Below are 55,983 nucleotides of genomic sequence, written 5' to 3'. Positions count from 1 at the left end.
AGCACGCGTCGCATCAGCTCGTTGCGCAGGCTCGAGGGCAGCTGGCTCATCACCTTGGCGGCACAGGACGGCTTGACCTTGGACAGGATCAGCGCCGCGGTCTGCGGATGCTCCTTGGAGAGGTAGGTCGCCAGCGAGTTTTCCGACACCGACGAGACGCGATCCCACACCGACCGGCTCGAATTGCCGAGCAGGTCGGTCATGATCGCCGAGACCTGGTCGGCCGGAAGCACGTCGCCGAGCACGGCCTCCAGGCCACCGATGGTGCCGAGAATGTTGGCGCCCATCGAGAACTGCTGGGCGAACTCCTCGACGATCCCCTCGAGCTCCTGCGCCGTGATCGGCCGCAGCTCGGCCGCGGCCTTGGTGACGACGCGGATTTCCTGCGGCTCGAACTGCGAGAGCACGCTCGCGGCCGCCTGCCGACCCATGGCCAGCAGGAGCGCGGCGACCTTTTCCGTTCCACCGAGCGTGGCAACGCCTCGCTGCTTGACGGGAGCGATGCCGACCTGTGCAGCCATGGTCAGCTATCGCCCTGCCCCAGCGGCCCGACAATCTCCGTGAGCGAGACGCCGAAGCGGGAATTGTCCTCTTCGACGACGACCACCTCGCCGCGCGCGACGATGCGGCCGTTGACGACGACATCGACGGGCTCGCCGACCCGGTGGTCGAGCGGAACCACGGCGCCGCGGCCTAGCTTCATGAGGTTCGCGACCGGAATGGTCGCCGATCCCAGCACCACCTGCATGGTGACGGGAATGCGCAGGATGGCATCGACGTTGGCGAACTTGCCACTCTCCTCAGCCGTGCGCGCGGCGATTTCCGCGAGCCGCTCCAGCGGAGTCGTGTCGGTATGCCCCTCGTCGCCGGCAGGTGCTCGCGTGGCAGAGTCATAGTCGAAGGATTGCGCCATCTGGTATCGCCTCTTGGTATTTCCGCTCCCGGAGCGCCCTAGCGTTCCGCTCGTATTGGTTCTGCCGGCTTCGATTTCAGTGCTTGTTCACTTCAGTGCCGCCGGCGGTCGTGGCCGGCGCCAGCCCGCTGCGGGCATCGAGCGCGGCGATCGCCTCATGGGCCTGGTCGATCTTGGTGCTCAGCACGTTGGCGAGCCGCCCGAGATTGGCGGTGGAATCATGCGCCGCGGTGATGACCGTGTCGAAGGCGCCCGCCGTCTCGTGCACGATGGTGGAGAACTCGCCCTGGTAGCTGCGCAGCCGCGCCAGCTCGCGGTGCATCCGCGTCACCCGCATGCTGGTGAAGGCGAGCGCGATCAGCAGCACGGCATCAACGAGATAGGATATCATCGACGAACTCCCGTTTCTGGTCGACGGGATCGGCCACCTGCATGGCGTAATAGCCATCAAGCTGGCCGATCTGACACCAGAACAGCACCTGATTGTTGCTCTCGAGGCGGGCCAGCGTGCGCGGCGTCGCCTCCAGCTCCAGAACCTGCCCGACCTTGAACTTCACGACGTCCTCGAGCGAGATCATCTTCTCGTCGAGCACGGCACTCAGCGTCACCTCGGTACGTTGGACCTCGCTCTCCATCTGCTCGCGCCAGCGCGGATCGGTCGTGCGGCCGTCGCTGGCGGTGACGGTTGCAAGCTTCTGCCTGAGCGGGTTGAGCGCGGAGTGCGGAATGATCAGGAACATCTGACCGCCGCGGTAGAGCGCCTGCACCATCATGTTCGCGCAGATGGACATGTTGCTGGCGCGTCCGATCGCCAGCGACGCCATCGCGGTCTCGACACGCTCGACGCGGAAGGTGACGTTGGACGTTCCGGCGAAGGCGCCCTGCAGCGCCTTGGCAAAGCGCTCGAACAGCGCCTGGACCAGCCGGATCTCGATGTTCGAGAACGTGCGTTCGACGTCGAGCGGCGGTTCCGCGCCGTCGGATCCGAACATCGCCTCGACCATCGTGAACACGAAGTCGCGGTCCAGCATGATGATGACGCGCGAATCCCACTGCTCGGCATAGAGCACCGCGGCGACCGCGTTACCCTCGTAGTCCTTGATGATGTCGCCGAGAGGATCGTTGGTGATGCCGTTGACCGAGAAATAGCACGGCGTTCCGGCCATCGGCTGCAGGCTGTCGGTGCACGATGCCGCCATGCGATCGAAGATCACATTGAGCATCGGCATGCGTTCGATCGAGATGCCGGCAGCGTCCAGCAGATAGTTCGGGAGCTGCTTCTTCTGATCGACGCCGACGTCGTCTTCCATCATCATGCGCGGGCCGCCTTCGGTTCAGCATCGGACACGACGGCCTTGGGACCTGCGATCGTCTCGTTCTCGACGACGTCGATCGAGGGCCGCTCGCTGCTCGCGATCATCTTGCGGCCGTGCTCGACGGCGATCTGCGGCATGGCGCCGTTCATGAAGGCCAGCAGCGTCTGCTTGACGATGATGTAGGGGCGGCACTTCTTCTCGCGCGTCATCTTGATCTTGATCGCGAAGGGCGAAAGGACGCCATAGGACAGGAAGATGCCGGCGAAGGTGCCGACTAGGGCCGCGCCGATGAAGCCGCCCAGCAACTTCGGGGACTGGTCGAGCGCGCCCATCGCCTTGATGACGCCGAGCACGGCGGCGACGATGCCGAGCGCCGGCAGTGCCTCGGAGACCGTCACCAGCGCATGATAGGGCGCCAGCTTGCCCTTCACGATGGTGTGGATCTCCTCGTCCATCAGCGCCTCGATCTCGTGGGTGCGCGCATTGCCCATGATGATGAGGCGGACATAGTCGCAGATGAACTGGAGCAGCGAGGGATCTCCGAGCACGCTCGGAAACGCCTTGAAGATCTCGGAAGAGGCGGGATCGTCGATATGCGCCTCGACCTCGTTGCGGCCCTTGCCGCGCAGCTCGCGCATCAGGGCGTGGAGCGCCCCGAGCAGATCAAGGTAGTAGCGCTGGCCCGGCACCGCGCCGGTGATGGCCTGCATGCAGGCGACGCCGGTATCCACGACCGTCTTCCACGGATTGGCCACGATGAAGGTGCCGACCGCGGTTCCCATGATGATCACGAATTCCCACGGCTGCATCAGCACGCCCAGGTGCCCGCCCATGGCGGCAAATCCACCGAGCAGCGCCGCTACCGTGATGAAAACCCCCACGAAACTGCCCAACGCGCCGCTCCATCGCCGATCCCATCGGGAATATCTAGTCGGCGAGCCTTGCGCGAAGCTGGCTTCCTGCCTCGCCAGCCTCGCGCAAGCAATCGGCGGCAGCTTGTGGCGGCGTCGCAACAGCGGCCGGAGGGGCGCCTGTCATGCTATCCACCATCGCGGACTACACCAGACTGACCCAGGACATGGGCAAATCGCTGACGCAGGTCGCGACGCAGCCGGATGTCAGCCGCGAGACCGATTACTTCCTGAGCCATATTGGCAACGTGAAGACGATCGACGACTTCCTGAAGGACTATCGCCTCTACTCCTACGCGATGAAGGCCTATGGCCTCAGCGACATGACCTACGCCAAGGCGTTCATGCGCAAGGTGCTGACCGAGGGTGTCGCGAACAAGGACACCTTCGCCAACAAGCTGACCGACACCCGCTACCGGGAATTCGCCGCCGCCTTCAATTTCGCCGCCCTCGGCAGCAATGCGACGCAGACCACCCAGGCCACGACCGGGACGGCGACCCATTACGTCACGCAGACGATGGAGCAGAAGGCCGGCGACCAGAACGAGGGCCTGCGGCTGGCGCTCTATTTCACCCGCAAGGCGTCCACGATCACGACCGCCTACCAGGTCCTTGCGGACAAGGCGCTGACGCAGGTGGTTCAGACCGCGCTCGGCCTGCCCTCGACGATCAGCGCGGCCGACATCGACGCCCAGGCCAAGCTGATCACGAACAAGGTCAAGCTCAGCGATTTCCAGGACCCGGCCAAGGTCACCAAATTCGTGCAGCGCTTTGCGGCGATGTGGGACGCGACCCAGGCCCAGAGCGACAGCTCGACCAATTCCGCGCTGGTCCTGATCGGCGGCGCGTCCTCGGCCAGCATGGATATCGACATGCTCTCGAAACTTCAGTCCATCCGGCTCGGAAAGTAACTCATGCAATCGGCCCTCTATGTGGGTTTGTCGGCCCAGGTCGCCCTCGAAAAGCGCCTCCAGACGATCGCCAACAACGTTGCCAACGTCAACACGGCGGCGTTCCGCACCGACGTGGTGAAGTTCGAGACCGTGCTGTCCAAGGCCGGCCCGAACCCGGTTGCCTTCTCCTCGCCCGGGGACAACATCATCTCGCGCGAGCAGGGCAACATCACCGAGAGCGGCAACCCGCTCGACGTCGCCGTGGTCGGCCAGGGCTGGATCGCCTTCGCCGGCCCGAACGGCACGGTCTATACCCGCGACGGCCGCCTCCAGATCGCCCCCAACGGCGATCTTCAGACCGTGAGCGGCTTTCCGGTCGTCGATTCCGGCGGCGCGCAGATCACGCTCGATCCCAACGGCGGACCCATTTCGATCGCGCGCAACGGCGCAATCACCCAGGACAACAACGAGATCGGCACCATCGGTCTGTTCAACATCCCGGCCGATGCCAATCTCGAGCGCTACGGCAATTCCGGCGTCACGCCGGACCGGCCCGCGACCGCCATCGCCGATTTCTCCCGCGACGGCTTCAAGCAGGGCTATGTCGAGGGCTCCGGCGCCAATCCCATGATGGAATTGACCAAGCTGATCGCGGCCTCGCGCGCCTTCGACGGCACCAATTCGATGATCGAGGGCACCGAGGGGTCGCTTCAGAACGCCATTCGGACGCTGGGCGAACCCGGCAAGTGAAGCGCGCCTTTCGCGCGTTGAAATTGAGGTTGGACTGATACCTTGAACGCTCTTCGGCAACTCGAGTGGGCGCTGCTGGAGCTTCAGCAGAGCACGCCCCTGGCAAGCGTCAGCGGCGCGATCTCCGAGATCGCGCCGACGCATTTCCGTGTCTCCGGCCTGTCGCGCTTCGTCAGGCTCGGCGAGCTCATCGGCGTCAATTCGGGCGGCAAGGCTCAGATCGGCGAAGTGGTGCGGATCGACAGCGACGGCATCGTCGCCAAGCCGTTCGACCGGCAATTCGGCGGCGGCCTCGGCTCCGTCGCCTACCGGATGCCGCCTTTGTCCTTCGCGCCCGACCCGAGCTGGAAGGGCCGCGTCATCAACGCGCTCGGCGCGCCCCTGGACGGACAGGGCCCCCTCACACCGGGATCGCGGCCGGTCTCGGCGGAGGCCGAGGCGCCTTCGGCCATGAAGCGCGCGCGCGTCCACAAGCCGCTGCGCACCGGCGTGCGCGTCATCGACCTGTTCGCACCGATCTGCGCCGGCCAGCGCGTCGGCATCTTTGCCGGCTCCGGCGTCGGCAAATCGACGCTGCTTGCGATGCTCGCCCGCAGCCAGGGTTTCGACACCGTGGTGCTGGCCCTGGTCGGCGAGCGCGGCCGCGAGGTGCGCGAGTTCATCGAGGACGTGCTGGGCAACGATCGTCAGCGCGCCGTCACCATCGTGTCGACGGGAGACGAGAGCCCGATGATGCGGCGGCTGGCGCCGAAGACGGCCATGGCGGTCGCCGAATATTTCCGCGACCGCGGCGAATCGGTCCTGCTCATGGTCGATTCGATCACACGTTTCGCCCACGCCGCCCGCGAGGTCGCGCTCGCCGCCGGCGAGCCGGCGGTCGCGCGCGGCTATGCACCGACGGTCTTCACCGATCTGCCGCGCCTGTTGGAGCGTGCCGGCCCGGGTGAGGAAGGCTCCGGCACGATCACCGGAATCTTCTCCGTGCTGGTCGATGGCGACGATCACAACGAGCCGATCGCCGACACCATCCGCAGCACGCTCGATGGACACATCGTGCTCTCTAGGCACATCGCCGACCAGGCGCGCTATCCGGCCGTCGACGTTCTGGCCTCGGTCTCCCGTCTCGCCCACAACGTCTGGGACCCCGAGGAGCGCGAATTGGTGAGCAAGCTGCGCTCCATGATCGCCAAATACGAGGACACCCGCGATCTCCGCCTGATGGGCGGCTATCAGTCGGGGCGTGATTCGGGGCTCGATCAGGCGGTCGACATGGTCCCGAGAATCTACAGCGCGATGCGGCAGGACGCTTCGGCTCCGCCGAGCGCCGACCCGTTCCGCGAGCTCCGGGACATGCTGCGGGGCGACTAGAGCATTTTCGGTTCTGATTGAATCAGAACCGAAGCTCTATATTCGTGTTTTGACGCGTTTTCTTCACGCGAACCGGTGTCCACTTCGCTCGAAGACGCTCTAGCGGGTCGGGGAGCGGACACGGCGCGCGACATGGGCCCGCGATCCGTTCCCGCGCGTTGTTTTCGACAGCAGATTGCGCATGCCGCCACGCCGCCCGCGCATGCGCCGCACGGCCCTCACCGGTTTCCATCATGGCCCGACTCCGCCACTCGGGTGAGTGGAACGGGCGGCCACGCCGGAAGCGATTGTACGGACGATTGGCGCGCCCGGCGGTCAACAACCGACGCGTGCAATTCCTGTGAGTTCCCTTGACGATTCTCGGACACCACGCACAAGTTGTGGATGACGTGCCTGTGCTCATCATCCGTGATGCACAAGCTTCGATCATTTTGTCTCGAACGCAGACAGCAAGATGCATCGCAATCAAAGCGTCGCAGAACTGAATTCACATTGCGCCCGGACAACGTATTGCATTCACTAACATGTGTCCTGAAGAGCGAGATCGTCTTGAACGTTACACTCGCCTGCGACGACATCCGGGGCTCACACGCGTCTCTACTTGATTTTGTTGAGAAGCTCATTCATCGTTTCCAACGGAATATAAGAAACGTCTGCGTGTGACTTGAACTCAGGGGCTTCGGTTGAACTATTCCGATCCATCGTCTGCTGGCGACGGCAAACCGGGCTCCCGTGCGACGACGACGCCGTTGGCATGCCAACGGCACAGTTTCCCACTCCGGAGCACGCGAGCCCCATCGCTTCCGATCGGGCGCGCTGAAATTCGTTCCTTCGAAGGAGAGCTCGACTCGATTTGCGCGCCGAACGGCTGCAACCGTTCGATGTCTTTCGGAGGATTCGCGGGCCACAACGCAAAGCGGCTTCGGGACGCCGCCGACGAAGTTCCGGGGACGAGGTAGGTTCATGCCATTGGCACGAGAAGCCGTCGAGCTGCTGGTTCAGGCGGCGAGGGCTTGGTATTTCGAAGGCAACCGGCATGGATTGCGCGATCGGGAATGGATGGCGCTGCGCTTTCTCGGCCGCGCCAACAGGTTTTCGCGCACGCCTTCCGCGCTCGCCGGCTTCATCGGCGCCACCAGAGCGACTGCATCGCAAATCGTGAAGACGCTGGAGAGCAAGTCCTTTCTGGTGCGCAAGCCGTCGCAGGAGGACAAGCGTTCCGTCGTCCTGCACGTCACCGCCCAGGGCGAAAAATGCCTGAGCCAGCACGACCCGATCAACCACGTGGTCAACGCGGTCACGGCGCTCGGCAACGACGAATGCGTCAGGCTGCGCGACTCGCTTCGCGAGGTCCTCAATCACCTCGATGCAGCACATCAGCGGCTCGACGCCAGCGTCTGCCGGGACTGCATGTTTCTCGCCGAACGCGGCCCGAGCACCTCCAAGGCACGCGCGAGCGCCGAATTCATGTGCCGCTTGTATCGCGCTCCGATCTCGCTCGAGGAGACCGAGCTGCTGTGCACCAGTTTCGAGCGCACCCGCGACCGCCCGAAGATCGAGGAGCATCTCGATCGCGCACGGATGGCGAGCCAGGGCTGAGGCGCGCGCAATTTCCGGGCGAGTCCTTGGACAAGGCTTTCGGATCATTTCGTAGCCGCTCCTTTTCTTGAAAGGTCGCGCGGCCCTCCCGTATCCCGGACACGATCCGGCGCGAAGCGCTGCTGCGTATCGCCGGAGCGCTGCGCGGCGTGCGGGGCATGGGAGCGGAGCATGGCGCACGCGCTCTCCTCCTCGGCAATGACGGCGGATGAGGCGATGGCTCGTCCCCCCAAGCAACATCATTCCCCGCGAAGACGGGGAATCCAGTACGCCGCAGCTTCTCGATTCAATCACGACCGTCTCGGCGTACTGGATCGCCCGGTCGAGTGTTTAGACCGGAGACATAGCTGACGCCTGTTCGGACACATCACTGACAGATTGGCCATTGGTCAAGTCGATAGATGCGACCTGCCAGCTGGCAAAGAAGACGCCGTAGTGGCCGTCGCGATCGAGCGGTCTGACGGCCAGTTGCTCGCCGCAGAAGGCCTGGGGAACTTTCCACATTTGGCCTTTGAAGGCGATGTAGCTTCGCGTCGAGGAGACGGTGCGCACGACTTCCCCCTCGTCGTATTGCACCCTCGGCACATGATCCGGCATGGCGCGAGAACTCGGCCGGTAGCGGTCGGCTGGGATACCCATGCCCAAGCTCTCATGAGGTCGCTCCAGATTGTAGATCGTGCGCCAATGGTCGAGGGCGCGCTGAACTTCAGCCAAGCTGCGGAACGTGCGCAGAGCGAACACTTCCGCTTTCAAGCTGCGATGGAAGCGTTCGTTCTTGCCTCGGCCCTGAGGATGACGCGGCCTGGCATGGACCACCCTGACGCCGAGCTTGAGCAGCCACACTCTCAGCGCGGTCCAGCGAGCGCCGGACGTGTCGCCCCAGGGAGAGCCGTTGTCGAGGTAGAAGGCCTCCGGCAGTCCATAGCGCCGGAAGGTTTCGGTCAGATGTTTCTGCACGTCAGGACGCTGCTCGTTGGCGCAGGCCTTCAGACACAAGGCATAGCGCGAGTGGTCATCGACCATGGTCAGCGGATGACAGCGCGCTCCGTTGGCAAGGGGCATATGGCCCTTGAAGTCCATCTGCCACAGCTGGTTGGGCGCATCCTTCTCGAAGCGATGGCCGGGAGGACTCGGCGGAGCTTTCTCGCTCGGCACGATCCGCTCATTCCGGCACAAGATCTGATGGACCGTGGAAGGCGCGGGCACAGTCTGGCCGCTGCGCTTGAGGCAATGGGCAATCTTGCGCGCACCCCAGGCCGGATGCTTGTCCCGCACGGCCAGGACTTGCGCCTCTACCACGGGCTCGCTGCGTTTGGGCATGCTCTTGGGCCGGCGGCACTGATCCGCCAGCTCACGGTCGCCAGCTCGCCAACGCCTCAGCCATTTGTAGCCCACATCGGGACTGATCCCGAACCGCCGGCACAGTTCCCGCCGGTTCGTTCCGTCCTGCAAGGCAAGTCGCACAAACTCGCGCCGCTGATCCATTACCGACACCTCGTTCCAGGGCATGGACGGCCTCCCGAATCGACCAATCCAGCCCATCTTGATGTGTCAGCTATGTCTCCGAACACCTGTCAGTGATCTGTCCGGTCTAAACATCGAGCCGGGCGATCACACCGATGTTGCCGAACGAATATCTTGCTCGGCTCGCAGGTTTGACGATGACCGAATCAACCCTGGCGAGCCGGGAAGAGCGAGCCGCGCGACAAATCCGAATTTCGATAAAATGGAATTAGTCTGCGAGGCGGATCAACGGAGGTTGATACAGCCCCGGATTGAGCGGGCGGCACAGCCCCGCGCTTGCTCATTCCGTCATCCCGAGGCGCTCCCCATGGGACGCAACGCGTCCCGGAGCCTCGAAGGATGGACGGCCCCCGCTGCAGCAGGACGAACGCCCCTTCGCAGCCTGGCCGTCATCGCCGTTTGGGGCCCGCCGGCGAGGCCAGCACCTCCGAGACAACGGTCCTCACCCGGGTTATGGCGCGACCGCCATCACGCAGAACGGGCGCAAAAAAACACCCGGCGGTTTCCCGCCGGGTGTTCGTCGAAGTGCTTAGACAGATCTTACCAGTTGCGCTGAGCGCGGAGGATCATGGCGACCGAGTCCTGATCCTTCAGCTGGTAAACCGCGGTCGGCTTGGCCGTCGCGACGTTCGGGACGATACCAACCGTGCCGGAGTACTTCTGGTCGAGATGGGTCCAGGAGACGTCGGCCGAGAAGGTCAGGTTCTTGACCGGGGTCCAACGGGTGACGACACCCAGCTGGCCGATCGCGAAGTCCGGGTTACAACCCGTCACACCTGCCAGGCCACCGAACACGCCGCCAGCACCGCCGGCGCCGCAGAGGGTGGTCTTGGCCAGGGTACCGAACTGGGCCTGAGCGTAGGCACCGTACAGCGAGGAGTTCCAGGACGGATCCCAGTTGTGGGTGTACGCACCGCGGAAGCCCCAGGTCTTGACGGTTTCCTGGGAGCCGCCGGTCACGAACACCGTGTCGGGAGCGCTGGCGAAGCCGAGGCTGCCGTAAGCGCCAGCAACGCTCGAGCTACCGTACAGCGCGTAGGAGCTGCCCGAGAGGTTCTGGAAGTTATAGCGGGTCGCACCGTCGGTGTAGACACCCTGGATGTTGATCGTGTCACCCGCGCCGGTCGGGATGTTCTTGATCGACAGAGCGAGCTGAACGGCCCAGCCCCACTTGTCGTCGGGGTGGCCGGTGGTCTCGGTCGCTCCATAATAGCCAACGTGGTTGTCATGCGCGGCCACCGACGCCTGGAAGAGGCCCCAGGCCTGGTCGACACGCACCTGACCGACGAGGTTCGGCGAACGCGAACCGCCGATGGCGTTGGTGCCGTACGAGCCGCCGATCATGCCGCCCGCGGTCGCGCCGGTCATGTTGACGTTGCCGGCCTGATAGTACTGGGTCGCATCTTCGGCCGAGAACGACGCCGTGATGCCCTGGCCGAAGTCGGCGGTGTAGGTGAACTGAGTGACACCAGTGACCGTGCCGCTGCCGCCGACGAGGTTGTCGGTGAGGTTGCCGGGATAGTTGGTCCAGGGCGCGTCGAACTGCGACACGGCCTTACCCATCGTGAAGCCGGCGAACTGGATGAAGGCGTAGTACACGCCGAGCGCACCGGCCGAGGTGTTGCCGTCGGTGCCGTTGACCGAACCGGAGCCGTTCGAACCGACGAGGGCGGTGCCCGCGGCGTTGAGGCCGAGCGTACCGCTGTACTGGGTGCCACCCGTTGCCGAACCGGTGCCCGAATAGTTACCGGTCGTCCAGGTGAAGACCGCATCGAAATAGGTGCGGACCACGCCGTACTCGGTGGCGGTGCGCGTGTCGATGTTCAGGTCTTCACGAGCACGGAAGGTGTAGTAGTTCGCAAGGCGGTTACGCGCGCCGGCAACACCGCCCTGATTCGGATTGAAGTCCGAGTTGGTGTTGAGGTTCGCGTCGGCGCGCAGATAACCACCCAGCTTGATGCAGGTGTCGGTGCCCGGGATGTAGTAGAAACCGGCGCCGTACAGCGAGCAGATCTTGACGTATTCGACCGCCTTGGCCTTCACCGGCAGATCGGCTGCTTGAGCTCCGCCCACGGCGATCAGACCCGCCGCTGAGCCGAGCAAAAGGCTCTTAACCAACTTCATGTTAAACCTCCAAGTTGCTCTTCAGGGAAGGTCACTGACCGGACGGCCAATTCCCCAACCCCCTCTAAATCACCGCCTTGGCCCCCTTCGCGCCTTCGGACACACCCGCATGAACGCGAGGGACTTAAGCGAATGACCTAAACGGGACGACCTCGGGATGCCCCCCTCCGTCGCTCAGTCACAATTACCGAACGTCCTTGCACACACAACAACAGAACGCTCCGAAACGGGCCGATGAAGCTTGTTTTCCAACGGGTGTTGCACAAATAACACGCAGATGTGATCGCGGCGCCCTCGCAACATATTGTTTTTGTTGTGATTTTTGATGCGGTTCCATTCGCCGCCAAAACTCCTCACCTGAGGCAGGCCCGACCGCGCGTCCCGATGTTGCGACGCTGAGCAGGTTCGAATCGTAGAATCAGGCCGATACTCGAGGGCGAAACGCCAACACTGGCGGGCCGGCCGTTCATCTGCGCATCGGAGGCCCTGACTTCCGACCGCACCGGCAGCGGCGACTCTATATGAGGGGCTCTATTGGACGGCGCCCGGGAGCAAACCGCCTTATTTCGAAAATCGCTGGGAATATTCGAGCGAAAACACACGCTTCCAAATTGACCGGTCCAAGCAATTAGATGCATAAGGCTCGCACCGGAGAGGTGGCCGAGTGGCTGAAGGCAACGCTTTGCTAAAGCGTCATACGGTCTCAAGCTGTATCGAGGGTTCGAATCCCTCCCTCTCCGCCACCCAACAGCAGCATCAATCGAGATCTGTGGGTTCTTTCACCTGAAAGCGGCGGCGCGGCTGCTGCGAAAGCTTGGCGCAAGGATCGGCGCGGCGCGTTCGATTCGCGCCTGTCCTTATATATGTGCGTCTTAGCGGCGGAACCGCCAGATCCGCCAGTGCGAGGGCGAAATCAGCACCGCCTCGTCGGCCCAGACGTTGAACCAGACGCCGGACCTGCGTCGGCACGGAAAGGGCAACGGCAGGACCCCCGTCTTGTGGAGACGTCCGAGCTCCAAATCGCACTCGTCGGGAGCGATCTGAATCGGCAGCCATCGTCCATTCGTGTCGGGGTCGCTCATGCCGCTCGGGTCTAGGCGGCGGCACGACGAAGAAACTTGATTCAGCGCAACCAGGCCCACCCGTGCGAACACGGGTGTGGATGCGCTTCGCGGTTCAATGAGTGGAGACCCACGCCCTCGCCTCGCGCTGCGCGGCCGAGATCTCGGCATCCGACATCTGGCAGGCCACTTCCTGACGCAGCGCCACGGCGTCCTTGCGGCCCTTCAGCGCGGCGAGGTTGAACCATTTATGCGCGGCGACGAGATCGACGAGCCCGGAGCGGCCGCTCGCCCAATAGATGCCGCGCTCGAACAGCACGTCCGACAGCGCGCTTGCGTCGATCGGCGTTGCGGTCTCCAGATCGAAAGTACCCTGAAACATAACGCATCCCCTTTTTCTTTTTGCCGCCTCGTTCCCCCGAGCGCGGCTCCCGTCCAACTCTGATGTGCATGACCCTTCCCCGGATCGTGCACTGTTCAACTCATCCCCAGGGCTAAGTGCCCATTGCCGTTTGCCGGCTTGTTGGAGGCGATGATGGCGGGCAAATTTGAATGGCAGTTTAAGTATCGCGATGAAGCAGACGTAAACGCGAGCGCGCGCAGCCTGCGCCGGGATTTCAAAAAATCCCTGATTTGCAGGCACTTCTGCAGTTCGTCAGATTCTGTTTACCGCAGGATTTTGGGAGAACGATAACCATCGTGCGCAGTGGCGCGTGTCATGTGGTTACGATGTGTGGAGCGGATCGATGTCGGGGCCGTACCCGCGCTCATTCCAGGCGGGGATTCGTTGCCGCAGCCGATTCCCTCGAACACCGCCGTCTCGGGGCACCCGATCGCCCGGCTTGATGTGTCTGCCAATGTCCCGAACGCCTGTCGGTCATGTCCCCGGGCCGGCAGGGCGGCACCGACGCGGACGAAGAAGCGGCATGCGAGCGTCAAGCCGCAAACCCCAACCTGCCCCAAGGCAGTTCGAGCAAAGCAGCACGACCGCGTCGCGCGTCAGATCAGCAATGTCGGGAAAGGGAATGCCGGCAATACCCCGGCCTCAAGAGAACGAGGGCGTCGGCGAACACGTCAGGACCAGATTCCACGGTGGCCCGAAGGCCGCTTGTGAAATTGCGGAGCCCCGCAAGGAGAACCGCACCGAACGAAGAAAACTCGTTTCTTCTGCCGGACCGTCAAGAGAACGATCCGACCGTTGACCTGATGTCTCGCCGACACCCTCTATCGTCGATCAGAACCTCAAGGAGACGCTGATGACGTGCCGGCGCTTAAGCCGGCAACTTCAGAAGTCGAAGTTACTTCTTCTTCTTCGCGACCTTGCGGGTCTTCTTCGCAGTCTTCTTCACTGCGCTCTTCGCCTTCTTCGCCTTCTTCGCTTTCTTGGCCATGTTGCCCTCCGATGTGTGAGATGGCTTTAATCGCTGCATGCAGTCGCGGATCGATTGCACACCAATCCCGAATACACCAACACGACGAAAAAAACATCTTCTCACTTAAGGAAGTGTTGACGACGCAGTGCGCGTGCGCCAGCCGCGTTTGATTTGCGGACACGAAGAGACACGCGTCTGCGATTGCGATTGCGTCTCGCGACGACGACGTCGGCGAGCGCAGCGATTACAAAAAACTCTATGCAGCAAGTGTTATTCTGCGCGTGTGCATGACGCGTGGTCGGTGCGATGAAGCACGATGCAAAGCGTTCGACCGCCACGCGAAGGCGAGTCGCGGACTCTGAGTCGCGAGTTTTGGCAACGAAATTATTTTCATGCTTAACGGCGGAAGCGCTCGTCGGAGCGTGTGCAAGTCGCCGTTTTGGGCGAATCGCGCCACTGCGATTCGCCCGCTCATCGTGACCTCGGCCGGGTGAAGTCTGTCGCCGATGATACGCGCGAACGTCGCGTCGAGAACCGAGACGAGGAGACGAAGCGCGTCCGTCATCTCGTTCGAGCGCGTGACGTCAGACGCCGAGCTTGGACCTGAGCAGGTCGTTGACGCTCTGCGGGTTCGCCTTGCCGCCGGATGCCTTCATCACCTGGCCGACAAACCAGCCGAGCGACTGCGGCTTGTCCTTGACCTGCGCGGCCTTGTCGGGATTGGCCGCGATGATGTCGTCGACAACCTTTTCGATCGCCGAAAGATCCGTCACCTGCTTCATGCCGCGGCTTTCGACCAGCGCGCGGGGGTCGCCGCCCTCCTGCCAGACGATCTCGAACAGATCCTTGGCGATCTTGCCCGAGATCGTGCCCTCGCCGATCAGGTCGATGATGCCGGAGAGCTGCTCGGCGCTCACCGGCGAGCCCGTAATATCCCGGCCTTCCTTGTTGAGACGGCCGAACAGCTCGTTGATCACCCAGTTCGCCGCCATCTTGCCGTCGCGCGCGCGGTTGCCGAGCTTGTCGAGCACGGTCTCGTAGAACACCGCGCTCTCGCGCTCGGCGACCAGCACACTCGCATCATAGGCCGACAGGCCGAGATCGGCGACGAAGCGCGCCTTCTTCTGGTCGGGCAGCTCCGGCAGCTTCGCCTTCAGCTCGTCGACGAACGCCTGACTGAATTCGAGCGGCAAGAGGTCGGGATCGGGGAAGTAGCGATAGTCGTGCGCCTCTTCCTTGGATCGCATCGAGCGCGTCTCGCCCTTGTTGGGATCGAACCGACGCGTCTCCTGCTCGATCTGCCCGCCATCCTCCAGGATCTCGATCTGGCGCCGCGCTTCATACTCGATCGCCTGGCCGATGAAGGTGATCGAATTCATGTTCTTGATTTCGCAGCGGGTGCCGAGCGGCGCTCCGGGCCTGCGCACGGACACGTTGACGTCGGCGCGCAAGGAGCCCTTCTCCATGTCGCCGTCACAGGTGCCGAGGTAACGCATGATCGAGCGCAGCTTGGTCACATAGGCCTTGGCCTGCTCGGCGTCGCGGATGTCCGGTTTCGAGACAATCTCCATCAGCGCCACGCCGCAGCGGTTGAAATCGATGTAGGACAGTGACGGAGACCGGTCGTGCAGCATCTTGCCGGGATCCTGCTCCAGATGCAGCCGCTCGATACCGATGGTGACCGTCTTGCCGCCGTCGAGATCGACGATCACCTCTCCCTCGCCCACGACAGGCGATTTGTACTGGCTGATCTGGTAGCCCTGCGGCAGATCCGGATAGAAATAATTCTTCCGGTCGAACACCGAACGCAGGTTGATCTGCGCGTTGAGGCCGAGCCCGGTCCGGACAGCCTGTCTGACGCATTCCTCGTTGATGACGGGCAGCATGCCCGGCATCGCCACGTCGACCAGCGAGACCTGGCTGTTCGGCTCGCCGCCGAAGGCGGTGGACGCGCCGGAGAACAGTTTCGACTTCGACGTCACCTGCGCATGGATCTCCATGCCGATGACCATCTCCCACTCACCGGTGGCGCCCTTGAGAAGCTTGTGCGTGGCCGTGCTCATGTCTTGCTCCCGAGCAGCGTGGCAGCGATCCGCTCCCACTCCGCTTCCAATGAATCCTTTGCCGCCGGTTGGCCGGCCTGGCGGTACCAGTAGCCGGCATTGCCGAGATCGCCTTCGACGCGGTGCAGATAGGCATGCACCCAGGCGGCGTCGCGGCTGCTGTCGTCCTGAACGATCCTGTGCGCCTGGTCCCAATCGCCTTTCGCGGCCCACCAGAGGCCGGCGAGCGGCGCGTTCAGGTCCGGCGCAGGCGCCGCGCCGTCGAGGCTTGCGATGAAGCCAGCGACATTCACCACCACCTCGCGGGCGTGAAGCGGCCGGCCGCCTGCTCGATCACCTCGCCGAGCGAGAACAGCGTCTCCTCGTCGAAGGGACGGCCGATCAGTTGCAGGCCGAGCGGCAGGCCTTGCGCATCCTTGCCTGATGGCACCGCGATGCCCGGCAAGCCCGCCATGTTCACGGTCACCGTGAAGATGTCGTTGAGATACATCTCGACGGGATCGGCGCCGCCCTTCTCGCCGATGCCGAAGGCCGCCGACGGCGTCGCCGGCGTGAGGATCGCGTCGATGCCCTTCGCGAAGCAATCCTCAAAATCCTTCTTGATCAGCGTGCGCACTTTTTGCGCGCGCAGATAATAGGCGTCGTAATAGCCGGCCGAGAGCACATAGGTGCCGATCATGACGCGGCGGCGCACCTCGGCGCCAAACCCTTCGGCGCGGGTATTCTCGTAGAGCTCGTTGATGTTCTTGCCCTGCTCGCGCAGGCCGTAGCGCACGCCGTCATAGCGCGCGAGGTTGGATGACGCCTCCGCCGGCGCCACGATGTAATAGGCCGGCAGCGCGTATTTGGTGTGCGGCAGCGAGACCTCGACGAGCTCGGCGCCGGCCGCCTTCAGCCAGGCCGCGCCCTCGCTCCATAGTTTCTCGATCTCGGCCGGCATGCCGTCGAGACGGTACTCCTTGGGGATGCCGATTTTCATGCCCTTCACGGACTTGCCGATCGCGGCCTCGTAATCCGGCACGGGAACGTCGACCGAGGTGGTGTCCTTCGGATCATGACCGGCCATCGAGCGCAGCAGCATCGCGGCATCGCGTACGCTACGCGCGATCGGACCGGCCTGATCGAGCGAGGAGGCAAAGGCGACGATACCCCAGCGCGAGCAGCGGCCATAGGTCGGCTTGATGCCGACGGTCGCGGTGAAGGCCGCCGGCTGGCGGATCGAACCGCCGGTGTCGGTCGCGGTCGCACCCATGCAGAGCAGCGCCGCCACTGCCGAGGCCGAACCGCCGGACGAGCCGCCCGGCACCAGCGTGGTGTTGCTGCCCTCGCGCCGCCAGGGATTGCCGACGGGACCGAAGCACGAGGTCTCGTTGGCCGACCCCATCGCGAATTCGTCATTGTTGAGTTTGCCGAGCATCACCGCGCCGTCGCGCCAGAGCTGCGAGGTCACGGTGGACTCGTAAGTCGGAACGAAGTTGCCGAGGATCTTCGAACACGCCGTGGTGCGCACGCCCTTGGTCGCGAACAGGTCCTTGATGCCGAGCGGGATGCCGGCGAGCGGACCGGCATCGCCCCTGGCGATCTTCTCGTCCACGGCCCGCGCCATGTCGCGCGCGCGATCGGGCGTCTCCATCACGAAGGCATTGAGCACCCGCGCCGCCTCGATCGCGGAAAGATGCGCGTCGGTCAGCTCGAGGGACGTGAAAGTCTTGGCCGCGAGACCCTTGCGGGCCTCGGCGAGCGTCAGCGATGTCAAATCGGTCATTTATTGATCGGGCTGCAGAAGAACGGAGACAGGGTCTTGTCGTTGGCCGGGTCGTCTTTTTTCTTGGCGGCAGCGTTCGCGGCGGCCTCGATCTCGTCGAGCACGGCATTGACGGCGACGTTGGGATCGGCAGCCTTGCCCTGCCGCTCCATCTTGTCGAGGTAATTCATGTAGGCCTGATAGGCCTTCTCATCGTCGCAAAGCATGCACATGGCACAGGTCCTAAAAACTACTCGACGACCTTCGGCACCAGGAAGAAGTGACCTTCGGTCGCGGGCGCGTTGGCAACGATATCGTCGGCGATCTCGCCATCGTCGACCAGGTCCTGCCGCTTCTTCATCTGCATCGGGGTGACCGAGGTCATGGGCTCCACGCCCTCGACATTGACCTCCGAAAGCTGCTCGACGAAGGCGAGCATGGCGTTGAGCTCGCCCTGCAGATGCGGAACCTCGCCCTCGGAAACCGCGATGCGCGCCAGATGCGCGATGCGGCGGACGGTAGCGGCGTCGACGGACATTATATAAGGCCTCTCACGGCAAAACCCATGTGCCGTATAGCAGAGGCCGGTTTTGCGCCGCAACCGGCGCCGGGAGCTACCCAGCCAGCGCTTTCATGCGGACCAGCGCCGTTTTGGCGAGATCCCGGGTCAATTCGGCCGCGGGGACCTCACGGCCGAGGCCGATCGCCTGCCCGGCCCAGAGATTGGTGAAATCCACCCTGCCCTGCTTCTCGGCCGCCGTCTTCAGCGGCCCCAGTGCGGTCGCCGCATGGGGAAACGGCGGCGCGTCCGGCGAGATCGGACCGGCCTCGCGCATCAGGCGGTTCTGGACACCCCGCGCGGGCCGCCCGGTCATGACATTGGTGATGACGGTGGAATCGTCTCGCGCCTCAGCCAGCGCCTTGCGGCCGCCGGCGCTGACCTTGGATTCAGGGCAGCGCAGATAGGCGCTGCCGATCTGCACGCCGGAGGCGCCGAGCGCGAAGGCTGCAGCGATGCCGCGCCCGTCGGCGATGCCGCCCGCCGCGATGACAGGCACCTTCACGGCATCGGCGACCTGCGGCACCAGCGCGAACGTGCCGGGCTGCTCGGAGATCTTGTCGGTCAGGAACATGCCGCGATGGCCGCCCGCCTCCGCGCCTTGCGCGATCACGGCATCGACGCCGCGCTGTTCGAGCCAGACGGCTTCCTTGACCGTTGTCGCCGACGAGATGACGAGGCAGCCGGCCGCCTTGACGCGCTTGAGCAGCGCCGGCTCCGGCAGGCCGAAATGGAAGCTGACGACCTCCGGCTTCAGCTCCTCGACCACCTCGCAGAAGGAAGCGTCGAACGGCGCGCGGTTCGCAGCGTTGACCGGCGCCGCGGGATCGAGACCGTGCTCGGTGTAATAGCCGGCGAGCCGCTGCTTCCAGCGCGCTTCGGCCTCGGGCGTGAGATCGATCGGCGTATGGCAGAAGAAGTTCATGTTGACCGGCGCCTTCACGCGCTGGCGAATGATGTTGACCTGCTCGCGCGCCTTCTCCGGAGACAGCATCGCGCTCGGCAGCGAACCGAGCCCACCGCCCTCTGCCACGGCGATCACCAGCTCCGCATCCATTACGCCGGCCATCGGCGCCAGCACGATCGGAAATTCGGTCTTGAAGAGGTCGATCAGTCGACGGTCAGGCCACATGGTTGTTCTCTCTCTTTCTTACCCTCCCCTGGAGGGAGAGGGTCGGTTCGCATGTAGCGAAGCGAAATGCGAAGCGGGGTGGGGTGATCTCTCAACACGGGCACCGCCTCAATGGAGAGGCTGTCACCCCACCCCGCTCGCGCTTCGCGCGATCGACCCTCCCCCTCCAGGGGAGGGTAAGCAATCTACGCTGCTGTCACCGAGTTTCTCCGCCCGGCAAGAAGCTGCTCCGCTTCAACCGTAATCCGCTCGACGAGCTCGGCCGCCGGTGGAATATCATGGATCAGTCCGACCGCCTCACCCGCGATGACGGCCGCGACGTCGAAATTTCCAGCGGCTTTTGCCGCCGCATATTCCGCCGCGACTGCGGCGACATTCTGCAGCAGCTCGACTTCGCGGCCGATCCAGCGCCGGGCGTGATCATTGACGAGGCATCGGCCGGTAAACGGCGCCGGCCAGACATTGTTGCGGGAGAGATCGAAGACGATGCCGCGCACGGTCGAGCCGCTGTTCGCCGCGCAGATGCGCCGCTTGGCCTCCTCCGCGCCGTCGGCCTCCTGGCTGGCATAGAAGCGCGTGCCGAGCAGCACGCCGCTCGCACCCAGCATCATCATGGCGGCAAGCCCCCGCCCGTCGGCGATGCCGCCGGCCGCGACGACAGGCACACGACCTGCGGCGAGATCAACCACGGCAGGCACGAGATCGACCGTGGTACGCGAGGCACCGTGACCGCCCGCCTCCGTCCCCTGCGCGATCAGGATATCGGCGCCGGCATCGAGCGCCTGCCGCGCCATCGCCTCGTCCTGCACCTGACAGATCAGGCGTACGCCAGCCAACTTGATCTTGGCGACGAACGGCGCGGGATCGCCGAACGACAACATGATCGCGGATGGCTTTGCGGCGAGCGCAATGTCGAGAAGCTCGGGCCGCTTGGCGAGGCTCCAGGTGATGAAGCCGACACCGAACGGCGCACGCAGGCCGGCGAGCTTTGCGGTCTCCGCCTCCAGCCACGCCCTCTCGCCGTAGCCGCCTCCAAGAATGCCAAAACCGCCGGCGCGGCTGACGGCCGTCACCAGACGGCTGCCGGCGACGACATCCATCGGCGCCAGCAGGATGGGATGCCTGATCTCCAGCAAGCTCGTCAGCGGCGTCGCAATGGGCATGACCCCTCCCCGATCTGGACAGCGAGATTAGGCACGGCTAACATTCTCGAAAAATGAATTGTTGCGAACGTTGCCATCTCAAAAGCGAAACGATGCCATGGAACTCACGGACATCCAGACCTTTGCCGCCGTCGCCCGCACCGGCGGCATCACCCGCGCTGCGGAAGAGCTGAATACCGTGCAATCCAACGTCACCCAGCGCGTGAAGGCGCTGGAGGCGGAGATCGGCACGGCGCTGTTCGAACGTCACAGCCGCGGCATGACGCTGACCGGCGCCGGCAAGCGCCTGTTGCCTTACGCGCAACGGCTGGCCGCGCTCGCGCGTGAGGCCGTGCTGGCGGCGCGCGACGATGGCGAACCGAAGGGACCTCTTGCGATCGGCTCGATGGAAACGACCGCGGCGGTGCGGCTGCCGCCGCTGCTCGCCGACTTCCACCGCCGCTTTCCCGCCGTGCGGCTCTCCTTGCGCACCGCCACCACGGCCGACCTCGTCGCCGGCGTGCTCGAAGGCACGCTCGACGGCGCCTTCGTCGCAGGTCCGATCGCACATGCCGACCTCGCCGCGACGAGCGCCTTCCGCGAGGAGCTGGTGCTGGTCAGCGCACGCCGCTGGAGCTCGCTGGCCGAGCTGCGCGCCGGCACGCCGGAATCCGGCCCGACCGCGCTGGTGTTCCGCACCGGCTGCACCTACCGCCAACGGCTCGAGCAGGTCTTCGTCGATTTCGGCTGGCCGTCGGCCGCACGCTTCGAGCTCGGCACGCTCGACGGCATGATCGGCTGCGTCGCCGCCGACATGGGCGTGACGTTGCTGCCGCGCGCGGTCGTCGAACGCAGCGCGATGAACGGCAGCGTCTCGATCCACACGCTGAGCGCGGCCCATGCGCGCGTCGAGACGCTCTTCATCCAGCGTCACGCCGGCCATCAAACCAGCGCGCTGAGCGGCTTTGCCGCCTGCCTGAAGCCCGAGGAGGACGTCATCGCGGCCTGACGCGGTGACGCCACCTCGCTCGGTATTCTCCGCGTGATCTACAGTCGAATGTCCTCATAGGACTCGATCCGCCGCGGGCCGACCGAGGTCGCCTCGTGCGAATCCGCATCAGCGAGATTGCCGAAATCCAGCTTGGTCAATTTCGTGAGGTCCGCGATCGAGACCTGGAAGACGCTGACGTCCTCCTCCGACATCTTCTCGCGCAGATCCGCCTCCTGGATGCGGTCGATGTCCATGATCAGCTTTCGCTGGCTCATCAGGAAGGCCGCCGCCTTGAGCGCGTCGCCATCCTCGTTGCGCCGGATCAGGATCTTCCAGAAATATTTCGGGATCTGGACACCGCCGAAGCTCGGATCCTTGTGCGGCCGACCGGCCGGATTGGGCAGATCGGAGCCATCGGCATCCGGCCCGTCGAACACCGGACCGTTCATGACGATGCCCTTCTCCTCGCCTTCGAGCAGGACGTCGCGCGTGTAATCCTCCAGGCCCGCCCAGAGCTGCTTGCCCTGGTTGAACGAGAAGAACTGCGGCGAGCAGTTGGTGAAGTGGAAGGAATCGTCGCCATGCTGCTTAGCCGCGGCGACGGTGTCGCCCCAGGTCGCATCCAGCCGGCGCACGAGATGACCGCGGTCGAACGGATTCTTGCTGCGGTCCGCCTCGAGGGTCGCCTGCTTGCGGTAGAACTCGTCGCCGATCTGGGCATCGTCGTCGATGCGCGGATCGCGCAGCCAGGAATCGCCCTCGCGCTTGCCGACGTCCTGCTGCTTGCCGCCGTCGATATTGACGCAGCTGAAGAAGGCGAGCCGGCGCTCCTTGTTCATGACGACGCTGTAGTTGAAATATTTCAGCTCGGACTGCTTGGAGCTTCCCTTCAGCGTCGCGATGCTGGACTTGAGCGCGGCCGGAACCTTCGGCAAGGGCACCGAGAATTTGCCGGTGCCGAGAAAACTCGCCTTGTAGCCGGGGCGCGATTTCAGCGTGCTCTGATCGATGTGCACGGCCTCCATGGGCAGGCCGTTGTTGGCGCTGATGTGCGGCAGGAGAGCGGCCGGCGGCGGGATCAGCGGCGTGCCGCCGTTGGGTGCGCCTCCATTGCCTCCCGCCGGGCCCGGCACGGGCGGCAGCGGAGCGAACGGAATGTCCTTCCTGAGCATCGGCAGCGGCACGCGGATCGGAACCACCAGCGAGGTGCCGTCGAGCGACTGCTCGACCCAGATATTGGCACCGAACGCAGGCGCCGTGGCCGGCGCGCGGACCTTCTCGACCTCGTGCCGGGTCGGCGGCTCCTCCTCGTCCAGCACCGGCTTGATCATGGGATGGGAGCCGACGGCCACCTTGAGATCGGCGACGATCGCGCTGATCCGGATGCCTTCGTTGGCGATCCAGTCGATCAGGGATTCATCCATCGACGGCTTCCACACCTTGCCGTCCTTGGTCAGGGTGCGGCCCTGCGCGTCCTTGCGGGGAACGCCGCTGTGATGCAGCGCGACCACCTGCCAGAAGCGGTTGAACGCGGGCGAGCCCGACGAGCCCGCGGTCGTGTCGGTGTTGTACCAGAGGAAGTCGCCGACATATTTGAGCAGCTTGTTCTCGCGGACGCAGACCTGCTTCATCTGCCCGCTGGGATGCTGGATGATGGTGAGATATTCGCCGGGATCCGCCTTGCCCGGCGCGCCGCTGAGCGGCAGCCATCCGAAGTCCTCGAGCTCCTCCCCGCCGGACTGCGAGGTCGGCGCCACCGCGACGATCGAGAAATCCAGCCTGTCATTGGTGTAGAAGAACTTGCCCGGCTCGAAGCCGAACCGCACCGGCACGCGCTCCTGCCCGGAGATGTCGAGCTCGTAGTTGAAATCGGCGATCGAATTGGCGGCCTCGGCCGGCTTGCCGAACACATGATGATTGGTCATCAGCAGACCTGGCCCGATCAGAAAGCCCGAGCCGTAGCCGAGCAGGTTCGACTTGAGATCCCTGAGCTGGATGCGGCAGACCGAGCGCGAGGCGGCGGTGCCCTTGGCGAGGTAATTGATGCTGTCGAGATCGTTGCCCTGGATGATCCGCTCCAGGCCGATTTCGGCCTTCTCCACGTCCTGCGTCTCGGCCAGCAATTGGCGCTGGCGCAGGCGCATCTTGTCGACGGTCATCTCGATCGGACCGTCGCCCAGTTTCCGGTTCAATGCGTCGGGTGAGAACTCGGCTTGCTTGAATCGCCTTTCTGAGCCCGCGATCAGGCTTGGCTTGATGAGCATCGTGACCTCTCAAAATGACTGGACGAATATGGACGTGGCCGGCGCCTGAAAATCTGCGCCAAGGTTGCGGCATGGGCTGGATTGCCGGCCGCCAAGCGCTCTGGAAATTGGGGGCATGCGCCCCACACTACTTTAAACTTATATATTTGCCGTGCTGCAACCAGAGCGTCAATCGCCGGCATCATGTCATGCCTGCGCCATCACCCATGTGAGATTTCCCACAATTGATCGATGCACGTGTGCGGCATCATTTCGCGCACGCTGCTTCCCGCCGCCGGACGGTCTACGGCTTCCGCTGCCACCGCCGCAGCGCCACGAAGGCCCAGATCGCTTCCACCAGACCGAACGGCCAGGCGCCCTGGAGAAAGCCGTAGGCCGATCCGAGCGCGCAGGACGCGGCGAACAGCAGGACAAACCAATGGCTGCGGTCTTCCAGCGCATAGGTGACCAGCATCGCCGTGACGGCGAACAGGCCGAATAATGTCAGCGCATCCATGGTTCCGGGTTCACTCCGCGGCGCGACGCGTGATATGCGCTAGGCCATGCCGGCTCTTATCCTGCCTCTCGTCGATGCTGCAACCCACTGGCCCGCGCGCGGTGGGCTGATCGGTCTTGACCTCGGCACCAAAACGATCGGCGTTGCCGTGTCCAATCCGGACCGCCGGCTCGCGACCGGCGTCGAGACGATCCAGCGCAAGGCGTTCAAGCAGGACGCGGCGCGGCTGCTCGCGCTCGCCGCCGAGCGAAAAGTGGTCGGCTTCGTGCTTGGCCTGCCCATCAACATGGACGGCAGCGAAGGCCCGCGCGCGCAATCCACCCGCGCCTTCGCCCGCAATCTTGCCGGCCTGACCGCCCTCCCCATCGGCCTGTGGGACGAACGCCTGTCGACCGCGGCGGTCGAGCGCGAGCTGATCGGCATGGACGTCAGCCGCGCCAAGCGCGCCGAGGTGATCGACGAGCACGCCGCCATCTTCATCCTGCAAGGCGCGCTGGATCGTCTCGCCAATCTCGGTCCAGGGACCGCCTGACCGATGGCCGTCGTGATCGCGGCGCTGCTGCCGGTCTTCATCCTCGTCGTGCTCGGCGTGGTGCTGAAGCGCAGCCTGATGCGGCTCGACACGCAATGGCACGGGCTGGAGCGGCTGACCTATTTCGTGCTGTTTCCGATGCTGCTGATCCAGACGCTGGTGAAGGCCGATCTCAGCAAAGTCCCCGTCGCTGGCGTCGGTGGCGCGCTGCTGCTGTCGGCGCTAGCGATGTCGCTGCTCTGCCTTGCGCTGCGCCCGGCCCTGACGCGCCTCGCCATCGACGGCCCCGCCTTCACCTCGATCTTCCAGGGCGCGACGCGCTGGCAAACCTATGTCGCGCTGTCCGTCTCCGCCAATTTGTACGGCGACGTCGGACTCGCGCTGGCCTCGGTCGCAATGGTCGCAATCATCCCGCTGGTCAATGTGTTCAGCGTCGCCGTGCTCGCACATTACGCATCGCCCGAGAAACAGTCGGCGCGCGCCATCGCCATGACCGTGATCCGCAATCCCCTGATCTGGGCCTGCGTCATCGGCCTCTTCGTCAACGTCACCCACCTGCCGCTGCCAAAGCTCTGGCACGAGGTGGCGGACGCGCTCAGCCGCTCCTCGCTTGCGATCGGCCTGCTCGTCACCGGCGCCGGCCTGCATCTCGAAGGCCTGCTGCGCCCGAGCGCCAGCGCTGCGATCGGCGTCGTCTTCAAACTGGTGCTGATGCCGGCGATTGCCCTTGCTCTCGCCGTCTGGTTCGGTCTGTCGGGCGAAAGCCTGGCGATCGTTGCGATCTGCTCGGCGGTGCCGACCTCCTCGAGCGCCTATGTCCTGGCACGCCAGATGGGCGGCGACGCACCGCTGCTGGCGCAGATCATCACGCTGCAGACGATCCTGGCGGCGATCACGATGCCGATCGCGATTGCGCTGGTGGCCTAGCTCCCCAGCCACATCGTCAGCACCACCGCGGTCAGGTTGTTCAGCGCGTGGAGCGCGATGGTGAGCCAGAGCGAATTGGCACGATAGCGCATGTAGCCGAACCACAGGCCGATGGTGAAGACTTCGGCGAGGAAGTACATGTCGTATTGCAGGTGGACCACCGTCCAGACCAGCGACGACAGCAGGATCGCGCCGGGCACGCGCAAGAAGCTCGCCGACCAGCCGCGATAGAGGAAGCCGCGCGCCAGGATCTCTTCCGACATCGGAGCGGCCACGCTGAAGGCGAACAGCAGCAACAACGCCGCGCCCTTGTCGCGACCCGATTTCAGCAGATCGGTCATGAAACCCGGCGTCGCCTCGCGGCCGAGCGCGCGCGACATCGTCTCCCAGACCAGCACGACCAGGATGAGGCCGACAGCGCCGAACACGAGCTGCTTCCAGGATGGCCAATGCAGCGCGAGATAGTCGACGAATGACGCCTTCTTGATGGCAATGGCGAGCCACACCACGGCGAGCGTCGCCGGCAGGCCCATGATGACCGACAGCGCCAGCGCCTGAGGCTCATGGCCGACGGCCTGGATCGAGGCGATGTCCATCGGCAGGCCGCGCGAGGCCGCCAGCAGAACGATCGCACCGATCTGCCCGATGAACATCGCGACGAAGATGACGAGGCCCCACAGCGCCGTACCCCAGAATTTCCAGACGCGCGGCGTCGCCGGCGTCACGGTCAGCGGCGGATTGTCGGGATTGAGGGAGTCCATCGAAAGGCTTTCGTTGGGAAGACTCACGGCAATGCCCGGGCGAGCAATGCGCGTGCATCGGCGCTCTCCAGCTCCACGGCGCCGTACATGCTGGCATGGCCTGCAGCGAGCCGCGTGTTCGCGAACAGTTCGGCATGGCGTGGGGAGACGCCGTTGAGCGCCGCGGCCGCGGCAAGCAGGGCCAGCTTCTCGACGGCAAGGCGCGCGACGCGCTCGCCATCGGCGCGACGGAAAGTCGTGCCGATGAAGCCGATCGTATCCCCCGCCCCCGGCAATCCCTTCGTCTCGGCCGCGAGCGATTGCAGCACGGCCATCGCCGGCTCCGGCTCGCGCGCAAGCGCGCGGAGCACGTCGAGGCACATCACGTTGCCCGAACCTTCCCAGATCGCGTTGACCGGCGACTCCCGATAGTGCCGCGCCAGAATGCCGTCCTCGACATAACCATTGCCGCCGAGGCATTCCATGGCCTCGTAGAGGAACGGCGGCGCACTCTTGCAGGTCCAGTATTTAATCGCGGGCGTCAGCAGCCGCATATAGGCGGCCTCGGCCGCATCGTGCGGCGTGCGGTCGAAGGCACGGCACAGCCGCATCACCAGGGCCGTGCTCGCCTCCACATGCAGCGCCATGTCCGACAGCACGGCCTGCATCAGGGGCTGGTCGGCCAGATGCTTCTGGAACACGCTGCGGTGACGGGCGTGATGCAGCGCATGCGCCAGCCCCGAGCGCATCAGGCCGACGGATGCGATCGCGCAATCCTGCCGCGTCAGCTGCACCATCTGGATGATGGTGCGGATGCCCTTGCCCTCCTCGCCGACCCGTTCGCCATAGGCGCCGACGAATTCGACCTCGGAGGACGCGTTGGAACGATTGCCGAGCTTGTCCTTCAACCGCTGGAACTGGATCGCATTGACCGAACCATCCGGCACGAAGCGCGGCATGAAGAAACAGGTCAGGCCCTGCTCGGCCTGCGCCAGCACCAGGAATGCATCGCACATCGGCGCCGACATGAACCATTTATGGCCGGTGATGCGATAGGCCTCGCCCTCGCGCACGGCACGCGTCATGTTGGAGCGCACGTCGGTGCCGCCCTGCTTCTCGGTCATGCCCATGCCGAGCGTCATGCCGCGCTTCTCCCACCACGGCGCGAAGGCGGGATCGTAGCTCCTGGTCGACAGCACCGGCATCACGCGCGCGAGCAGGTCCGGCTGCATCGCCAGCGCGCCAACGGAGGCGCGCGTCATGGTGATCGGGCAGAGATGGCCGGTCTCGACCTGCGCGGCCATGTAGAATTTCGCCGCACGAATGACTTCGGCGGCCTCGCCCGCGGGCTTGCCGTTCGCGGTCCAGGTCGAATTGTGGATACCTGCGTGGGCGCTGTGCGCCATCAGCTCGTGATACGCCGGGTGAAACTCGACCTGGTCGCGGCGATTGCCCTTGGCGTCGAAGGTGCGCAGCTTCGGCGTGTTCTCGTTCGCCAGGCGCCCGCGATCGGCCATCGCGGCCGAGCCCCATTGCTTGCCGAACGCCGCCAGCTCGCGCTCCGCCGCCGCGCCGCCATTGGCCTTCACCGCGGCGACCAGCGGCTGGTCCACGGTAAAGAGATCGATATCCTCGAACGGCGGCGACTGGTTGAAGACCTCGTGGGTCGCAGAGCTCGGCTGGGTCATCAGGTTTCCTCGGCGCGGACTTTAGTTCCGGCGCGGCTGGATCGGGAAATCATAGGCGGCCCCGCCTGCCCCTGGCAGGGAAAAATGCCACCACTCCTTCGAATAGTTCACAAAGCCTTGCCTGGCCATCGCAGTCACCAGCCGCTTGCGCCAGGCGCGCTGGTCCGGATTGATCGACGGTGCCGCGGTATGGCCTTTCGTATCGGTGCAGTCATAACCGGTGCCCATGTCGACGCTGCCTTCGGGGGCGCGCGCTTCGGCCGGCGCGGTGCAATCGGCATAGCTTCTTGATGGGTCATACTTGCCCGAATTGTCGGCCTTGAGGTCGACCAGAGTGAGGTCCAGCGCCGCGCCCGTCGAATGCTGCGAGCGGCTCGCGATGTAGCCCAGGCGGAACAGCTCGGTCTTGGGGATTTTGGGATTGTAGCGCCGCTCGGCCGCGGTCTCATGACCGTTCTGCGACCACTTGACCATATCGAGCGAGGCCCGCGCCGGCCGGTAGCAGTCGAACATCTTCAGCGAGAGGTTTTGCGCCGCCAGCTCCTGCTGCACCGCCTTGAGCCGCAGCCCCACCTCCCGCTTCACCACGCATTCGCCGGCGTCGTAGCCGGCGAGCGGACGGCCGACGAAATTGTTCGACGTGGCGTAGCGGATGTCCTGGATGATGCTGGAATCGACGTCCCGCAGGTAGACGAAGCCGCCGAAAAGCGATTGGGCGTGGGCGGGCGAGATGACGACGATTGATATAAAAGCTGCAAGAATTGTTTTCACGATGCCTCCCGTCCTCCGGCGTCATTCCGGGGCGATGCGCAGCATCGAACCCGGAATCTCGAGATTCCGGGTCTGGCGCTTGCGCGCCATCCCGGAATGACCGAGTGGGCGACAGATCGGGGGATAACTCACCACCCCGGCTTTGGCCCTTGCCCCCCCAGCCATCCGCGCCTATAGCTCTCGCTTTAATGACATCGAAATCGACCTTCGTCCTCGGCCACCGGCATTTGCTGGGCATCGAGGGCCTTTCCGCGGCCGACATCACCGGCCTGCTCGACCTGTCCGAAGAATATGTCGAGCTCAACCGCCAGGTTGACAAGAAGCGCACCGTCCTGCGCGGACGGACGCAGGTGAACCTCTTCTTCGAGGCCTCCACCCGGACCCAATCCTCGTTCGAGCTCGCCGGCAAGCGGCTCGGCGCGGACGTCATGAACATGTCGGTCTCCTCCTCGTCCATGAAGAAGGGCGAGACGCTGATCGACACCGCGATGACGCTGAACGCGATGCACCCGGACATCCTGGTGATGCGCCATCACGCCTCGGGCGCGGTGGAACTGCTGGCGCGCAAGGTTGACGGCTCCGTGATCAATGCCGGCGACGGCGCGCATGAGCATCCGACGCAAGCCCTGCTCGACGCGCTCACCATCCGCCGCAACAAGGGCCGGATCGAGGGGCTCGTGGTCGCGATCTGCGGTGACGTGCTGCATTCGCGTGTCGCCCGCTCCAACATCATCCTGCTGAATACGATGGGCGCCCGCGTCCGCGTCGTCGGCCCGACCACGCTGCTGCCACCGGGCATCGAGCGGATGGGCGTCGAGGTCGCGCGCGACATGCGCGAGGGCCTCAACGGCGCCGATATCGTCATGATGCTGCGGCTGCAGCGCGAACGCATGAACGGCTCCTTCGTGCCGTCGTCGAGCGAATATTTCCACTATTTCGGGCTCGACCAGAAGAAGCTCGCCTATGCCAAGCCGGACGCGCTCGTGATGCATCCCGGCCCCATGAACCGCGGCGTCGAGATCGACTCGATCGTGGCCGACGGCGCCCAATCCCTGATCCGCGAACAGGTGGAGATGGGGGTGGCCGTGCGCATGGCGGTGCTGGAAGCGCTCGCCCGTAACCTGCCGAACGCGTGATGCCGATGTTGACCGATCGCCGCCCCATCCTGCTCGCCAATGCCCGCGTCGTGGATCCCTCCAGGGATTTCGACGGTGTCGGCGACGTCCTGATCGCCGACGGCACCATCCGCGAGACCCGCCGCGGCATTGGCGCAGCCGGCGTCCCCGAGGGAACCGACATCGTCAACTGCTCCGGCAAGATCGTCGCGCCCGGCCTGATCGACATGCGCGCCTTCGTCGGCGAGCCCGGCTTCAGCCATCGAGAGACCTTCGCCACCGCGAGCCAGGCGGCCGCGACCGGGGGCATCACCACCATCATCTGCCAGCCCGACACGGAGCCCGTGATCGACAATTCGGCGACCGTCGACTTCGTGATGCGCCGCGCCCGCGACACCGCGATCGTCAACATCCAGCCGATGGCCGCCCTCACCAAGGGCATGCACGGCCAGGAGATGACCGAGTTCGGCCTGCTCAAGGCCGCGGGCGCCGTCGCCTTCAGCGACGGCGTTCGAAGCGTGACCAATGCGCAGGTGATGCGCCGTGCGCTGACCTACGCCCGCGATTTCGACGCGCTGATCGTACACTTCACCGAGGATCCCGATCTGGTCGGCGAAGGCGTCATGAACGAGGGCGAGTTCGCCTCGCGGCTCGGCCTGATGGGCATTCCGAATGCCGCAGAGGCCGTGATCCTCGAACGCGACATGCGCCTCGTGGCATTGACCGGCGGCCGCTATCACGCGGCCTCGCTGACCTGCGTCGACTCGCTGGAGGTCCTCCAGCGCGCCCGCGACGCCGGGCTCACCGTCAGCGCCTCGGTCTCGATCAACCATCTGGCGCTGAACGAGAACGACATCGGCCCCTACCGTTCCTTCCTGAAGTTGTCGCCACCGCTGCGGACCGAGGACGACCGCCGCGCGCTGGTCGCAGCCGTCGCTTCGGGCCTCATCGACGTGATCATGTCGGACCACAATCCGCAGGACGTCGAGGTCAAGCGCCTGCCGTTCGCGGAGGCAGCACCCGGCGCCATTGGGCTCGAGACCATGCTGCCGGCGGGCCTTCGCCTCGTGCACAATGACGAGCTGGACCTGAAGACGCTGATCCGGGCGATGTCGACCCGGCCGGCCGAGATTCTGGGACTGCCTGGCGGAACCCTGCGCGCAGGCAGCCCCGCCGACGTCATCGTGATCGATCCCGACGTCCCCTGGGTGGTCGATCCCGCCGACCTCAAATCGCCCTGCAAGAATACTCCGTTCGACGAGGCCCGCTTTACAGGCCGCGTGGTGCGCACCATTGTCGGCGGCCGGACGGTGTACGAGCATGTCTGACGCGAAATCCAGCCTTTGGAGCTGCCGCCATGGGGCTTGAAGCATTTTTGCCGGTGGCCTTCGTCATCGGCTATTTGTTCGGCTCGATTCCGTTCGGCCTGATCCTGACCAGGCTCGCCGGCACGCAGGATATCCGCTCGATCGGCTCCGGCAGCATCGGCGCCACCAATGTGCTGCGCACGGGGCGCAAGAGCCTTGCCGCGGGCACCTTGCTGTTCGACGCGCTCAAGGGCACTGCGGCGGTGGTGATCGCCGGCTACATCGCAGGTCCCAACGCCGCCATGATGGCCGGGCTCGGCGCCTTCCTCGGCCATCTCTTCCCGGTCTGGCTCAAGTTCAAGGGCGGCAAGGGCGTCGCCGTCTATATCGGCATCCTGCTCGGCCTGTTCTGGCCCGGCATGGTGGTGTTCTGCCTGCTCTGGCTGGCGACCGCCTTCACCACCCGCTACTCGTCGCTGTCGGCGCTGGTGGCCGCTTTCATCACGCCGATGTTCCTGTGGTGGTTCGGCCACCTCGCGCTCGCAGCATTGTTCGCGGTGCTGACGCTGCTCTTGTTCTACGCGCATCGCGAGAACATCAAGCGGCTGCAAGCCGGCAGGGAAAGCCGCATCGGCGAGAAGGCCTGATCGCGTCGCGAACCTTGTCGCGACAAGCGTCTAAAGCCGGGGCATCTACGGATACCGGAGCCCTCTCTCTGCATTATATCTCAAATCCTGTTCGCAACTGCCCGCGCGTTCGCGGCCGGCAGTAGCGAATGGGTTCCATGCCTGTCATCCTGACAGTCGAGATGGCGTTACGCGGTTGCTCGGAATGAGCGAGAAGATTGTCGACGCGCATGATGGGGGTGGTTCGCAGGGTGTTACCCGCACCGCGGCGAGCCGGCTGCTCTCGACGACGGACATCTGGTCCGATGCGCCCTCGCCGCCTCCCGCGCCAGATCCCATTCCGGTTTTGCCGCCGGCACCGCCGCCCGTTGTGCAAGCACCTGCGACGGTCGAGGTCGTGACCAGGGCTGCTCGGGCCGCACCCGCGCCGGCAAGCGCCGAGCAATGGCCGCCGCGCAGACTCTCGCTGGCACTGCAGGGCGGCGGCACCTTTGCCGCCTTTACCTGGGGCGTGCTGGAGCGGCTGCTGGAAGAACCCATCGAGATCGACACCATGAGCGGCGCCAGCGCCGGTGCTATCAATGCACTGCTGCTCGCCTCCGGCCTCGCTGAGGGCGGCCGCGAAGCTGCGCGCAGCCGGCTGAGCCGGTTCTGGCTCCGCCTGATGCACGAGGCCTCGTTCCGTTCGCTGATGCTGGTCGGTGGTTTCTCGCCGGCGGGAAGCTCGGTCGCATTCGGGCCGACGCTGCGCTCCGGCCAGTTCGATCCGGTCGATCTCGATCCGCTGCGGCAGGCGCTGTCACGCGACATCGACTTTTCCGCGTTGCGCGGCGCGGCGTGCCCAAAGCTGCTGATTGCGGCGACGCGGATCCGCGACGGGCAGCAGCAGATCTTCCGCAATGACGCCATCACCGCCGACGTCGCGCTGGCCTCGACCTGTCCGCCGCTGGTTCATTGCGCCGTCGAGATCGAGGGCGAAGCCTATTGGGACGGCGGCTTCGGCGGCAACCCGCCGCTGCTGCGGCTGGCGCAGGAGACGACGACCTCCGACGTCCTGCTCGTCCAGGTCACGCCGGCGCGCGACAGCTACGTGCCGATCACGCTCGCCGCGATCGACCGCCGGCTCGACCAGATCGCGGCCAACGCCGCGCTCAATGCCGAGATCGCGGCGATCGCATGGGCGCAGGCTCATGCCGCACCGTCGCTGCGCCTCACCCGGATCGCGGCGGAAGATTGCGTTGACGGCCTGGCGCAGCGCTCATCCACCGACCTCGGCCGCGGCTTCATTCGCCTGCTGCACCGAAGCGGTCGCGCAGCCGCCGAGCGCTGGCTCGGGCAACATGCAAAGGCAGACGCAACGCCCGCCGCTGTCCCCTTCGAACCCGCGCTAGCCTGAATTCGCCAGCGCGTTCTCCAGGAACCACGCCGCCGCAAGCGCGACCGGATCGTTGCCGAAGCGCGCGATCACCTGCACGCCGATCGGGAGGCCCCCCACCTTCAGCACCGGCACGTTGACGCAAGGATTGCCCATCAGCGTCCACAGCCGGTTGTAGCGGGGATCGCCTGTCGTCGCGAGCGCCTTTGCCGGCGGCGTGCCGGGCGCCGAATAACTCAGGAGCACATCGACACCCTCGAACACCTCGCCGAGCTCGCGGCGGCCGCGGCGGCTGATCCGGCGCGCCTCGTCATATTCCTTCGGCGTCAGATGGGCGGTCGCATCGAGGCTTGCCCGCAGCATCGGCGCGATCTCGTCGTGACGCTCCGAGAACTCCCAGGCCAGCGCACGATGCGCTTCGAAATCCTGGACGATGGGATGGATGCGCCAGGCCTCCTGCACAGCCTCGGGCAGGTCGATCGTCTGCACGCTGGCACCGGCGCGTTCGGCGGCCTTGATCGCGGCCTGCAAGCCCTCTTCAGCCGCCGGCTCGACGGCGCCTGCAAACTCCTGCCTGACCACGCCGATGCGCGGCGCCTTGGCCGGAACGATGCCGGCAAATTCGGTGCGGCCCGTCATCGCCAGGAGGCCACGCGCAAGATCTTCCGCGCGCGCGCCGAACAGGCCGACCGTGTCGAGCGCCCACGAATAGCACTTCACACCGACCGTCGGCAGCATCCGGAATGACGGCTTGATCGCGGCGGTCCCGCAATAGGCCGCGGGCCGGATCACGGAGCCGCCGGTCTGGGTGCCCAGCGCCAGCGGGATCATGCCGGCGCCGACGGCCGCCGCCGAGCCCGAGGACGAGCCGCCCGGCGTATGGCCGAGATTGTGCGGATTGAGCGTGGGCGTCGGATCGCGCGAGGCGAACGCCGTCGTCGTGGTCTTGCCGATGATGGTCGCGCCCGCCCGCTTCAGCATCATCACGACCGGCGCATCGGCGCGCGGCTGCCAGCCGCGATAGATCTCCGAGCCCATCTCGGTCGGCATGTCAGCGGTGTCGATGATGTCCTTGATGCCGACCGCGATGCCGCGCAACGGGCCGGACGCTTGCGCCTTCGCAGCCTTGTCGTGACGGACGAAGGCGTGGACGTCCTTTTCCCTGGCCTCGATTGCCGCGTGCGACTGGGCGATGGCGGCTTCAGGCGAAAGCTCGCCGGCTTCGATGCGGCGCTGGAGGTCGGCGAGTGAGATCATGGCACTACCCTTCTTATTGGGATCGCTTTTAGCATCGGGGCGAGGCCACGCAAGCGCACGTCGCTGTTGCGCAACGCCCTCAGGTTGTTCCATGCTGCGCTTGCAAGGAGACGCCGTGGACGCCATCAATCCCACCGTGGAGCTGACCGAGGCCGAGCGGATCGACCGTCTGCGGCTGATCCGCTCCGACAATGTCGGCCCGCGCACTTTTCGTTCGCTGGTCGATCATTTCGGCACCGCGCGCGCGGCGCTGGAGCGGCTGCCGGATCTGGCGCGCCGCGGCGGTGCGCAGCGATCGGGGCGCATCTGCAGCGCCGACGAGGCGAAGGCCGAGCTGGCGGCTGGCCGCAAGGCTGGCATCGCCTGGCTCGCGCCCGGCGAGGACGGCTATCCCCCGCGGCTGGCGATGATCGACGATGCGCCGCCCCTGCTCGCCGTGCGCGGCGACGCCAAGACCCTGATGCGGCCGATGATCGCGATCGTCGGCTCGCGCAACGCCTCCGGCGCCGGGCTGAAATTCGCGGGCCTGCTCGCGCGCGAGCTTGGCGAGGCCGGCTTCGTCGTCATCTCCGGGCTCGCGCGCGGCGTCGATCAGGCCGCGCATCGCGCCAGTGTCGAGACCGGCACGATCGCGGTGCTCGCCGGCGGCCATGATTGCATCTACCCGCCCGAGCATGGCGATCTGCTCGCATCGATCCTCGATCACGCAGGCGCTGCGATCTCCGAGATGCCGCTCGGCCACGAGCCGCGCGCCCGCGACTTCCCCCGCCGCAACCGCCTGATCTCGGGCGCCTCGCTCGGCGTCGTCGTGGTGGAAGCCGCGCACCGATCGGGCTCGCTGATCACCGCGCGCATGGCGGCCGAACAGGGCCGCGAGGTGTTCGCGGTGCCCGGCTCGCCGCTCGATCCGCGCGCGGCGGGCGCCAACGATCTGATCAAGCAGGGCGCAACGCTGGTCACCGAAGCTGCCGACATCATCAATGCTGTCGCACCGATCATGGAGCGCCCGCTGATGATCCCAGCGAGCGAGCCCGACAGCGAGCCGTTCGAGACCGATCCGCAAGGTCACGACCGCGACCAGATCATCGGCCTGCTCGGCCCCGTGCCGATCTCGATCGACGATCTCGTGCGGATGTCCGGCGCCTCGCCCGCGATCGTGCGCACCGTGCTGCTCGAGCTCGAGCTCGCCGCCAAGCTGGAGCGTCACGGCGGCGGGTTGGTGTCTCTGATCTAGCGATCGTTGCGCTCGTCAAACCGCGCCCGCGCCGAAGCGATCTGTTGCTGATGCGCGATCGCCCACTCGCCGAGCGCTTTGACCGGTTGTTGCAGCCCGCGGCCGAGATCGGTCAGCTCGTAGTCCACGCGCGGCGGGATGGTCGGAAAGATCGTGCGCGTGACCAGCCCGTCACGCTCGAGTCCGCGCAGCGTCAGGGTCAGCATCCGCTGCGAGATGCCGTTGATCATGCGCTTCAGCTCGTTGAAGCGCTTCGGCCCGTCGCTGAGCATCATGATCACGAACACGCTCCATTTGTCGCCGACGCGGGACAGCACGGAGGCGACGTCGCGGCAATCGGAGTGGTTGGGATCGGGCCTCTCGGTTGGCCTCGGCGGAGCAGGCAAACCGGTGTTCTCAGGTTTCAATAATGTGCCCATGGCTCAAAAAAGTGCGTTCTTGCGGGGATTTCGACAGTCACTCATGTAGCGCTGGTTACAAACTTATACCAAGGTGACCCCGAATGAAACTCCTCCATATCGACTCCAGCGTGCTCGGCCCCCACTCCGTGTCCCGGCAGGTCTCCGCCGCCATCGTCGACCGGCTCCGCCAGGCGAGCCCCTCGCTCGAAATCGTCTACCGCGATCTGACCCAGACGCCGCTCGCGCACCTCTCGGGCTCGCACCTCGCCGCCGCGCAAGGCGCGCCCGCGCCCGCAGAGCTCGGCCCGGACCTTGCCGCGAGCGCGGCCGTGCTGAACGAGTTCCTCGATGCCGACACCGTCGTGATCGGCGCGCCCATGTACAATTTCACCATCCCGAGCCAGCTCAAGGCCTGGATCGATCGCATCCTGGTGGCTGGGAAGACATTTAAGTATGGCGCGGCCGGCCCCGAGGGTCTCGCCGGCGGCAAGCGCGTGATCGTGGCGATCTCGCGCGGCGGCTATTACGGCGCGGAGACGCCATACGCCGCTGGCGAGCATCTCGAAACCTATCTGCGCTGGGTGTTCGGGTTCATCGGCATTACCAATCCCGAATTCATCTCCGCAGACGGCATCCAGGTCGGGCCCGAACACCGCGAAAAGGCGATCGCCGGCGCGCTTCAGTCGGCCACCAGCCTGCGCGCGGCCTGAGCCTCACGCTGACAACAGCCGCAGCCGGATTCCGGCGGCGGCTGACAGGTCGATCAGGCTAAAACCAGGCGCCCTGAATGCCGAGGATGACGGCGACCAGCGAAATGAACAGGCCGATGCCGGCGAAAAGCGCCACCCCGATGAACTCGGACATGTCGGAGCGTTTGGCGGGAATGGCGGAACGTTCGCTGTAAATGCGCGGTGCTGAAATCGACGAAAAAATGCGAGCTGCCTTTGGCATCGCGGGCTCCCTGAAAATGAGTCTCGTGACCCCTGCCCGTAAAAATGTCTTTGCAGCGCAAGCGAAGGTTCAACGCTTCACGCAAAGGTTCAGAAAATACGCCTCGCAAGACGAGGGAACCATCCGGCGCAACCTGCGTGTGGCGCCGGATGGATTCAATTTTGTTTGAATCGATCAACCGCAATAGATCGGCGCGCCGGCCGGAGCGGCAACTGCGCCGCCATCGACGAAGATCTCCTGGCCCTGGATATGCGCGGCATCGTCGGAGGCGAGGAACAGCACAGTCTTGGAGACGTGATCCGGTTCACCAATACGCCCGAGAGGCGTGGACAACCCGATCCGCTTCTCGAACGCCTTCTCCGCTTCCGGCGTTGCGATCGCCGCGCCCCAGATCGGCGTGCGGATTGCGCCGGGCGCAACCACGTTGACGCGGATGCCGCGCGGCGACAACTCCGAGGCCATGATCCGCGCCATCGCCCGCACGCCGGCTTTCGCCGCGCCGTAAGCGGAGTAGCCGGGAATCCCGAGCACGGAGATCACCGAGCCGTTGAGGATGATCGAAGCGTTGTCGTTGAGGTAAGGCAGCGCCGACTGCACCGTGAAGAATACGCCGGTCAGGTTGGTGCTGATGACCTTCTCGAACACCTCCAGCTTCGCCGAACCGAGCGGCGTGCCTCCGGCGCCGGGAATGCCGGCATTGGCGAACACGATGTCGAACTTGCCGAACTTTTCGGCGCCCTGCCTGATCGCGGCTTCCGTCGCTGCGATGTCGGTCACATCGGCGACGAGCGCGAGCGCATTCGGCCCCAGCTCTTTGGCCGCCGCCGCCAGCGTCTCCTTGTTGCGCCCGGTGATCACCACCCTGGCGCCCTCCGCCACGAACAGCTTTGCCGTCGCAAGCCCGATGCCGCTGTTGCCGCCGGTGATCAGGGCCGTCTTGTTTGTCAGTCTCACGCTCGCCTCCAGTAGTTGCATTATGAAACTAGATTGCCATCTAGGGCATTTGGTTTTATGATGCAACCACACAAGCGCGTGATCGGCCCGGCAATCGTGCGAACGCGAATGGGACAGACGACGATGGTGAAACGAACGAGCTTCGAGGGCGATGCCTGCCCGATCGCGAGGTCGCTGGACGCGCTCGGCGACTGGTGGTCGCTGCTGATCATCCGCGAGGCGCTGTTTGGGCTGCGCCGCTTCGGCGAGTTTCAGAACAAGCTCGGCATGGCGAAGAACATCCTGTCGGCGCGGCTGCGCGCACTGGTCGACCGCGGCATCCTGGCGACCGCGCCCGCCTCCGACGGCAGCGCCTATCAGGAATATGTGCTGACACCGAAGGGCCGCGGCACCTTCCCGATCCTGGTGGCGCTGCGGCAATGGAGCGAGGAGTTCGACGACCGCCCCGAGGAGATCGCAACGATCTTGGTGGATCGAGAAAAAGGCCGCCCAGTGAAGAAGCTGGAAATGCGCGCGGAGGATGGGCGGCTGCTCACGCCGGCCGACACCACGCTGAAACCCCGGTCCGCGCGACGACGATCGGCATGATCCTGCCGGCGAGTTTTTCGCACACCGTCGAGGGTCGCAGGGCTGCCAGCTAGCATCTGACCAAGGTCGCCCTGCGCACGGCCTTCAGGCGATTCGAGCCTCGTCGCCGGCCAAACTCCCCATCGTAGTTCAAATCGTAGACACAGCCGACCTTCATGGCGGCAAAGTCCGCATTCCGCTCGATCGCATAAAGACCGGCAGGGTCCGTCTTGAGATGAACAAGACCAGGATCGAACCAGGATTGATCGACACCGCGATAGACGACCCTATCGGTCAAGCCGATCGTCGCGAACCATAGAGTCAATCCTCCGACCAATGTCACCATGATCACAAAACCCCGAACATCATTGCGGAGCCTGTCCGCGAGGCTCGGGGGATTGGATGCATTCTTCACGTAGGCTTGGTCGCGCCTGCGTCCTGACGGTTCACCCGTATTCTACCGAGTCCGTCACGACAGCTTGCGCTTGGTCCGCAGCCGCAAATGCTCGTCGGCTTCCAGCTTGGTCATGCCCAGGAGATAATGCAGGACATCGAGCTTGTGACGCTCGGCGAGCTTGCGCAACGCACCGACCTGCTCGGCGATGAAGGCGACGGCCTCGTCCGCGCCCCCCTCCCCCGGTTCCTCGTGACGTGAGCCTCCCGGCACGCCTGATGCGGCGCGCGCCCGTTTCTTTCCCGGCCTAGTCACCAGACCCCACCCGAATCCATGCCCCGCGGAAACATTACGCCGACATCGGCCGCAACTCCAAGGTGGTATTTTGCAACTTTCTCGATATGAAACTTTTCCCATTTGGGAGGGCTTCAACACCCCTCGATTTGACAGCGGAGGTCTCACCACCCATGTTCGGGGCGAAACGGCCGACCCGAGTCCTTTCGTTTTCGGCCCCCAATTTTCCCGTAAGTTACTGGAACTACATGAATATCGTCATTGTGGAGTCGCCGGCGAAAGCCAAGACGATCAACAAATATTTGGGCTCGTCCTATGAGGTTCTGGCCTCGTTCGGCCATGTCCGGGACTTGCCTGCGAAGAACGGCTCCGTCGATCCCGACAGCAATTTCAAGATGATCTGGGAGGTCGACCCCAAGGCGGCCGGCCGGCTCAACGACATCGCCAAGTCCCTGAAGGGTGCCGACCGCCTGATTCTGGCGACCGACCCTGATCGTGAGGGCGAGGCCATCTCCTGGCACGTGCTGGAGGTCATGAAGGAGAAGCGCGCGCTGAAGGATCAGAAGATCGAGCGCGTGGTGTTCAACGCCATCACCAAGCAGGCCGTCACGGACGCGATGAAGCATCCGCGCCAGATCGACGGCGCGCTGGTCGACGCCTATATGGCGCGCCGCGCGCTGGACTACCTCGTCGGCTTCACCCTCTCCCCCGTGCTGTGGCGCAAGCTGCCCGGTGCCCGCTCGGCCGGCCGCGTGCAGTCGGTGGCACTGCGCCTTGTCTGCGACCGCGAGCTGGAGATCGAGAAATTCGTGCCGCGGGAATATTGGTCGCTGATCGCGACCCTGCTGACCCCGCGCGGCGATGCGTTCGAGGCCCGCCTCGTCGGCGCCGACGGCAAGAAGATCCAGCGCCTCGATATTGGAACCGGCGCGGAAGCCGACGACTTCAAGAAGGCGCTGGAAGCGGCTGCCTATGCGGTCACCGCGGTGGACGCGAAACCGGCCCGGCGCAATCCGCAGGCCCCCTTCACCACCTCGACGCTGCAGCAGGAAGCCAGCCGCAAATACGGCTTTGCGCCGGCGCACACCATGCGCATCGCCCAGCGCCTCTATGAGGGCATCGACATCGGCGGCGAGACCACGGGACTCATTACTTATATGCGTACCGACGGCGTGCAGATCGCCCCGGAGGCGATCACCCAGGCGCGCAAGGTGATCGGCGAGGATTACGGCAACGCCTATGTGCCGGAGGCCCCGCGCCAGTACCAGGCCAAGGCCAAGAACGCCCAGGAAGCGCACGAAGCGATCCGCCCGACCGACATGTCCCGCCGCCCCGACAGCATGAGCCGCAAGCTCGATGCCGATCAGGCCCGGCTCTACGAGCTGATCTGGAAGCGCACCATCGCCAGCCAGATGGAATCGGCCGAGCTGGAGCGCACCACCGTCGACATCACCGCGAAGGCGGGCGGTCGCACGCTGGAGCTGCGCGCCACCGGCCAGGTCGTCAAGTTCGACGGCTTCCTCGCGCTCTATCAGGAAGGCCGCGACGACGAGGAGGACGAGGACTCCCGCCGCCTGCCCGCGATGAGCCCGAACGACGCGCTGAAGCGGCAATCGCTGTCTGTCACGCAGCATTTCACCGAGCCGCCGCCCCGCTTCTCCGAGGCTTCGCTGGTCAAGCGCATGGAAGAGCTCGGCATCGGCCGGCCCTCGACCTATGCCTCGATCCTCCAGGTCCTCAAGGACCGCGGCTACGTCAAGCTGGAGAAGAAGCGCCTGCACGGCGAGGACAAGGGCCGCGTCGTGGTTGCGTTCCTCGAAAGTTTCTTCAGCCGCTACGTCGAATACGACTTCACCGCCAATCTGGAAGAGCAGCTCGACCGCATCTCCAACAACGAGATCTCCTGGCAGCAGGTTCTGAAGGATTTCTGGACCGGCTTCATCGGCGCCGTCGACGAGATCAAGGACCTGCGCGTCGCGCAGGTCCTCGACGTGCTCGACGACATGCTGGGCCAGCACATCTATCCGCCGCGCGCGGATGGCGGCGACATCAGGCAGTGCCCGAGCTGCGGCAATGGGCGGCTGAATCTGAAGGCCGGCAAGTTCGGCGCCTTCGTCGGCTGCTCGAACTATCCGGAGTGCCGCTACACCCGCCAGCTCGCCGCCGACGGCGAAGCCACCGCCGACCGTTCGCTCGGCCAGGATCCTGAGACGGGGCGCGATGTCTGGGTCAAGGCCGGCCGCTTCGGGCCCTATATCCAGCTCGGCGAGCCCAAGGATTACGAAGAAGGCGAGAAGCCGAAGCGCGCAGGCATCCCGAAGGGCACCTCGCCCGGCGATGTCGAGCTCGAGCTTGCATTGAAGCTGCTGTCACTGCCGCGCGAGATCGGCAAGCATCCGGAGACCGGTCAGCCGATCACGGCCGGCCTCGGCCGCTTCGGGCCGTTCGTGAAGCACGAGAAGACCTATGCCAGCCTCGAGAGCGGCGACGAAGTCTTCGACATCGGTCTCAACCGCGCGGTCACGCTGATCGCGGAAAAGGTCGCCAAGGGCCCGAGCCGCCGCTTCGGCGCCGATCCCGGCAAGGCAATCGGCGATCATCCCACGCTCGGCACCGTCACCGTGAAGAGCGGCCGTTACGGCGCCTATGTCACCGCCGGTGGCGTCAACGCGACCATCCCGGCCGAGTTCGAAAAGGACACCGTCACGCTGGCGCAGGCGATCGCGCTGATCGACGAGCGCGCGGCCAAGGGTGGCGGAAAGGGCGGCGGCAAGACCAAGGCGAAGAAGGCGGCCAAACCCGCCAAGGCGAAGAAGGCTGCGGACGGCGAGGACACCGCACCGAAGCCGAAGAAACCGGCCGCGAAGAAAGCCGCGGCCAAAACCAAATCCGAATCCACCAGCAAGGCGCGCGCCGGCGTGGCATCGACGGCGAAGACGTCGCCGACCAAGTCCGCCGCCACCAAGGCTCCGGCCAAGAAGAGTGCCGGCAAGACTTGAGATCAAGAATTAGAGGTTAAGTGAAACGCAAGAATGACCGTGGCTTTCCCGACCGGCAAGCCATCGTCGCCTTCATCAAGGCAAATCCCGGAAAGGTCGGGACCCGCGAAATTGCGCGCGAGTTCGGCCTGAAGAACGCCGATCGCGTCGAGCTCAAGCGCATGCTGCGCGAGCTCGCCGACGACGGTACCATCAAGAAGAAACGTCACAAGGTGTCCGAGCCGGACGCGCTGCCGCCGACCCTGGTCGCCGACATCACCGGCCGTGACGGCGACGGCGAGCTGATCGCCTCCCCCACCGAATGGGACGAGGTCGAGAACGGCGAGCCGCCCAAGATCATCATCGAGATGCCGCGCCGGCCCAAGCCCGGCACCGCCGCCGGCGTCGGCGACCGCGCGCTGTTGCGCGTCGAGCCGACCAACGAGGCCGAAGGGCCGCAATATCGCGGCCGCGTCATCAAGGTGTTCGACAAGGCCAAGAGCCGCATCCTCGGCGTGTTCCGCGAGCTTCCCGAAGGCGGCGGACGGCTCGTGCCCGTCGACAAGAAGATGGCGGACCGCGAGCTCAACATCGCCGCTGCCGACACCAAGGGTGCGCAGGACGGCGATCTCGTCAGCGTCGACATCGTCCGTACGCGCAGCTTTGGCCTCGCCTCGGGCCGCGTGAAGGAGAAGCTCGGCTCGGTCAAATCGGAGAAGGCGATCAGCCTGATCGCGATCTACGCCCACGAGATTCCGCTGCAATTCTCCCCCGCCGCGGAGCGCGAGGCGGAAGCCGCCGAGCCAGCCAATTTGAAGGGCCGCGAGGACTGGCGCGACGTGCCGCTTCTCACCATCGATCCACCCGACGCCAAGGATCACGACGACGCGGTGCACGCGCAGCCGGATAACGATCCCAACAACAAAGGCGGCTTCATCGTCAACGTCGCGATTGCCGATGTCAGCTTCTACGTGCGGCCGGGCACCGCGCTCGACCGTGACGCGCTCGATCGCGGCAACTCGGTCTATTTCCCGGATCGCGTCGTGCCGATGCTGCCCGAGCGCATCTCCAACAATCTCTGCTCGCTGGTGCCGGGCGAGCCGCGCGGCGCGCTCGCGGTGCGCATGGTGCTCGGCCCCGACGGCCGCAAGCGCTCGCACAGTTTTCATCGCATCCTGATGCGCTCGGCCGCCAAGCTCAGCTACGCGCAGGCACAGGCCGCGATCGACGGACGGCCCGACGACACCACCGGCCCCCTGCTCGATCCGATCCTGAGGCCGCTCTACGCCGCCTATGCCTGCGCCAAGCGCGCCCGCGACGAGCGCGATCCGCTCAATCTCGACCTGCCCGAGCGCAAGATCCTGCTGAAGAGCGACGGCACGGTCGACCGCGTCGTGGTGCCTGAGCGCCTCGATGCGCACAAGCTGATCGAGGAGTTCATGATCCTCGCCAATGTCGCGGCAGCCGAGATGCTGGAGAAGAAGTCGCTCCCGCTGATCTACCGCGTGCATGACGAGCCGACGCTGGAGAAGGTCCACGCGCTCTCGGAGTTCCTGGAGACGCTCGACGTCCCCTTCGCCAAATCCGGCGCGCTGCGTCCGACGCTGTTCAACCGCGTGCTGGCCCAGCTCGAAGGCCATGATTATTACCCGCTGGTCTCCGAGGTCGTGCTGCGCGCCCAGGCCCAGGCGGAGTATTCCTCCGAGAATTACGGACATTTCGGCCTGAATTTGCGCCGCTACGCGCATTTCACCTCGCCGATCCGCCGCTATGCCGACCTCGTCGTGCACCGCGCGCTGGTCCGCGCGCTCGGGCTCGGCGAAGGCGCCCTGCCCGACAGCGAGACGCCCGAGACCCTGAGCGAAGTCGCCGCGCACATCTCGCTGACCGAACGGCGCGCGATGAAGGCGGAACGCGAGACCGTGGACCGGCTCATCGCCCATCACCTCGCCGATCGCATCGGCGCGAGCTTCCAGGGCCGCGTCTCCGGCGTCACCCGCGCCGGCCTGTTCGTGAAGCTCTCCGAGACCGGCGCCGACGGACTGATCCCGATCCGATCCCTCGGCACGGAATATTTCAACTATGACGAGGGCCGGCACGCCCTGGTCGGCACGCGCAGCCGCACCATGTATCAGCTCGGCGACGTCGTCGACGTCCGCCTGATCGAAGCCGCTCCCATCGCCGGCGCGCTACGCTTCGAGCTGCTGGGGTCGGCAAGCGAGACTGCGCCGCGCGACCGCGGGCGTCCCAACCCGCAACGCCGCCCCTCGTTCAAGGCCCATCCCGGCCGCAGCCCGGATAAAAAACGCAAGCCGGCGAAGCAAAAATCCGGCAAAGGGAAAAAGGCCAGGGGAAACAAGAGCAAGGGTAAGGGCAAGAAGGGCAAGGCATGGTGACAATGAGCACGGCTCCAAAAATCTGGACGCGCGAGGACGGCCTCGTCGAGAAGCGCGACGTCTTTGCCGCCATGAGGCGCGGCTTTCGCGGCCGCTGCCCGCGCTGCGGCCAGGGAAAGCTGTTCCGCGCTTTCCTGAAGACATCAGACAATTGCGCCAAATGCGGTCTCGATTTCACGCCGCACCGCGCCGATGACCTGCCCGCCTATCTCGTCATCGTCATCGTCGGCCACATCGTGGTGCCGGCGGTCCTCTGGATCGAGACCAATTATTCGACACCGGTCTGGATCAGCTTCGCGGCCTATCTGCCGTTCACCTTCGTGGCCTCGCTCGCACTGCTGCAGCCGGTCAAGGGAGCTGTGGTCGGCTTGCAATGGGCTCTGCGCATGCACGGGTTTGACGAGAGCCCTCCGGATGGTATTCCGCCTGTGTAAGCAAGAAGCAAAAGCGGTTTGGGTGGGGATATGACGGATACGGCGCAGGCAGTGGAGAAGGCCCGGGTTCACGAGGAGAAGGAGGCCGATCATCATCCCTACTTCCGCCCGAAGGACGCGGCGACCCTGATCCTGGTCGACCGCAGCAGCGCCGTTCCGAAAGTGCTGGTCGGCAAGCGCCACGACAAGGTGGTGTTCATGCCCGGCAAGTTCGTCTTCCCGGGGGGACGTGTCGACAAGGCCGACCATCGCGTGCCCTGTGCTGCGCCCATCACCGCCGAGCTGGAGGCCAATCTCGCCAAGGGAAGCCCGAAGACTCCCGCCTCGCGCGCGAAGTCGCTCGCTATTGCCGCGATCCGCGAAGCCTGCGAAGAAACCGGTCTCTGCCTCGGCCGCAAGGCGGAGATCAAGGCGAAGCTCGAAGGTCCGTGGCAGCCGTTCGCCGATGCAGGCCTGCTGCCCGACCCCTCCAGCCTGTTCCTGATCGCGCGCGCGATCACCCCGCCGGGCCGGGTCAAGCGGTTCGACACGCGCTTCTTCACCGCCGATGCCTCCGCGATCACCCATCGCGTCGACGGTGTGATCCATGCCGATGCCGAGCTGGTCGAGCTGGTCTGGGTCGAGCTCGGCTCCAAGCCGCTGGCCGATCTGCATCCGATGACGCGCAACGTGCTCAACGAGCTCGACACCCGCCTTGCCACCGGCCCGCTCCGCCACGACGCGCCGGTGCCTTTCTTCCATTTCTACGGCGGCAGGATGCAGAAGGATATTTTGGGCTAAGCTGCGCGACGCCAAGCCTCTTCTTCATTGCGGGATTCCTTTCGTCATTCCGGGGCGCGCGTAGCGCGAACCCGGAATCCATTCCTCCACCGTCTCTGCAGTTCGATGGATTCCGGGTTCGCGCCAAGAGGCGCGCCCCGGAATGACGTGCTGAGATAGCTGTAAAAAACGGAAAATTCTTCCCACCTTCCCTAATGGCGGAGTTCCCCGGCGCACCTATGTCTTTCCGAACGACAATGAAGAAGGACACACCGGGCGATGGCACAACGGCAACTCAAGCTTGGCGCGTTCATGCGCCCGATCAGCATCCACACCGGCGCCTGGCGCTATCCCGGGGCTTGGCCCGACGCCAATTTCAACTTTGGCCATATCAAGCAGCTGATCCGGAAGCTCGAGGCCGGCAAGTTCGACGCCTTCTTCATGGCCGATCACCTCGCCGTGCTGAACATGCCGATCAATGCGCTGAAGCGCAGCCACACCGTGACCTCGTTCGAGCCGTTCACGCTGCTGTCGGCACTCTCGGCGGTTACCGAGCGTATCGGCCTGATCGCGACGGGCTCGACCACGTTCGACGAGCCCTATCACGTCGCACGCCGCTTCGCCTCGCTCGATCATCTCAGCGGCGGCCGCGCCGGCTGGAACATTGTCACGACGTCGAACCCGGATGCGGCGCTGAATTTCGGCCTCGACGACCACATGGAGCATGCCGAACGCTACAAGCGCGCCCGCGAGTTCTACGACGTCGTCACGGGCCTGTGGGATTCCTTCGCGGACGATGCCTTCGTGCGCGACGTCGAGAGCGGGCTGTTCTTCGATCCCGCGAAGATGCACACGCTCGACCACCACGGCAAATATCTGAAGGTGCGCGGGCCCCTCAACATCGCCCGCCCCGTGCAGGGCTGGCCTGTCATCGTGCAGGCCGGCGCGTCGGAAGACGGCAAGCAGCTCGCGGCCGAAACGGCGGAAGCGGTGTTCACCGGCGGCGGCAGCCTCGCCGACGGCCAAAAGCTCTATGCCGACATCAAGGGCCGCATGGAGAAGGTCGGCCGCGATCCTGAACACCTCAAGATCCTGCCCGGCGCCTTCGTCGTGGTCGGCGACAGCGTCGACGAGGCCAAGGAGAAGCGCGCGCTGCTCGACAGCCGCGTGCATTACGACAGCGCGATCGCCTCGCTCTCCGTCATCCTCGGCACCGACGCGTCCGGCTTCGATCCCGACGGCCCCCTCCCCGAAATCCCCGAGACCAACGCCAGCAAGAGCGGCCGCCAGCGCATGGTCGATCTCGCCGCCCGCGACAAGCTCACGGTGCGCCAGCTCGCCCAGCGCGTCGGCGGCTATGGCGGGCTCTCCTTCGTCGGCACCGCCAAGACCATCGCCGACCAGATGGAGGAATGGCTGGTCGGGCGCGGCTCCGACGGCTTCAACATCATGTTCCCGTTCCTGCCCGCCGGCCTCGACGATTTCGTCGACAAGGTCGTCCCGGAGCTGCAGCGGCGCGGGATTTTCCGGAAAGAGTACGAAGGGCCCACTTTGAGGGAGAATCTGGGCCTGCCGCGGCCCAAAAACCGGTTCTTCGAGGCCTAATGGGCCCGATTTGGGTGGTTTCTGCCCCCTGAAACCTTGACATCAGGCGGTTTCTGGCTAGGTTGCCGGCCAACGCGGGCCGTTTGGCCGGCTCCAGATTCCCTTCATTCCTGAGGTTCTGAACATGGCCAAAGCGGTCACCATCAAGGTCAAGCTCGTGTCCTCGGCCGACACCGGCTTCTACTACGTCGCCAAGAAGAATTCGCGCACCATGACCGACAAGCTGGTCAAGAAGAAGTACGACCCGGTCGCGCGCAAGCACGTCGAATTCCGCGAAGCCAAGATCAAGTAAGACGCGGACAAGCGACTGAGTTTTTTGCGGGGCCCTTTCGGGCCCCGTTTTCGTCTTCGACTCCGTTCGTGTCCCGGACGCGGTGCAGCGTGCAACGCTGCTCCGCTGAGCCGGCACCCAGAACGTGACACGACACCATGCAGAGATGGGCCCGGCCCCGCCGCACACCGCGCCGGACGATGCTTCGCATCGCCGAAGCGCTACGCGGCGCACGGGGCACGAGCGCTGAGCTAGGCGTACCGTCGAACTGTTGGCGTCCGCCATGCGCGCAGAAGACGACGTCGAAGCCGAAAGGGGTCCATGTCAACCTCGGGCAGCCAGCGGACCTCGAGGGACGACGTTGATCCTCATCAAGCGGCGAAGCCGCGCAGTTCTCTACGCTCAATCGAAATTGCCCGGGAGAAGCGCAGCATGCTTCCCTTTACGCTTGAGCAGTTCCTCAGCTGACGAGGCCGGATTGACGCCCTCAATCGAATTGCGCCCATGATCGCGACAAGCAGCAGCGACCGCTGAGAACGGGCAACCCGGCATGCCTTCAGGCAACAGGATTTGGAAGGCAGTGGTTGCAGGGGCGTGCGGAAGCATCGTGCATTCGCTTCTGATGTACTTCAAGTCCTGGGCCGGACTACTTCCGTCATTCGAGCCCTACGAAAGTCTCCAGACGACGCTGAGCCATGCGGCCGGCACTGCAGTTCATCCCGTGGTGCCTTGGCTGCTGTCATTCCTGAATGGCTCAACCCTCGTCAGTCTCGCCTTTGGACATCTTTATCGGTGGCTGCCGGGCAATATTGGAGCGATCAAAGGAATCGCCTACGGCGTGCTCGGATGGGCGATGATGGGGCTGGTGTTCTTTCCCATGATCGGACTTGGATTTTTCGCATTCCAGGTTGGACTTGGCGTTTCGCCGGCACTCTTCTCGCTAGCGATGCTCCTGGCTTACAGCGTAGTCCTGGGCATCGTTTACGACGCACTCAATTCCTGACTTGCTGGAATAGGAGATCAGGCCACTCCGCTTTGGGTCAAACATGGCCGTTACTTTGCCGGCGGTTTCCTCCGCCCGTTGATTCAGCTCAACAAGCTCCCGGTCGACGTTGTTACCAAGTTTCAATCGAGACCCCGTCGCAAAGCGTTTGACCATCTTCAACACAATGCTCATCGCGGCGCCCGGACCGGTCGACACGTCGCCGTATCACCACTACGGCCGCAGGACACCCTATGATGCACCACTTTCTCGCGCTGACCGCCCCAACCCCGTATCTGTTTTTCACCGGAAAGGGCGGAGTCGGTAAGACCTCTCTTGCGTGCGCCACCGCTATCGTCCTTGCCGACCGTGGACTTCGCGTTCTTATCGTCAGCACCGACCCTGCGTCCAACCTCGATGAGATGCTCGAAGCCACTCTGACCGATCGCCCGACGCCGGTGCCAAACGTCACCGGACTTTCGGCGATGAATATCGATCCGGAGGCAGCTGCCGAGTCCTATCGCAGCCGGGTCCTCGAACAGCTCGGCCCCGAAATTACCGCGGACGAACGATCGACCGTGCGCGAGCAGCTCTCCGGCGCCTGCACCACCGAAATAGCCGCCTTTGACGAGTTCGTGGGCCTGCTTGACGGCGATGTCACGGGGTTCGATCACATCATATTCGATACCGCTCCGACCGGTCACACGCTACGTCTCCTTAGCCTGCCAAAGGCATGGACCGGCTTTCTCAAGGACAACGATCGGGGAGCGTCCTGCCTCGGGCCGCATTCAGGTCTGACGATGCAGGAAGACCGCTTTCGCAAGGCGCTGCGGGCCCTGGGCGATTCCAGGCAGACCACCATCATCTTGGTCACCCGCGCCGATCGCGGCGCCGTCCGCGAGGCAGCGAGGACATCGGGCGAACTCGATGGGCTCAATCTATCGAATCAGTTTCTCGTGGTGAACGGGCGCTTCCACGCCGCGGACCCGACCGATGTCGTTGCAGTTGCCCTTGAGCGGGATCAGGACGAGGCGCTGGCCGCGATGCCGGCGTCGCTCACGAAACTGCCGCGAGACGAAATTCCTTTGCTTGGCTTCGACATCGTCGGCGTGACGGCTCTGAGGGCGCTGCTGTCGCCCTCCAACCAACCATCGATCGTCTCCACCGAGAGGAGCACCGAGCCGATCGACCTGCCGGGCCTCGACCGGTTGGTTGATGACATCGCGCAGGGCAAGCGCGGCCTGATCATGGTCATGGGCAAGGGCGGCGTCGGAAAGACGACGCTTGCTGCCGCCATCGCGGTAGGGTTGGCGAAGCGGGGTCATGCCGTCCATCTCAGCACGACCGATCCCGCAGCTCACGTCAGTTTCGTCGTCGATGGCGTCATGCCAGGTCTGACGGTCGACCGGATCGATCCCCGGGTCGAGACGCAGCGCTATGTCGAGAAAATATTGGCGAGCCGTGGCCGTGACCTCGATGCGCAGGGCAAGGCCCTTCTGCTGGAGGATCTAGCTTCGCCGTGTACCGAGGAGGTCGCTGTTTTCCATGCCTTCTCGCACGTTGTTGCGGAGGCCCGGAGCGCCTTCGTGGTGCTCGATACGGCGCCGACAGGCCACACGCTGCTCCTGCTGGACGCCACCGGCGCCTATCATCGCCAGATGACGAGCCAACTCGCACCGAGCGGTCCGGGACGGATCGTTACCCCTCTGATGAGGTTACAGGATCCAACCCATACAAAGGTGATTCTGGTGACGCTGCCGGAGACGACGCCGGTTTCCGAGGCCGCCTCCCTTCAGGATGACTTGCGGCGTGCCGGAGTCGAACCCTATGGCTGGGTCATCAATAAAAGCCTCACCGTCTCGGGGACCCGCGATCCCTTGTTGCGGCTTCGGCTCGCTGCGGAGCGGACGCAGATAGCTCGGGTTCAGGACGGGCTCGCAAAACGTGCCTTCATCGTCGGCTGGCGAAGCAAGCCACCTATCGGTGTGGACGAACTTCGAACGCTGTCATGAACCCCGCTCGAGGGTGATGATGACTGCTCGCGGCCAGAAGCCTGCAATTCAGGTCGGGCCCTGGGATCTGAGTTGTCATAACCGCGATGATCTGTCTTCGGCCGCAGAGCTCGGGCAACGTTACCCGACAGCGACGGACCAAGTGTGACCAACGTCGCAGAGCGCCATAGGCGCCTTCACTAATTCCAGCGGGATCGTTGCATGAACCCGGTCCACTGCCGTGAAGAGCCATTTGTCCCTGCTGGATCCGCTGCGCTTCGCCGCCGCGCTCGGCGTTGCCATTTTTCACCAGATGTTCTGGTCCTGGGCCTGGACCTCGATCGGCGTCCCGGGCTTTGAACGCACCGTCGCCGCCGATGTTCTCTACCCCTCCGCCGCAGCCTTCACCTGGTTCGGCTGGGTCGGCGTCGAGATCTTCTTCGTCATCTCCGGTTTCGTCATCGCCAATTCGGCGAGCCAATCTTCGCCCGGCGCGTTCCTTCTCGGCCGCGCACTCAGGCTTTATCCGGCAGTCTGGGTCTGCGCCACTGCGACCTTGCTCGTTCTGCTGCTCTTCGGCAGCGGCCCGGCCTCCGAGCTCATCCTGCCCTACGTCCACGCCATGCTGATGGTGCCCAAGGGCGTCACGGGTCAGTGGCTCGACGAGGTCTATTGGACGCTGGCCGCCGAGACCGCGTTTTATGGCCTCGTATTTTGCGCCATGCTGACGCGGAGGATCACCCTGCGGCACCTGGCCTTTGGTCTCACCATCTACAGCGCCATCTTCAACGCCGCCGCGCTGCTGGTGATGTCGTGCACGACGCCATCCGACCTGCCCTATCTCGTCATCCTGATGTTCCGGGTGCCGTGCGCGGCCTTCCTGCTCAGCCATGGCTGCTTCTTCGCGCTGGGAATCTGGCTGTTCATCTCCGCGAACAGGGAACTGACGGCGCTCGAGAAGATCGCCTTGGCCGTCACCTGTGTCTCGGGCGCAGCGGAGATCTACTTCTTCGCCTCGTTCTTCCTGACCTCGATCCCCGCCATCGCGGATCAATCCGCGCTTGCGCCGATCATGGTCTGGTCGGCCGCGGTGCTGCTGATCGCCCTCGCCGCGAGGCGAAACAGGCACGCTGCGGACACCGCCTCTCCTGAAGCACCGGCCTATTTGCGAACGTTGGGACTGATCACCTACCCGCTCTATCTCACCCACAACGTCATTGGTGCGGCGATCATTCGTGCGCTGGTCGAGGCCGGCCTGGACCCGACCTCGGCTCTCTGGATCGCGCTGGCCCTTCTGATCCTGGTCTGCTGGTTCATTTGCGCGAAGATCGAGCCAGCGGTCAGGCGCGCGCTGACCGAAGTCCTTGCGCATTTCGGAACGCTGCCGCAGCGGCAAGCGGCACCGCGCCGCTCAGTGTTGGCCCGCGGGCTGCGCCTTCCGCGGCCCGTCGCAGTCAAGGTGAGCGTCGCGGCGTCCTAGCTGCTCTCTGCCGTCTTACCTCACCGCGAACGGCGCCTGATAAGGCCGCCCGAACGGGACGCCGTTGATCACGGTCTGGATCGGCTTGAGATAGGCCTTCCCCTCCCTCTTGTTGTTGCGGGTGTCGACGAAGCTGACCGGCCCCTCCACCAGCTCCATGATGGCGACATCGCCGGGCGCACCGACTTGCAGCGTGCCGATCTTCGGCGCCCGGTCGATGATCTTCGCCGGCGCCGTGGTCGCCATCGCGACCACCTGCTCCAGCGTGAAACCGAGAATCATGAACTTGCTCATCACGTTGGGCAGGAACGGAATGCCGGGCGAATTGCCGGAGAAGACGTGGATGTCGGAGGAGATCGTGTCCGGCGTGCAGCCGCCGGGGATCGCCACTTCCGCCACGGTGAAATCGAAGCTGCCGCCGCCGTGACCGACGTCGAACATGACGCCGCGCTGCTTGGCGGCAAGGGCCGCCGGCAGCAGCTTGCCGTCCTGGACGATGTTGGTGAAGACGTTCGACATGTTGGGCGCGCCTGAATAGGCGTGCGTCAGCACGTCGCCCGGGCGGAGCAGGTCGAGAATCTGCGACATCAGCTCCTTGGTTTCGACGCCGCCGATATGCACCATCATCTTCGCCGGCCAGCCGCACATCTCGCAAGCCTGGATGCCGCGCTTCAGCGGCTCGAGCCCGTGCTTGTAGATCACATTCTCCGACATCCGCACCTTGACCCCGAGCAGGAAGTCGGCGTTCTCGGCGAGCGCCATCGCGCAGGCTTCGGTCTGGGCGACGTCGATATTGTACAGCTCGGCGGCCGGGAACGCCGACAGGCCGTTATTGGCGATGTGGACGAAGGCGTACATCCGCGCCCGCGTCTGCGCCACGATGAACCGACGCAGCGCCGCCAGATTGTTGACCCCGGCATCACCCGCCGAGACGACGGTCGTCGTCGCCTGGAATTGCACCAATTCGTCGGCGGGAATGCCGATCGCCGAGCCGTAAGGATAGACGTGGGAATGCAGATCGATGAGACCGGGCATCACGAGCTTGCCTGAGGCGTCGATGCTCTTCAGCGCACGCTCGGCGGGGATCGTCTCCTGCACCGTCTCGACGACGCCCCAGCGGATGCCGATGTCGCGTCTGGCGCGCAGCGACTGGCTGGGGTCGAGCACCTCGCCGCCGCGGATCACCAGATCGTACTTGTCGTTCGGCCCCATCGCGGCCCGCACCGGCGCGGTGAGGCCGACGGCGGCAGCGGATGTCGAGAGTGCCAGGAAATCGCGGCGTGACAACGCGGACATGATGGTCCCCCCCTGTGGCCTTTTGTTTGCGGCTATGGCCGGATTCGGCGAGCAGCTCCGCCTTTGGCGCCAACGCAGGCGTTCAGCGATGGGCCAAAACCATTGTGCTCGGAGCACCGATCCTATGACTGGATACGAGCCCTGAGGAGCGGCGAAATTTTCGAGAACCGCATGAACCTTCTCGAAGCAGCATCGACTAAGCGCCCGCATCCGCTGGGTCGCTTGGTGACCAGGGCCTCTGAGCAGACACGAGAGCTAGCGTCGCGGCGTTCGGCCGCGGATGCGGTCGAAGCCCTGCTTGATCGCTGCGAAGCGCTCGTCGATGAAGGGTTCGTGCTCGGTATCGGTGAAAATGTAAGGCCAGTCGTTCTCGATGGCCTCGCAGACCAGCTCGCCCACATAGAGCGGATCAATGCCGCAGCTGATCCGTTCCTGGAATACCTTGATGAACTCGGCGCGGGGGCCTTCCGTCGGCGGAGGATTGCCGACCGCCCCGGCAAATCGCTGCGGCACATTGCGCCGGGAGTTCATGATCTGCGTGCGGACTATGCCCGGACACAGAACGGAGACCCCGATCTTCCTTGGCGCGAGGACCTTACGCATCCCTTCTGACAGCGCCACCACTCCGTATTTGCTCACATCGTACGCTGGGCTTGTTCCCGTAATCAGGCCGGCGACGGACGCTGTGGAAACGACCTGCCCTCCTTCATCGTGCGCTTCGATCAGCGGACCGAAAATCTCGAAGCCCCAGATTACCGATCTCAGGTTGACGCCGAGGACCCAGTCCCAGCCTGCATCAGTCCACTCACCATAGGGGCCACCGCCCCCGACGCCCGCATTATTGACCAATATGTGGATCTTGCCGTACCGCGCGACGGCCGCGTCCGCTGCCGCTTGAAGCTCGCCTTTGAGCGAGACATCGGCTTTCACGCCATCGACGTCGACGTTGGTCCCTGTCTTCAGGTCCGCGACCGCCTTCTTCAGCGCCTCTTCCTCGATGTCGCAGAGCATGACCTTCACCCCCGCCTGCGACAGCGCGGTCGCGATGCCAAGGCCGATCCCCGAGGCAGCGCCTGTCACGAAGGCGGTCCGTCCAGCCAGGTCTTTCATGGGCTTGCCCTCTTGCTTTCGATGAACAAATTTGTCGCCAAGCCACGCCGCAGAGTGCCGAAATGAACTCGCGTCGTCTCACGCACCCTGCGCCAAGCCTGGGAAAATCGATCGCCAGTTTCAAATTAGCACAGTGGAAACCGGATGGATAACGAGGATGGGGTCGGCTTTCGGAAGCGTTGGCTCCACGCCGACCATGACATTCGCGTCGGTTTGGCCGAGTGGCTCCGACTTCCGCTCTCCTCCTACAAACAGTCATCGTTACCGGACGTCGACAGATCTCAAACGGGCCATAAGGCGACATAACATGCTTGGGCTTTATTCTGGGAGCTACCGGGATTTCGGCGGTTCCGGTGCCTCAGAAAATGCCTTTCGAAAAGCTGGCAGCCTATCTGCTAGACCCATGTTTTCGGCGGCTCGCTCCAGATCACGCCAAAACCCACCACGGGCAGAGATGAGATGACCCAGTTCTTCGAGGACATCGAGAGCTAACTCGAGTTCATTGTGCTCCAGAAACTCGTGGTATTGGGTCAAACGTGCTGCATATTCCCGCTCGTGGCCTACGGGCAGCGCGCGCCGCGCACGCTCAAGCAGCGCTTCGGTAATCTTCCAGCTCTTGACTAACTTAGGGTCTGACATTCCATCGCTCTAACAGGCGTTGCGTCTCACCTTCGCCCACTCGCGATACAGCTTGCATGCAGTCCTCGATGACCGCAATGGGTCACAAGCTGTCGATTGCGACGAAGCAACGCGGCGTCCGCTCCAAACTCTGAAGCGGACGTTTGAGGCCCTCCTCGCGCCTACGCCGTCCGCAGCACCGGCGCCGGCGGTTGCGACAGCCTGGCGAGCGCGAACGCGACCTGCACGATGCCGCCGGCAAGGCCGAGCGCGACGCCAATGCGCCAGGCTATGGTGTAGGCGCCGAGCGCGTCGTAGAGCACCCCTCCTCCATAGGCACCGAGGAAGCTGCCGGTCTGGTGGCTCTTGAAGGCGAGGCTCTGGATCATCGCCCCTCCCCAGCCCGGCGCGAGTGAGGTGTGCGTTGTGCCACTTCATAGCTCACAGGGAACCTTTTCAGGGTGGAGCGGTTGGCGTGCGATGGCGCGACCGGAGGTACGGCCGCCGCTGATGAAGACCGCGTGGACCAGTGCCCTGAGCGGCTGTCCGATGCAGTGTCGTCCTGCGCCCCCGCAGCTGAAATCGGTGCACGCTCAGCGGACGACGGGGACAGGGACAGCAAAATGAGGCCTGTAGCGCGACAGCCCTTCAAACCTCGCACTCCCGAAGAACTGATGGCGCTGCTTGGTGCAGTCGCGACCGCGATT

54 protein-coding genes, 1 tRNA gene and 1 pseudogene (2 of these 56 cut by a window edge) are annotated in these 55,983 nt (G+C 64.7%); 26 read left to right on the top strand and 30 right to left on the bottom strand.

Features of this window, described 5'->3' with window-relative positions; all coding sequences use genetic code 11:
• The 5 genes from TSA1_RS01110 to motA form a co-directional block, all read right to left on the bottom strand.
• Positions 1-521 carry the 5' portion of a flagellar motor switch protein FliG gene (locus TSA1_RS01110; protein WP_097660213.1) on the bottom strand. 520 nt of this gene lie to the left of the window's left edge, so the window shows 521 of its 1,041 coding nt (coding positions 1-521); the start codon lies at positions 519-521; the stop codon falls past the left edge of the window.
• A gap of 2 nt (positions 522-523) precedes the next feature.
• Complete coding sequence (fliN, locus tag TSA1_RS01105) at positions 524-913, bottom strand: flagellar motor switch protein FliN (protein ID WP_100174720.1); 390 nt, start codon at positions 911-913, stop codon at positions 524-526.
• Positions 914-989: 76 nt separating this feature from the next.
• Positions 990-1,304 carry a hypothetical protein gene (locus tag TSA1_RS01100; protein ID WP_100174719.1) on the bottom strand — a complete coding sequence of 105 codons (315 nt, stop codon included), beginning with the start codon at positions 1,302-1,304 and terminating at the stop codon, positions 990-992.
• Positions 1,285-2,226 (bottom strand): flagellar motor switch protein FliM, encoded by a 942-nt coding sequence (locus tag TSA1_RS01095; RefSeq protein ID WP_100180908.1) that lies wholly within the window; start codon positions 2,224-2,226, stop codon positions 1,285-1,287. Before TSA1_RS01095 ends, TSA1_RS01100 begins: the two co-directional genes overlap by 20 nt.
• Positions 2,226-3,122: a flagellar motor stator protein MotA gene (gene motA / locus TSA1_RS01090; protein WP_097660210.1), complete on the bottom strand. Its 897-nt coding sequence runs from the start codon at positions 3,120-3,122 to the stop codon at positions 2,226-2,228. Before motA ends, TSA1_RS01095 begins: the two co-directional genes overlap by 1 nt.
• A 143-nt stretch (positions 3,123-3,265) precedes the next feature.
• On the opposite strand from motA, the gene TSA1_RS01085 reads away from it, so the two are divergent.
• The 4 genes from TSA1_RS01085 (at position 3,266) to TSA1_RS01070 (ending at position 7,750) form a co-directional block, all read left to right on the top strand.
• Complete coding sequence (locus tag TSA1_RS01085) at positions 3,266-4,051, top strand: DUF1217 domain-containing protein (RefSeq protein WP_100174718.1); 786 nt, start codon at positions 3,266-3,268, stop codon at positions 4,049-4,051.
• A 3-nt stretch (positions 4,052-4,054) separates the two neighbouring features.
• Positions 4,055-4,783, top strand: a complete 729-nt coding sequence (gene flgF / locus TSA1_RS01080; protein ID WP_100174717.1) for a flagellar basal-body rod protein FlgF — start codon at positions 4,055-4,057, stop codon at positions 4,781-4,783.
• 42 nt (positions 4,784-4,825) lie between these two features.
• A complete protein-coding gene (gene fliI, locus TSA1_RS01075; protein WP_100174716.1) occupies positions 4,826-6,151 on the top strand; it encodes a flagellar protein export ATPase FliI in 1,326 nt (441 codons plus the stop codon).
• A 963-nt stretch (positions 6,152-7,114) separates the two neighbouring features.
• Positions 7,115-7,750 carry a MarR family winged helix-turn-helix transcriptional regulator gene (locus TSA1_RS01070; RefSeq protein WP_100174715.1) on the top strand — a complete coding sequence of 212 codons (636 nt, stop codon included), beginning with the start codon at positions 7,115-7,117 and terminating at the stop codon, positions 7,748-7,750.
• 330 nt (positions 7,751-8,080) lie between these two features.
• Here TSA1_RS01070 and TSA1_RS01060 read toward each other — a convergent pair whose 3' ends face one another.
• Positions 8,081-9,259, bottom strand: a complete 1,179-nt coding sequence (locus tag TSA1_RS01060; protein WP_100174713.1) for an IS481 family transposase — start codon at positions 9,257-9,259, stop codon at positions 8,081-8,083.
• Between the two features lie 555 nt (positions 9,260-9,814).
• Entirely contained in the window at positions 9,815-11,398 is a 1,584-nt protein-coding gene (locus tag TSA1_RS01055) for a porin (RefSeq protein ID WP_100174712.1), read from the bottom strand.
• A 650-nt stretch (positions 11,399-12,048) separates the two neighbouring features.
• Here TSA1_RS01055 and TSA1_RS01045 point away from each other — a divergent pair.
• Positions 12,049-12,141 (top strand) — tRNA-Ser (locus TSA1_RS01045).
• A gap of 433 nt (positions 12,142-12,574) precedes the next feature.
• On the opposite strand, the gene TSA1_RS01035 is transcribed toward TSA1_RS01045, so the two are convergent.
• From TSA1_RS01035 to TSA1_RS00985, 8 genes are all read right to left on the bottom strand, one after another.
• Positions 12,575-12,841 (bottom strand): hypothetical protein, encoded by a 267-nt coding sequence (locus TSA1_RS01035; RefSeq protein ID WP_100174710.1) that lies wholly within the window; start codon positions 12,839-12,841, stop codon positions 12,575-12,577.
• A gap of 1,575 nt (positions 12,842-14,416) precedes the next feature.
• On the bottom strand, positions 14,417-15,895 hold the full coding sequence (gene gatB / locus TSA1_RS01015) for an Asp-tRNA(Asn)/Glu-tRNA(Gln) amidotransferase subunit GatB (RefSeq protein WP_100174708.1): 1,479 nt from the start codon (positions 15,893-15,895) through the stop codon (positions 14,417-14,419).
• Positions 15,892-16,194 (bottom strand): hypothetical protein, encoded by a 303-nt coding sequence (locus TSA1_RS01010; RefSeq protein ID WP_100174707.1) that lies wholly within the window; start codon positions 16,192-16,194, stop codon positions 15,892-15,894. Before TSA1_RS01010 ends, gatB begins: the two co-directional genes overlap by 4 nt.
• Entirely contained in the window at positions 16,185-17,660 is a 1,476-nt protein-coding gene (gene gatA / locus TSA1_RS01005; protein ID WP_100174706.1) for an Asp-tRNA(Asn)/Glu-tRNA(Gln) amidotransferase subunit GatA, read from the bottom strand. Before gatA ends, TSA1_RS01010 begins: the two co-directional genes overlap by 10 nt.
• Positions 17,657-17,872: a hypothetical protein gene (locus TSA1_RS01000; protein ID WP_014494728.1), complete on the bottom strand. Its 216-nt coding sequence runs from the start codon at positions 17,870-17,872 to the stop codon at positions 17,657-17,659. The genes gatA and TSA1_RS01000 overlap by 4 nt, the downstream gene beginning before the upstream one ends.
• A 17-nt stretch (positions 17,873-17,889) precedes the next feature.
• Positions 17,890-18,177 carry an Asp-tRNA(Asn)/Glu-tRNA(Gln) amidotransferase subunit GatC gene (gatC, locus tag TSA1_RS00995; protein ID WP_100174705.1) on the bottom strand — a complete coding sequence of 96 codons (288 nt, stop codon included), beginning with the start codon at positions 18,175-18,177 and terminating at the stop codon, positions 17,890-17,892.
• Positions 18,178-18,253: 76 nt separating this feature from the next.
• Positions 18,254-19,330: an NAD(P)H-dependent flavin oxidoreductase gene (locus tag TSA1_RS00990; protein ID WP_100174704.1), complete on the bottom strand. Its 1,077-nt coding sequence runs from the start codon at positions 19,328-19,330 to the stop codon at positions 18,254-18,256.
• Positions 19,331-19,515: 185 nt separating this feature from the next.
• The gene (locus tag TSA1_RS00985) at positions 19,516-20,493 is read right to left on the bottom strand and encodes an NAD(P)H-dependent flavin oxidoreductase (protein WP_100174703.1); all 978 of its coding nucleotides are present in this window, start codon (positions 20,491-20,493) and stop codon (positions 19,516-19,518) included.
• A gap of 97 nt (positions 20,494-20,590) precedes the next feature.
• On the opposite strand from TSA1_RS00985, the gene TSA1_RS00980 reads away from it, so the two are divergent.
• Positions 20,591-21,481, top strand: coding sequence for a LysR family transcriptional regulator (locus TSA1_RS00980; protein ID WP_100174702.1), 891 nt, complete (start codon positions 20,591-20,593; stop codon positions 21,479-21,481).
• 38 nt (positions 21,482-21,519) lie between these two features.
• Here the strand turns inward: TSA1_RS00980 and TSA1_RS00975 are convergent, their stop codons facing one another.
• Together TSA1_RS00975 and TSA1_RS00970 are read right to left on the bottom strand one after the other, a co-directional pair.
• Complete coding sequence (locus tag TSA1_RS00975) at positions 21,520-23,727, bottom strand: DNA/RNA non-specific endonuclease (RefSeq protein ID WP_100174701.1); 2,208 nt, start codon at positions 23,725-23,727, stop codon at positions 21,520-21,522.
• A 283-nt stretch (positions 23,728-24,010) separates the two neighbouring features.
• Positions 24,011-24,223, bottom strand: a complete 213-nt coding sequence (locus tag TSA1_RS00970; RefSeq protein WP_100174700.1) for a hypothetical protein — start codon at positions 24,221-24,223, stop codon at positions 24,011-24,013.
• Positions 24,224-24,269: 46 nt separating this feature from the next.
• Between TSA1_RS00970 and ruvX the strand changes: the two genes are divergently transcribed.
• Both ruvX and TSA1_RS00960 read left to right on the top strand, forming a co-directional pair.
• Positions 24,270-24,755, top strand: a complete 486-nt coding sequence (gene ruvX / locus TSA1_RS00965; protein WP_100174699.1) for a Holliday junction resolvase RuvX — start codon at positions 24,270-24,272, stop codon at positions 24,753-24,755.
• 3 nt (positions 24,756-24,758) lie between these two features.
• Positions 24,759-25,682, top strand: coding sequence for an AEC family transporter (locus tag TSA1_RS00960; protein WP_100174698.1), 924 nt, complete (start codon positions 24,759-24,761; stop codon positions 25,680-25,682).
• Here the strand turns inward: TSA1_RS00960 and TSA1_RS00955 are convergent.
• The 3 genes from TSA1_RS00955 to TSA1_RS00945 are packed head-to-tail and all read right to left on the bottom strand — an operon-like array spanning position 25,679 to position 28,881.
• Positions 25,679-26,443, bottom strand: coding sequence for a CPBP family intramembrane glutamic endopeptidase (locus tag TSA1_RS00955; RefSeq protein ID WP_100174697.1), 765 nt, complete (start codon positions 26,441-26,443; stop codon positions 25,679-25,681). The genes TSA1_RS00960 and TSA1_RS00955 overlap by 4 nt on opposite strands.
• Before the next feature lie 23 nt (positions 26,444-26,466).
• Positions 26,467-28,110: an acyl-CoA dehydrogenase family protein gene (locus TSA1_RS00950; protein ID WP_100174696.1), complete on the bottom strand. Its 1,644-nt coding sequence runs from the start codon at positions 28,108-28,110 to the stop codon at positions 26,467-26,469.
• A gap of 21 nt (positions 28,111-28,131) precedes the next feature.
• A complete protein-coding gene (locus TSA1_RS00945; RefSeq protein ID WP_430649755.1) occupies positions 28,132-28,881 on the bottom strand; it encodes a M15 family metallopeptidase in 750 nt (249 codons plus the stop codon).
• A gap of 188 nt (positions 28,882-29,069) precedes the next feature.
• Here TSA1_RS00945 and TSA1_RS00940 point away from each other — a divergent pair, with 188 nt between their 5' ends.
• The 4 genes from TSA1_RS00940 to TSA1_RS00925 all read left to right on the top strand — a co-directional run bounded on the left by TSA1_RS00940 (position 29,070) and on the right by TSA1_RS00925 (position 33,325).
• Entirely contained in the window at positions 29,070-30,017 is a 948-nt protein-coding gene (locus TSA1_RS00940) for an aspartate carbamoyltransferase catalytic subunit (RefSeq protein WP_028135931.1), read from the top strand.
• A gap of 5 nt (positions 30,018-30,022) precedes the next feature.
• On the top strand, positions 30,023-31,324 hold the full coding sequence (locus TSA1_RS00935; RefSeq protein ID WP_174719265.1) for a dihydroorotase: 1,302 nt from the start codon (positions 30,023-30,025) through the stop codon (positions 31,322-31,324).
• A gap of 29 nt (positions 31,325-31,353) precedes the next feature.
• Positions 31,354-31,950 carry a glycerol-3-phosphate 1-O-acyltransferase PlsY gene (plsY, locus tag TSA1_RS00930; protein WP_100174694.1) on the top strand — a complete coding sequence of 199 codons (597 nt, stop codon included), beginning with the start codon at positions 31,354-31,356 and terminating at the stop codon, positions 31,948-31,950.
• A 184-nt stretch (positions 31,951-32,134) separates the two neighbouring features.
• Positions 32,135-33,325, top strand: coding sequence for a patatin-like phospholipase family protein (locus TSA1_RS00925; protein ID WP_174718682.1), 1,191 nt, complete (start codon positions 32,135-32,137; stop codon positions 33,323-33,325).
• Here TSA1_RS00925 and TSA1_RS00920 read toward each other — a convergent pair.
• Positions 33,317-34,561, bottom strand: a complete 1,245-nt coding sequence (locus TSA1_RS00920; RefSeq protein ID WP_100174692.1) for an amidase — start codon at positions 34,559-34,561, stop codon at positions 33,317-33,319. The genes TSA1_RS00925 and TSA1_RS00920 overlap by 9 nt on opposite strands.
• Before the next feature lie 91 nt (positions 34,562-34,652).
• Here TSA1_RS00920 and dprA point away from each other — a divergent pair, with 91 nt between their 5' ends.
• Positions 34,653-35,795 carry a DNA-processing protein DprA gene (dprA, locus tag TSA1_RS00915; RefSeq protein ID WP_100174691.1) on the top strand — a complete coding sequence of 381 codons (1,143 nt, stop codon included), beginning with the start codon at positions 34,653-34,655 and terminating at the stop codon, positions 35,793-35,795.
• On the opposite strand, the gene TSA1_RS00910 is transcribed toward dprA, so the two are convergent.
• Positions 35,792-36,214 carry a winged helix-turn-helix transcriptional regulator gene (locus TSA1_RS00910; protein ID WP_100174690.1) on the bottom strand — a complete coding sequence of 141 codons (423 nt, stop codon included), beginning with the start codon at positions 36,212-36,214 and terminating at the stop codon, positions 35,792-35,794. The genes dprA and TSA1_RS00910 overlap by 4 nt on opposite strands.
• 83 nt (positions 36,215-36,297) lie before the next feature.
• Here TSA1_RS00910 and TSA1_RS00905 point away from each other — a divergent pair, with 83 nt between their 5' ends.
• Positions 36,298-36,906, top strand: coding sequence for an FMN-dependent NADH-azoreductase (locus TSA1_RS00905; protein WP_100174689.1), 609 nt, complete (start codon positions 36,298-36,300; stop codon positions 36,904-36,906).
• A gap of 58 nt (positions 36,907-36,964) precedes the next feature.
• Here TSA1_RS00905 and TSA1_RS00900 read toward each other — a convergent pair whose 3' ends face one another.
• Positions 36,965-37,147, bottom strand: coding sequence for a hypothetical protein (locus tag TSA1_RS00900; protein ID WP_100174688.1), 183 nt, complete (start codon positions 37,145-37,147; stop codon positions 36,965-36,967).
• Between TSA1_RS00900 and TSA1_RS39235 the strand changes: the two genes are divergently transcribed.
• A complete protein-coding gene (locus TSA1_RS39235) occupies positions 37,101-37,316 on the top strand; it encodes a hypothetical protein (protein ID WP_174718666.1) in 216 nt (71 codons plus the stop codon). The genes TSA1_RS00900 and TSA1_RS39235 overlap by 47 nt on opposite strands.
• A gap of 5 nt (positions 37,317-37,321) precedes the next feature.
• Here the strand turns inward: TSA1_RS39235 and TSA1_RS00895 are convergent, their stop codons facing one another.
• Positions 37,322-38,101: an SDR family oxidoreductase gene (locus tag TSA1_RS00895; protein WP_174718681.1), complete on the bottom strand. Its 780-nt coding sequence runs from the start codon at positions 38,099-38,101 to the stop codon at positions 37,322-37,324.
• Between the two features lie 123 nt (positions 38,102-38,224).
• Here TSA1_RS00895 and TSA1_RS00890 point away from each other — a divergent pair, with 123 nt between their 5' ends.
• Positions 38,225-38,689, top strand: coding sequence for a winged helix-turn-helix transcriptional regulator (locus tag TSA1_RS00890; protein WP_100180906.1), 465 nt, complete (start codon positions 38,225-38,227; stop codon positions 38,687-38,689).
• Positions 38,690-38,738: 49 nt separating this feature from the next.
• On the opposite strand, the gene TSA1_RS00885 is transcribed toward TSA1_RS00890, so the two are convergent.
• Both TSA1_RS00885 and TSA1_RS00880 read right to left on the bottom strand, forming a co-directional pair.
• Positions 38,739-39,014, bottom strand: coding sequence for a hypothetical protein (locus tag TSA1_RS00885; protein WP_145984255.1), 276 nt, complete (start codon positions 39,012-39,014; stop codon positions 38,739-38,741).
• 123 nt (positions 39,015-39,137) lie between these two features.
• Positions 39,138-39,377, bottom strand: coding sequence for a hypothetical protein (locus TSA1_RS00880; RefSeq protein WP_100174685.1), 240 nt, complete (start codon positions 39,375-39,377; stop codon positions 39,138-39,140).
• 227 nt (positions 39,378-39,604) lie between these two features.
• Between TSA1_RS00880 and topA the strand changes: the two genes are divergently transcribed.
• The 9 genes from topA (at position 39,605) to TSA1_RS00830 (ending at position 52,252) form a co-directional block, all read left to right on the top strand.
• Complete coding sequence (gene topA / locus TSA1_RS00875) at positions 39,605-42,355, top strand: type I DNA topoisomerase (protein WP_100174684.1); 2,751 nt, start codon at positions 39,605-39,607, stop codon at positions 42,353-42,355.
• 20 nt (positions 42,356-42,375) lie between these two features.
• Positions 42,376-44,730 (top strand): ribonuclease R, encoded by a 2,355-nt coding sequence (gene rnr / locus TSA1_RS00870; RefSeq protein ID WP_100174683.1) that lies wholly within the window; start codon positions 42,376-42,378, stop codon positions 44,728-44,730.
• Positions 44,724-45,164: a DUF983 domain-containing protein gene (locus tag TSA1_RS00865; protein ID WP_100174682.1), complete on the top strand. Its 441-nt coding sequence runs from the start codon at positions 44,724-44,726 to the stop codon at positions 45,162-45,164. The genes rnr and TSA1_RS00865 overlap by 7 nt, the downstream gene beginning before the upstream one ends.
• 30 nt (positions 45,165-45,194) lie before the next feature.
• Positions 45,195-45,944 carry an NUDIX hydrolase gene (locus TSA1_RS00860; RefSeq protein ID WP_100174681.1) on the top strand — a complete coding sequence of 250 codons (750 nt, stop codon included), beginning with the start codon at positions 45,195-45,197 and terminating at the stop codon, positions 45,942-45,944.
• 258 nt (positions 45,945-46,202) lie between these two features.
• Entirely contained in the window at positions 46,203-47,528 is a 1,326-nt protein-coding gene (locus TSA1_RS00850) for an LLM class flavin-dependent oxidoreductase (protein ID WP_100174680.1), read from the top strand.
• Positions 47,529-47,652: 124 nt separating this feature from the next.
• The gene (gene rpmG / locus TSA1_RS00845; RefSeq protein WP_007603295.1) at positions 47,653-47,820 is read left to right on the top strand and encodes a 50S ribosomal protein L33; all 168 of its coding nucleotides are present in this window, start codon (positions 47,653-47,655) and stop codon (positions 47,818-47,820) included.
• A 529-nt stretch (positions 47,821-48,349) separates the two neighbouring features.
• Positions 48,350-48,802: a DUF6789 family protein gene (locus tag TSA1_RS00840; RefSeq protein WP_100174679.1), complete on the top strand. Its 453-nt coding sequence runs from the start codon at positions 48,350-48,352 to the stop codon at positions 48,800-48,802.
• Between the two features lie 236 nt (positions 48,803-49,038).
• Positions 49,039-50,793: an arsenical pump-driving ATPase gene (gene arsA, locus TSA1_RS00835; RefSeq protein ID WP_100180905.1), complete on the top strand. Its 1,755-nt coding sequence runs from the start codon at positions 49,039-49,041 to the stop codon at positions 50,791-50,793.
• 232 nt (positions 50,794-51,025) lie between these two features.
• Positions 51,026-52,252, top strand: a complete 1,227-nt coding sequence (locus tag TSA1_RS00830) for an acyltransferase family protein (RefSeq protein ID WP_245448064.1) — start codon at positions 51,026-51,028, stop codon at positions 52,250-52,252.
• Between the two features lie 15 nt (positions 52,253-52,267).
• Here the strand turns inward: TSA1_RS00830 and TSA1_RS00825 are convergent, their stop codons facing one another.
• The 4 genes and pseudogenes from TSA1_RS00825 to TSA1_RS00815 form a co-directional block, all read right to left on the bottom strand.
• A complete protein-coding gene (locus TSA1_RS00825) occupies positions 52,268-53,548 on the bottom strand; it encodes an amidohydrolase family protein (RefSeq protein WP_100174677.1) in 1,281 nt (426 codons plus the stop codon).
• Between the two features lie 255 nt (positions 53,549-53,803).
• Positions 53,804-54,658 (bottom strand): SDR family NAD(P)-dependent oxidoreductase, encoded by an 855-nt coding sequence (locus TSA1_RS00820; protein ID WP_100174676.1) that lies wholly within the window; start codon positions 54,656-54,658, stop codon positions 53,804-53,806.
• Between the two features lie 330 nt (positions 54,659-54,988).
• Positions 54,989-55,297, bottom strand: a complete 309-nt coding sequence (locus tag TSA1_RS38720) for a hypothetical protein (RefSeq protein ID WP_145984254.1) — start codon at positions 55,295-55,297, stop codon at positions 54,989-54,991.
• 161 nt (positions 55,298-55,458) lie between these two features.
• Positions 55,459-55,668: pseudogene (locus TSA1_RS00815) on the bottom strand (MFS transporter); the annotation flags it as partial.
• A gap of 282 nt (positions 55,669-55,950) precedes the next feature.
• Here TSA1_RS00815 and TSA1_RS00810 point away from each other — a divergent pair.
• Positions 55,951-55,983: the 5' portion of an AI-2E family transporter gene (locus tag TSA1_RS00810; RefSeq protein WP_100180904.1), read on the top strand. Its footprint extends 1,902 nt past the window's final position; the window shows 33 of its 1,935 coding nt (coding positions 1-33); it begins with the start codon at positions 55,951-55,953; its stop codon lies off the right edge, out of view.

This window comes from Bradyrhizobium nitroreducens (assembly GCF_002776695.1).
GTDB lineage: Bacteria > Pseudomonadota > Alphaproteobacteria > Rhizobiales > Xanthobacteraceae > Bradyrhizobium > Bradyrhizobium nitroreducens.
Note: the sequence above shows the minus strand (reverse complement) of the source record. Positions and strands in the feature narration are given on the sequence as shown.

What these genes read in the sequence shown, in the direction of transcription:
- fliN (WP_100174720.1), bottom strand. Translation starts at nt 913, where the DNA reads ATGGCGCAATCCTTCGACTATGACTCTGCCACGCGAGCACCTGCCGGC.
- TSA1_RS01100 (WP_100174719.1), bottom strand. Translation starts at nt 1,304, where the DNA reads ATGATATCCTATCTCGTTGATGCCGTGCTGCTGATCGCGCTCGCCTTC.
- TSA1_RS01095 (WP_100180908.1), bottom strand. Translation starts at nt 2,226, where the DNA reads ATGATGGAAGACGACGTCGGCGTCGATCAGAAGAAGCAGCTCCCGAAC.
- TSA1_RS01085 (WP_100174718.1), top strand. Translation starts at nt 3,266, where the DNA reads ATGCTATCCACCATCGCGGACTACACCAGACTGACCCAGGACATGGGC.
- flgF (WP_100174717.1), top strand. Translation starts at nt 4,055, where the DNA reads ATGCAATCGGCCCTCTATGTGGGTTTGTCGGCCCAGGTCGCCCTCGAA.
- TSA1_RS01070 (WP_100174715.1), top strand. Translation starts at nt 7,115, where the DNA reads ATGCCATTGGCACGAGAAGCCGTCGAGCTGCTGGTTCAGGCGGCGAGG.
- TSA1_RS01060 (WP_100174713.1), bottom strand. Translation starts at nt 9,259, where the DNA reads ATGCCCTGGAACGAGGTGTCGGTAATGGATCAGCGGCGCGAGTTTGTG.
- TSA1_RS01055 (WP_100174712.1), bottom strand. Translation starts at nt 11,398, where the DNA reads ATGAAGTTGGTTAAGAGCCTTTTGCTCGGCTCAGCGGCGGGTCTGATC.
- TSA1_RS01035 (WP_100174710.1), bottom strand. Translation starts at nt 12,841, where the DNA reads ATGTTTCAGGGTACTTTCGATCTGGAGACCGCAACGCCGATCGACGCA.
- gatB (WP_100174708.1), bottom strand. Translation starts at nt 15,895, where the DNA reads ATGAGCACGGCCACGCACAAGCTTCTCAAGGGCGCCACCGGTGAGTGG.
- gatA (WP_100174706.1), bottom strand. Translation starts at nt 17,660, where the DNA reads ATGACCGATTTGACATCGCTGACGCTCGCCGAGGCCCGCAAGGGTCTC.
- TSA1_RS01000 (WP_014494728.1), bottom strand. Translation starts at nt 17,872, where the DNA reads ATGTGCATGCTTTGCGACGATGAGAAGGCCTATCAGGCCTACATGAAT.
- gatC (WP_100174705.1), bottom strand. Translation starts at nt 18,177, where the DNA reads ATGTCCGTCGACGCCGCTACCGTCCGCCGCATCGCGCATCTGGCGCGC.
- TSA1_RS00990 (WP_100174704.1), bottom strand. Translation starts at nt 19,330, where the DNA reads ATGTGGCCTGACCGTCGACTGATCGACCTCTTCAAGACCGAATTTCCG.
- TSA1_RS00985 (WP_100174703.1), bottom strand. Translation starts at nt 20,493, where the DNA reads ATGCCCATTGCGACGCCGCTGACGAGCTTGCTGGAGATCAGGCATCCC.
- TSA1_RS00980 (WP_100174702.1), top strand. Translation starts at nt 20,591, where the DNA reads ATGGAACTCACGGACATCCAGACCTTTGCCGCCGTCGCCCGCACCGGC.
- TSA1_RS00975 (WP_100174701.1), bottom strand. Translation starts at nt 23,727, where the DNA reads ATGCTCATCAAGCCAAGCCTGATCGCGGGCTCAGAAAGGCGATTCAAG.
- TSA1_RS00970 (WP_100174700.1), bottom strand. Translation starts at nt 24,223, where the DNA reads ATGGATGCGCTGACATTATTCGGCCTGTTCGCCGTCACGGCGATGCTG.
- ruvX (WP_100174699.1), top strand. Translation starts at nt 24,270, where the DNA reads ATGCCGGCTCTTATCCTGCCTCTCGTCGATGCTGCAACCCACTGGCCC.
- TSA1_RS00960 (WP_100174698.1), top strand. Translation starts at nt 24,759, where the DNA reads ATGGCCGTCGTGATCGCGGCGCTGCTGCCGGTCTTCATCCTCGTCGTG.
- TSA1_RS00955 (WP_100174697.1), bottom strand. Translation starts at nt 26,443, where the DNA reads ATGGACTCCCTCAATCCCGACAATCCGCCGCTGACCGTGACGCCGGCG.
- TSA1_RS00950 (WP_100174696.1), bottom strand. Translation starts at nt 28,110, where the DNA reads ATGACCCAGCCGAGCTCTGCGACCCACGAGGTCTTCAACCAGTCGCCG.
- TSA1_RS00940 (WP_028135931.1), top strand. Translation starts at nt 29,070, where the DNA reads ATGACATCGAAATCGACCTTCGTCCTCGGCCACCGGCATTTGCTGGGC.
- TSA1_RS00935 (WP_174719265.1), top strand. Translation starts at nt 30,023, where the DNA reads ATGTTGACCGATCGCCGCCCCATCCTGCTCGCCAATGCCCGCGTCGTG.
- plsY (WP_100174694.1), top strand. Translation starts at nt 31,354, where the DNA reads ATGGGGCTTGAAGCATTTTTGCCGGTGGCCTTCGTCATCGGCTATTTG.
- TSA1_RS00925 (WP_174718682.1), top strand. Translation starts at nt 32,135, where the DNA reads ATGAGCGAGAAGATTGTCGACGCGCATGATGGGGGTGGTTCGCAGGGT.
- TSA1_RS00920 (WP_100174692.1), bottom strand. Translation starts at nt 34,561, where the DNA reads ATGATCTCACTCGCCGACCTCCAGCGCCGCATCGAAGCCGGCGAGCTT.
- dprA (WP_100174691.1), top strand. Translation starts at nt 34,653, where the DNA reads ATGCTGCGCTTGCAAGGAGACGCCGTGGACGCCATCAATCCCACCGTG.
- TSA1_RS00910 (WP_100174690.1), bottom strand. Translation starts at nt 36,214, where the DNA reads ATGGGCACATTATTGAAACCTGAGAACACCGGTTTGCCTGCTCCGCCG.
- TSA1_RS00905 (WP_100174689.1), top strand. Translation starts at nt 36,298, where the DNA reads ATGAAACTCCTCCATATCGACTCCAGCGTGCTCGGCCCCCACTCCGTG.
- TSA1_RS39235 (WP_174718666.1), top strand. Translation starts at nt 37,101, where the DNA reads ATGCGCGGTGCTGAAATCGACGAAAAAATGCGAGCTGCCTTTGGCATC.
- TSA1_RS00900 (WP_100174688.1), bottom strand. Translation starts at nt 37,147, where the DNA reads ATGCCAAAGGCAGCTCGCATTTTTTCGTCGATTTCAGCACCGCGCATT.
- TSA1_RS00890 (WP_100180906.1), top strand. Translation starts at nt 38,225, where the DNA reads ATGGTGAAACGAACGAGCTTCGAGGGCGATGCCTGCCCGATCGCGAGG.
- TSA1_RS00885 (WP_145984255.1), bottom strand. Translation starts at nt 39,014, where the DNA reads ATGGTGACATTGGTCGGAGGATTGACTCTATGGTTCGCGACGATCGGC.
- topA (WP_100174684.1), top strand. Translation starts at nt 39,605, where the DNA reads ATGAATATCGTCATTGTGGAGTCGCCGGCGAAAGCCAAGACGATCAAC.
- TSA1_RS00865 (WP_100174682.1), top strand. Translation starts at nt 44,724, where the DNA reads ATGGTGACAATGAGCACGGCTCCAAAAATCTGGACGCGCGAGGACGGC.
- TSA1_RS00860 (WP_100174681.1), top strand. Translation starts at nt 45,195, where the DNA reads ATGACGGATACGGCGCAGGCAGTGGAGAAGGCCCGGGTTCACGAGGAG.
- TSA1_RS00850 (WP_100174680.1), top strand. Translation starts at nt 46,203, where the DNA reads ATGGCACAACGGCAACTCAAGCTTGGCGCGTTCATGCGCCCGATCAGC.
- rpmG (WP_007603295.1), top strand. Translation starts at nt 47,653, where the DNA reads ATGGCCAAAGCGGTCACCATCAAGGTCAAGCTCGTGTCCTCGGCCGAC.
- TSA1_RS00840 (WP_100174679.1), top strand. Translation starts at nt 48,350, where the DNA reads ATGCCTTCAGGCAACAGGATTTGGAAGGCAGTGGTTGCAGGGGCGTGC.
- arsA (WP_100180905.1), top strand. Translation starts at nt 49,039, where the DNA reads ATGCACCACTTTCTCGCGCTGACCGCCCCAACCCCGTATCTGTTTTTC.
- TSA1_RS00825 (WP_100174677.1), bottom strand. Translation starts at nt 53,548, where the DNA reads ATGTCCGCGTTGTCACGCCGCGATTTCCTGGCACTCTCGACATCCGCT.
- TSA1_RS00820 (WP_100174676.1), bottom strand. Translation starts at nt 54,658, where the DNA reads ATGAAAGACCTGGCTGGACGGACCGCCTTCGTGACAGGCGCTGCCTCG.
- TSA1_RS38720 (WP_145984254.1), bottom strand. Translation starts at nt 55,297, where the DNA reads ATGTCAGACCCTAAGTTAGTCAAGAGCTGGAAGATTACCGAAGCGCTG.